The following is a 57,671-nucleotide window of genomic DNA, read 5'->3' on the forward strand; positions in this document are numbered from 1 at the left end:
CTTGACTTAGCAAAACAGCCTTAACTGAATGGGAACCGATATCGATTCCAACCATCATTGGGATTTTCTTTTTCCATAAATTGTCTAGCATAACAGCCCACAAATTTTATTTTTCTAATTATTTTAGACGCAAAATGCGCATAAATACATTTATTACATGCTTTTACACGATATACTAGTATTATCTTACATTTTCACCCAAATTTTGAGTTTTATTTTGTTTACACTTAAGAATTTATTAAAAATCAGTTTAATACTAGTAATTTTACTCTTTATTTCCACATTTGCGCTTTATATAAATATGCGCGATCAATTACCCAATGTAAACTCTTTAAAAGATGTTAAATGGCAAACACCTATGCAGATATATAGTCAAGAAGGACTATTGATATCTCAATTTGGTGAAAAAAAACGTATCCCATTAACTTTAGAAGAAATACCTCAACAATTAATTAATGCTTTACTTGCTACAGAAGATGATCGTTTCTATCTTCATTTCGGTGTTGACCCTATCGGCATGGGCAGGGCTGTTCTTGGTCAATTGATGGGTCAAAATAAAGGTGGTGCAAGTACCATTACCATGCAAGTTGCCCGTAATTTTTTCCTTACCCGCGAACAAACCTATATACGTAAAATAAGAGAAATATTTTTATCCTTCCATATTGAAAGTTTGCTGACCAAAGATGAAATCCTTATGTTATATATCAATAAGATTGCTCTTGGCCATCGAACATTTGGCTTTGCTGCTGCTGCCCAAGTTTATTATGGTAAAACACTTGATGAATTAACATTAGCACAGATTGCCGTACTTGCTGGTTTACCTAAAGCTCCATCGACCTTAAATCCAATTCGTTCACCTGAACGTGCAAAAAATCGCCGCGCTATTGTATTGCAGCGCATGCTAGTAAGTGGCTATATTTCTGAGCAAGAGTATTTATCTGCTAAAAATGCTCCTATAACCGGGAAAAAACATGGAGCAGAAATTGAGTTAAATGCACCTTATGTAGCTGAAATGGCTCACCAAAAGATGATCGAGCGCTACGGGGCTGAGCAAGCTTATACTAACGGTTACAAGGTGTTCACTACCGTTTCAGCAAATCTTCAGCAGGCAGCCCAAAATGCGGTAACGAATAATTTATTAAATTATGATCAACGTCATGGTTATCGAGGTCCATTGCTATCACTAAGGCCGGAACCTCAAGAAGGCAAGAGCAGTACAAGTAGTGAAGATAATCTAACACTTATGCAAATCCCTCTTACAGAAATTGAAATTAATGATGCCTTATCAGCCATAACATCATATCAAAATCTACAACCTGCCATAGTGACTGATATTGCCGAACAATCAATACAGATAACACTTGAGAATAATGATATCGCTTATATCAATTGGGAAGGTTTGAGTTGGGCTCGAAAATATATAAGCGATCAAAAACAAGATACACCACCCAAAGAAGCAAGTGATATTCTTCGATACGGTGATGTTATTTTAGTTGAAGATAGAGGTGAAGAAGGCTTTAAATTAAGCCAATTGCCACAAGCAAGTGCAGCCATGGTTTCCCTTTCTCCTGATAATGGTGCTATTAAGGCAGCAGTTGGTGGTTTTAGCTTCAAGCAAAGCCAATTTAATCGCGTGACTCAGGCCAAAAGACAAGTTGGCTCTAACATCAAACCATTTATTTATTCTGCTGCTTTAGAACAAGGCTATACCTTAGCATCTTTGGTAAATGATGCGCCTATTAATCAATGGGATAAAAGCGCGGGTATAGCTTGGCGACCTAAGAATTCACCTGAAAACTATGCTGGTCCAATGCGAGTGAGACTTGCCCTAGCACAATCAAAAAACGTTGTTGCTGTGAGATTACTAAAAAGTGTTGGCCTAGATAATATCATCAATCACCTTTCTTCTTTTGGTTTTAGCCCTGATGAACTACCGCGCAATGAATCATTAGCACTAGGCTCGGCTTCATTAACACCACTAGAGGTTGCAACAGGTTTTGCCGCTTTTGCTAATGGCGGCTATTTGATTGAACCTCACTTAATTGACCGGATTGAAAACTCTGACGGTAAAGTTATTTATCAATCAAACCCAGCATTAGCCTGTAATCCATGTGAACAACTTGAAAGAGTGGCTTTAGAAAACAATCTTGCAGATGATGGGCTTATTATCAATGATGGTCATACAGAATCAGAACAACAACTTACACCAACACAAGTCAAATTTGCTGAAAGAGCTATAAGTGAACAAAATGCTTTTTTAATTGCTGACTCACTCAACAGTGCCATATGGGGAGCTGATTGGTCGGTTGCTGATGGGTGGCAAGGTACTGGTTGGCGAGCTAGAACATTAAAAAGACGCGATATTGCAGGTAAAACCGGTACAACCAACGAAGCAAAAGATGCTTGGTTCTCAGGCTTCAGTAAACATATAGTCACAACTTCATGGATTGGTTTTGATGATCCTGGTCGTAATCTAGGTTACACAGTTTACAATAATAATTTAGGGAAAAATCAAATTACTGGCAATGAGTTTGGTGCTAAGTCTGCGCAACCTGCATGGATAGAGTTCATGAAAGTTGCGCTTGCTGAACAGCCTGTTGAAGCCATTGAGCCACCCGCTGAAATTGTCTCTGTTCGCATTGATAAAGCAACTGGGAAGTTAACCACTGCCACAAACAAAACCAGTCAATTTGAATACTTTAAAGTAGGCACTGCACCTGTAGATTATGTACGCCAAGATAATAGTGGTGATATTTTAGATGGTGAAGACAACAAGGAAGAAGATATTTTCTAAATTATATGCCATATAACAAAAGAGCTATAACCATCAGAGGAATAGCTCTTTGTATTAAGAAAAGATAGCCTGTTAAATATCTTTCATAAACACTTTTGAGTTGCGCTGAATGTTATACATCTGTTGTTTATCTTTTGGTAAAGCCGATGTCGGTTGATGGATAAAACCTTGTTCTTGAAACCAATGGGCACTTACCGTAGTTAGCACAAACAATTGTTGAAGTTGCATGTTTTTAGCTTGCGCTTCAACTTCATTTAATAACCTCAGAGCACGATTTCCCCCTCGGTATTCTGGGTGAGTAACAACACAAGCGAGCTCACCACATTTTGCTTCATGATATGGGTACAGCGCTGCACAAGCAATGATGGCATCTTCTTTTTCGATTACGATAAATTGATTAATTTCCATCTCTAAAAGCTCTCTAGAGCGCTTAACCAATATCCCTTCTTCTTCCATGGGTGCTATAAGTTCAAGAATACCACCAACATCATCTATACTTGCGGTTCTAATTTGCTCTTTATGATCCTGAGCAATTAAAGTACCCGAACCATCTCGAGTAAATAATTCTTGAAGTAATGCGCCATCTGTTTGGTAACTAACACTATGGCAACGTTCTACGCCATTTTCACCACTTTTAATAATAGCTTTAAGTAATAGCTGCCTTATATGGCAGTCATTATCTGCTAGCAAAGACTTAACTCGACGTACGCTACAACTACGTATCAACTCGCCTGATTGATCAAGTAACCCGTCCTTATCAATTAAGGAAATTAATTTATCAGCTTTTAAGGCAATGGCCGTTTGGGCAGCAACATCTTCAAGCGCTAAATTAAATACTTCACCCGTCGGTGAATAACCAATTGGCGATAACAGTACAATAGAACCATAATCTAATTGCATATTAATACCAACAGAGTCAACTCGTCTTACACTACCAGTATACTTATAATCAACACCTTCTTTCACTCCCATAGGCATAGCTACAACAAAGTTACCAGTACTCACCCTATTTTGAGCGCCGTGCATGGGAGAGTTAACTAAACCATTAGAGAGTAATGCTTCTATATGTAGTCTTAATGAACCTGTTGCATCTTTTACTGCCACTAATGTTTCAGCATCAGTAACTCGTACATCCCTAGCTATATGTTGTGAAATACCCCGTTGAGCCATGCGCTCCTCTATTTGAGGTCTAGCGCCGTGAACTACAACAAGCTTAACGCCTAAGCTACGAAGTAAGGAAATATCATGAATAATATTAGAAAAATTTGGATGAGAAACGGCTTCACCGCCAAACATCAACACCACCGTTTTACCACGATGAGCATTAATATATGGAGCAGCGCTTCTGAACCATTTAACGTTGTTTAAGTCATTATTATCCATGAGTTTTCTATTACTTACCTTTTTATGAGCTTAGTTTTCTAGTTAATTAAATAACGGTATAAACCATAGCGACTTCATCTTCAGGGTTTTTATGCGGACTTGGTTCGCTATCTTCAATAATATTATCTGCTAAGGAGTTTTTATCTATTAAATTAAACCCTAATTTGTCAAAGTATTCAGGGATATAGGTAAGAACAATAATTTGCTCAAGCTCCATCTGATGAGCAAATTCAAGTAGATATTGAACTAGCGCCTCACCCTGACCTTGCTTGCGCATTGCTTGCTCAATTACTACAGATCTAATTTCAGCTAACCCTGTTTGATAGATATAAAGAGAAGCACAGCCAACAACAATGCCATCAACTTCTGCGACAACAAAATTTTGAATATCATAAATAACATTATCGCGACTTCTCGGCAAAATCTCCCCTTTATCTGCCCAAAAAGTGACAAGTTCTTCAATTTTATCAACATCAGACATACGTGCGCGTCTAACCGACATGGCTGCTGCTCTTTGCGCATCTAAACGTTGCTTAACTTGTTTCAGAGCAGAATTAATTTGTTGTTTACCCGGTGCCCCTACCACTTTCTCATTTAATATATGATCATCTGCTGTTTGGCTATTTGCTAAAGCTTTCTCAACTTGACTTTTAGAAGTACCACCTAACGCTTCACGTTTATCCAAGGTCGACTCTATAGATAAGTGTTGATAGACATCTTGCTCAATTTTACTACTAAATGCCTGTAGTTGCGTCAGTGTCAAATCTTCCAGCGGCAAGCTTTTATCAATTGCAGCGAGCACAACCTCGCCAACAATATGATGAGCTTCCCTAAAAGGTATATCTTTACTTACTAGATAGTCAGCAAGTTCAGTAGCATTTGCATAACCTTGTTGCGCCGCCGCTAGAGTACGAGAGCGGTTTACTTTCAAGCCATCCGCCACTAGTACTGCCATCTCCATACATTCTTGCCAAGTATCCAGGGCATCAAAAAGCCCTTCTTTGTCTTCTTGCATGTCTTTGTTATAGGCCAAAGCCAATGCTTTCATAGTGGTTAACATCCCCGTTAACGAACCAAAAACGCGCCCAGCTTTACCTCTAATAAGTTCACAAGCATCAGGGTTTTTCTTTTGTGGCATCAATGATGACCCTGAACTCACTAAATCACTCATCTCAACAAAACCAGCCTCACCAGAATTATAAAAAATTAAATCTTCTGCAAAGCGTGATAAGTGCATCATTGAAATACTCGCGCTAGCTAATAACTCAATGACATGATCTCTATCAGACACCGCATCCAAGCTATTCATGGTGGCCGTCCTGAAACCTAAGGTATGCGCCAAGTTATTTCTATCAATAGGGTACGCAGTACCCGCTAAAGCACCTGAACCTAATGGGGAAACATCTAAACGATATAAAGCATCTTTTAACCTGCCAATATCACGGTTAAACATTTCAACATAAGCCAAACACCAGTGGCCAAAGGTCACAGGTTGAGCACGCTGTAAATGCGTGTAACCAGGTAGTACCGTGTCTTTTTCTCGTTCAGCAAGGTTCATCATGGCCTGTTGTAAGTTGACTAAAGCAAACAACAGCTCGCCACCCGTCTCTTTACACCATAGCTTTAAATCCGTAGCAACCTGATCATTTCTACTACGTCCGGTATGTAGCTTTTTACCTAAATCGCCAGTTTTCTCAATGAGCTGTATTTCAACCCAGCTATGAATATCTTCAGCATCCGATAACAAAATTTGTTTTGGGTTCTCTTCAACAGACAGCTTTAACTCGTTTAATGCCGCAGTTAGCCTAGATAGCTCATCATCATTTAATACACCCACTTCATGAATAGCCTGCGCCCAAGCTATTGAACCAACAATGTCTTGCACAGCCATACGATAATCTACAGGTAACGAGTCATTAAACTTCTTAAATTGCAAACTCGCTTTTTCTTTAAAGCGTCCACCCCATAATGCCATGATTAACTATCCTTCTTCTCAGCTTGAGATAATGCGGTAATTCTGCTTGATAAGCTAAATAAACGAATAAAGCCTTCCGCGTGTTTTTGGTCATAAACATCGTCAGCACCAAATGTAGCAAACTCTTCAGAATATAAACTATTTGGTGAACGACGTTGAATCACTTGCGCCATACCTTTATACAATTTAACCACAACATCTCCAGTAAGCTGTTCGGCAAAGGATGCTGCAGAAGCAAGCTGCGCTTTTGCAAGTGGTGTAAACCAACGTCCATCGTAAATAACATGAGAGAACTCTAAAGCAATTGATTCACGATACTTTAATGACTCTTTATCTAAGATTAGTGTTTCTAACCCTTTGTATGCTGCCATTAAAATTGTGCCACCAGGTGTTTCATAACAACCTCTTGACTTCATTCCTACTAAACGGTTTTCTACAATATCGATTCGACCTACACCATGAGCAGCACCTTTATCATTTAAATACATTAATGCTTCGTATGCCCCTGCACCTGCTGTTGAATAATCTTTACCATCAATAGCAACTAGTTCGCCCCTAACAAAGCTCAACTGTACTTTTTCAGGGGTGTCAGGTGCATCCATTGGATCAACCGTCATTGTCCAAACTTCTTTTGAAGGTTCGCACCATGGGTCTTCTAATTCCCCACCTTCATGAGAAATATGCCATGCATTGGCATCACGGCTATAAATTTTAGTGAGTGAAGCAGCACACGGAATATCTCGCTCTGCAAGGTAATCAAGTAAATCTTCACGAGATACCATGTCCCACTCACGCCATGGCGCAATAACGGTCAACTCAGGCGCAAGTGCAGCAAAGCATGATTCAAAACGCACCTGATCATTACCTTTACCTGTACAACCATGACAAACCGCATCAGCGCCCACTTTCAAGGCAACTTCAACATGTGCTTTTGCGATAACAGGGCGCGCCATTGATGTCCCTAATAAATATTGGCCTTCATATACTGATCCTGTTTTCAAAATAGGGTAAATATAGTCTTTAACATATTCTTCTTTTAAATCAACAACATGACATTCTGATGCACCAGAAGCAATTGCCTTTTCAACAATGCCTTCTAATTCTTCTTCTCCTTGACCAACATCGGCACAAAAAGCAACAACTTCACAACCGTCATAATTTTCTTTCAACCATGGAATGATGGCTGATGTATCAAGGCCGCCTGAATATGCTAATACTACTTTTTTAATTTCTTTCTTTGCTAAAGCCATTTTCTTTTCCTATAAATTCGGTCTAATAATCTTCAATTAATCTGTAAGTAATGAAACAAGCACTGCACATTGTGCCCACATTCTGTTTTCTGCTTCTTGAAAGACAACAGACAACTCTTCATCATCAAATAACTCGGTAGTGATTTCTTCTTCTAAATGAGCAGGTTGGCAATGCATTACAACGCTAGCTTTCGCTTTAGCCATTAATTCATGGTTTACTTGGTAAGGTTTAAAAGCAGCCAACAATTGCGCTTTATCTTCAGCGCCTTCATTACCCATAGATACCCATGTATCAGTATAGATAGCATCTTGAGTACCAATATCATTAATATCTGAGGTATAAGTAAAAGCAGAGCCATTTTTACTGGCTAAGGCCTGCACCTTTACCAGCATCTCTTCACTTGGGCCATAGGCTTGTGGGCACACTAGGGTAAAATCGACACCGATGACTGCAGCCATGAGCATGAGTGAGTTTGAGACGTTATTACCATCACCGACATAAGCCAACTTTACTTTTGCTAAATCAGTTATGTTTTGCGAGGCAAAGCATTCAGCTAAAGTCACAAAATCAGCTAAAGCTTGGCATGGGTGATATTTATCGCATAATGCATTAATTACCGGCACACTGGCATGTTCAGCTAAACCTTCTATTGCGCTATTTTCAAATACACGTGCGACAATTGCATCAGCATAGCAAGACAAATTTTTAGCATAGTCGCTAACACGTTCGCGCTCACCCAGCTTGCCATTTTGTTGGCCTAGGTATAACGCATGTCCGCCTAATTTTGCGATCCCCATATCAAAACTGACATGGGTTCTCAATGAAGGCTTCTCAAAAATCATTGCAACAGACTTTCCCGCCAGAGACTGTGCATATTGCTTTGGGGATTGTTTAATGTTTAACGCAAGCTCAATCAAAGTAAAGGCTTGAGCTTTGCTTAGCTGGTCATCAGCTAAAAAGTGTTTAAATTCTGACATATTCATTCAACTTACAAATCAATTAAAAATTAGCTTAAGGACATTATTTGATACTCAACTGCTGTATCAATTGGGCTGTATTTGCGTACCAATACCCTGTCCATCAAGCAATGAAGATATCTGCTCTGGCGATTGCCAACTGGCAACCGCGATACTTCGTCGTAATTGATTGGCCGCTTTTAACGCAGCATTAACTTTTGCTGTCATTCCGCCGGCAATAACACCTTGCGATATTAATGTTTGGGCTTGAGCCTGATTAAGTGAATTCAAATACTCACCTTCTGCACCTTTCACGCCATTTACATCGGTCAGTAACAATAATTCAGCATTTAATAGCTGACATATCGCCACCGCAGCATCATCAGCATTTACATTAACTAAATCGCCATTACTTAAGGCGCCAATGGAGGAAACAACAGGCATAAAGCCCTGCTCAAGTAAAACGTCAAGCAACTTACTATTATTTGTATGAGGCACGCCAACTTGCCCTAAATCGAGCTCTGACAATGAACAAGTGATCATGTCACCATCGTTAAGTGATAAGCCTATGGCTGCTAAATTCAAACTATTAGCACTGGCAACAATAGCTTTATTTACCGTACCTGCTAAGGCACCACTAATTAAATTAATTTGCGCTTTAGGTGTCACTCTTAAACCATGCTTCTTCTCGGTGGTAAAACCTGCTTGCGCTAACATTTCATCAACAACGCAACCACCACCATGAACTAAAACCACTGATTTGTTTTTCAAGTGTTTGATGACAGTTAATAATTTAATTAATGCACTGTGTTGTTCTAAAATAGCACCACCAATTTTTATAACTAAAGGTTTACTCATAAGAGCCTCCAATATAATTTGGTGCAAGCAGTGAATACTGACTAGGTAGGTCATTGGAAATATTAAAACACTGCAAGGCTTGAGAGGCAGCACCTTTCAATAAATTGTCTATTGCACAACTCACCACAAGTACATGCTTTTGCTCGTCATATTGCCAGTGAATATCTGCAAATGGGGTATGAGCAACATTATCAATTTTTGGCCAGGTATTTAGCAATCTTATTAACGCTTTGTCTTGATAAGCATTGATAAAAGCTTGCTCTATTTGCTCGGTCGTTATGTCTTCTTTCAATTGCAAGGTTACTGTTGAAAGTAAACCGCGCTTATATGGCGCTAAGTGAGGGTTAAAAATAACCTCTGTGCCTGCTTCTTGTGATATTTCTGGTTGGTGTCTGTGCTTTAAAATATTGTAAGCACCTAAGCTCACTTCATTAAAGTTTGTTGCTAAAGATGCACTTCTTCCTGCACCGCTAACACCACTGATACCGTTAACCACAATGAGAGAGTTTTCGAGATAGAATAGATTTTCTGTAATAGGTTTTAATGCAAGTAAACTCGCTGTTGGGTAACAGCCAGGTACAGCCACTAAAGCTGTTTCTTTGATGGATGACTCATGCCATTCAGCTAAGCCGTATTTAGCTACTTCAAGTGCATCAATATGCGAATGTTCAAAACCATAGTATTTAGGATAATCTTGTGCATCATTTAGTCTAAAGCCACCCGATAAATCGAATACTTTTACCCCTGCATTAACAAATGCCTGAGCCCAATCAGCACTGAACTCATGAGGAGTGGCAAAAAAGACACTATCAATAGTGCTTGCATATTCATCAAACCATTGAGAGGAAAAAGATTGCAAGGGTACATCACAAACCCCTTGCCAGCGACCATGTAAATCGCTGAAAAGTTTCCCCTCGGAGCAACTATTTTCTGAAACGAGAAGGTGTTTAATGGCAACTTTATTATGCTTACAGAGTAAACCTATAAGCTCAGCGCCAACGTAACCACTTGCGCCAATAACCGCAACATTATTCAATTGTGACAAACCTTTTCCCCTACTGATACTTTATGAATCTATCCAAATAACTTAATTTCAACATTAATAACTAACTAATCTAACCCGCTAAAACGTACAGCCTTAAAGCGCTAAATTAAGAAATCATCTATATCGTCGTCGCATTATTTGAAGCTTCACCATTTTCGAGTAGCCTTATGAAAGAAGGTTATTTACACTGTAGGAGCAGGTTAACATCAGACGGGTACTTATGCAACTATTTAGCATAACTATTTAAGCTTTTATTCAAATTTCGTGGAAATCTATATGTCGCAATTGCCAAACTTCTCTCAAAGTCTCTCTCAACTCATAGCTTGTTCATCAATAAGTTCTACTCAAGCAAGTTGGGATCAAGGCAATAAAGAAGTAATACAACTGCTTGCTTATTGGTTTGAGCAACTTGGCTTTGCAGTACAAATTCAGCCTGTTCCCAATACCACTAATAAATTCAACATGCTTGCAAAACTTGGTAGTGGTGAAGGCGGGCTATTATTAGCAGGTCATAGTGATACTGTTCCGTTTGATGAAAACAGATGGGAATCAGATCCCCATAAAGTGCTCAATCAAGATGATAAATTCTTTGGTCTTGGTACCTGTGATATGAAAGGTTTTTTTGCTTTTATCTTACAAGTCAGTAAAAACCTCCAAGCAAAGCAATTAAAAAAACCTCTTTATGTGCTAGCAACTGCTGACGAAGAAACCACAATGGCTGGTGCACGATTCTTTGCCAATAGCCAAGAAATTAAACCTGACGTTGCCGTCATTGGCGAACCAACAAACCTCGTGCCAGTAGTAATGCATAAAGGACATATGTCGCACAAAATTAGCGTACAAGGTAAATCAGGTCATTCAAGTAAGCCAAACTTAGGCATTAACGCCATCGAAATTATGCATCAAGTGATTGGCGCATTAATTGAGTTACAAAAGCAATTCAATACAAACTTTAATAATGATGCATTTGACGTTCCTGCTCCCACATTAAATATGGGAGCAATATCTGGTGGTGACAATGCCAATAGAATATGTGGTCATTGCCACTTAGATTTGGATTTACGATCTCTTCCAGGAATGAGTGATGATGAATTACTTGCTTGGTTAAGTGATGCACTAAAACCTATTGCTGAAAAGTACCCTGGTAGAATAAGCTTCAAAGAGCTGCATCCCAGCTCGCCTAGTTTTGAGCAAGAAAAGCCAAGTAGTTTAATTGATGTAGCCGAAGAGATTAGTGGTCATAGTTGTTGTGCAGTAAACTACGCAACCGAAGCGCCTTTCATTCAGAAATTAGGTTGCCAAACTATCGTTATGGGCCCTGGTTCCATTAACCAAGCTCACCAACCTAATGAATTTTTAGCACATAGTGAAATTGATAAAACAACAAAAGTATTAACGCAATTAATACAGCACTATTGTTTAAAATAATCATTGCTTGAAATAATTTCTTCGTAATTGATAATTTTTTGTAGCTCGTTATTTACTCAACTAAACGGTAATATTGAGCTACAAAGATTTCTCTACTTTATTCCACAATTTCTGATTCGCTTTTACCGAAAAGAATTCATTGGCATGCCAACAGCGTGGCAATAAATCTAGCTCTTTGCGTTCTTGAAAGTTTGAAGTTAGCAGTTCTAGTATCTCATGTAACCGTTCTTTACTGAGCTTAGCTAGCTTTTTAGCAGTTTGAGTAAAATATAAGTTGCTTTGCTTTGTGACGGTAATATTTTGACCATAGCCAATAAAGGAGAGCTTTCGAGTCGCCATTCGACAAATAGGGTGCTCTGGGTGTTTAGGATAAAAGCTATTTACTATACCGTATTCGTAACAATCGCCTTGCTCACCAAAGTCATCTATAGGCATGTAAACTATACCGTAACCTTGAGGGAACATACCGGTAATTTGATAAAGTGCATCAACTACAGTTTTTGAACAAGCGCCTATTTCAGCATTCTTATTTAACACCTGAAATACCTGAGGCAGTAGTTTGTAATTATAACTGTCTTTTGTCGACATGATAATCGAAGTATATATTTGTGGTACTTTTAATAAGTTGCCAACACTGTTTTTAGGGTTAACACTTGTTTTCAATAACTTCTTAATGAAATCTGACTTTTCCTGCTCATCGACTAAAAACTTATCTCGCTCTGATTTGGTGTTACCGACAAAAATTGGCGTACCAAGCCCTTGCATGAAATATTTTAACGTTTCACGGTAGTTAATTTGCAATAACTCTTTTCGCTGCTCAACATCGAGTACTCTAAACGGATTTTCTTTGCCATCTTTTCCACAAAGAATTTCTTGAGATTTTGGATGATAGTTGCCGATATCCTGAAGCAATGCTGCCATAATAATGGGCACTTTCACTTGATGCACGAATTCTTGATACTTTTCAGGATCACTTTTCGCTAAAGCACAATACTCTGCAGAACTTAACCCTTCTGTGAAGGTCAATATATTTCGTTCTTGTATTTTATTGTCTAACACTAAGCGATCAAGCAAGCGTAAACAGAGAATAGCTTTATATAGGGATTTACAGGTTTCGTTATTAAGAGCGACTTTTTTACCTTCTGTCGGGCTTATCAGTTGAATAGTCCCTAGAAATTGCGCTGAACGCCTATTGGTTTCTTCGAAGGTATCCGCTTCAGCCAACTCCAGGATATCCAAACATATTTTTAATAAATTTGAATGTCTGTCTGTTTGTTCGAGGCGCAAAAGTTCTTTTTCATTTTCAGAAAGCACCTCATTAGATGGTCTAAATTCATCATGCTCAAAAAAACAAATAGCCCTATCAAGTACAGAATCTTTTTGACTACTACGACCATAAATTCTATCAATAAGTTGATGAACCTGCCGAGTATAATGCGTTTGTGTTGGAGAGTCGTTAGCCATTACTTCTTGTAGTTAGTATACAAACTAAATATGTACTAATAATGCTAGCAAAAAATGGGAAAAGCAATAGCCAAATAAATGGCTATTGCAAAGTTTTCAAGGTTATTTTTCCGGGCGTATACCTAAAGTATGACATAAAGCATAAGTTAACTCGGCACGGTTCAACGTATAGAAGTGGAAGTTTTTCACGCCTTCTCGATTGAGTACTTTCACTTGTTCCATGGCAATATTTGCACCAACCATTCGACGCGTCATTTCATCATCGTCTAAACCTTCATACATTTTTGTCATCCAACTAGGTACATGTACATTGGTTAAACCTGCAAATCGCTCTAAGGTTTTATAATTAGTTACTGGTAAAATACCTGGCACAATTTCAACATCAATACCAACAGTGACACAACGATCTCGAAAACGCAGGTATGACTCTATATCAAAGAAAAACTGACTAATGGCACGGTTTGCACCCGCATCTATTTTTCGCTTTAAATTTAATAAATCAAATTGAGGATTTGGTGCTTCAGGGTGCCCTTCTGGGTAAGCGGCAACAGAAATATCAAAATCAGCGACATCACGCAATAATTCAACCAGATCAGAAGCATACATATTTGGCTTTTCATTGCTGTTAGGTAAATCACCACGCAAAGCAACGATATGTCTTACGCCACTATCCCAGTAATCTTTAGCTATCTGCACAAGCTCATCTCTACCAGCATCAATACAGGTTAAATGTGGCGCAGCTAATAATGCAGTATCTTTTTGAATTCGTTTAATAATATCATGAGTTCTATCACGCGTACCACTGCCTGCGCCATAAGTTACTGAGACGAAGCTAGGCTTTAACGGCGCTAAGCGTTCAACAGAATTCCACAGAGTAGTTTCCATTTCTGGTGAGTTAGGTGGGAAAAACTCAAAAGATACTTGAATATCATTACTGATCTCACTCAAGCTACGATTTAGCGACTCTACTTGTCTAGCGTGGCTATAACTCATTAATTTATCCCCTTAATTTTTACTTGATTCTGTTTATTAGCTAATTGTTGGCAAATAGTGACTAAATCTGAATGTAAGCCACCTGCAGTCACATCTCTGCCCGCCCCAGGACCTCTAATGATAAGAGGGTTTTCTTGATACCATCGACTGTTTATCAAAAAGATATTGTCGCATGGGGTTAAATTAGCAAAAGCATCGGTTGCCGGAAGCACTTCTAAGCTCACTTTGGCTGTTAACTTTGCTTCAGCTATATCATCGTATTGCAGACGTGCAACATAGCGAATACAGGCATTTTGTTCATTTGCTTCTTGCAGTTTTTGAGCGAAGAAATCATCTAACGCTGCTGCTTGCTCTAAAAACGCTTGGGTCGATAAACCTTGTAAAGGCTCAGGCACTAAGTTTTGACAAGCTATATCATCCAGAGATAACTCGAAGCCCGCCTTTCTAGCCAGAATGAGCAACTTACGCTGAACATCTCTGCCGGATAAGTCTTCACGAGGGTCAGGTTCGGTAATTCCTTGAGACAATGCATCAAGCATTAAACTTGAAAAACTCGTACTGCCATCATAAGTTTCAAATAACCATGATAGAGTTCCGGAAAAAATACCTGCTATTTGATTAATTTCATCACCACTTTGACGTAAATCATCAATGGCAAAATTTATAGGTAAACCCGCACCTACCGTTGTATTGCCTAACCAGAGACTATTATGCTCTGCCGATAATTTCTTCAAATGATTAAAGTGCGCGGTTGGACTTGAGGCTGCCCATTTATTCGCTCCAATTACATGTATACCTTGCGTAAAAAATTGCTCGTATAACAAGCTAAATTCTTCGCTTGGCGTTATATCAACAACAATCAATTCATCGTAAGGATGATGACTTAACCAAGAAAGCAGTTGTTCATGATCATAGCCTTGTGCTTCTTGTTCAAACAAAGTCATCGCTTGGCTGACATCTAAACCGTCATTATTAATCAATGCTTTTGATGATGACAATAAGCCAACTAGGTGAGTATTTTCCAGCGCATAAACACGGTTTAATTGTGCAGGTAATAACTCTAAGAAGCGCTGACCAATATTACCAAGCCCCGCGACGACTAAGCCAATATGACGAGCATCTTTAGTCATATCATGATGAACATTATTCAGTAATTCAGTAGTACACGGCTCAGTTAACACAGCAATAACACTATGAGCGTTATCACTATTAACAAGATGCAAAGGTTTTGTTGATTTCAGTGACCGTTTAAAACGTGCTTTAATATCACCGCGTTCTGCTACTTTATGGCCTACGGTGGCAATAATTCCTACAGGTTTAAAAGTGACTTCTGTATCGTGGCTTGCTAGCCATTGGCTTAACGCCTTTTGCTGTGATTGATTAATCACCATAAAACCTTGCTTGTCATTGCTACAAATTGGCGAAAAAGTTTCACAGGCCTTGGCGCAATATTCCCCTAGAAAGCATTCAGATTGAGCAATCAACAAATCATTCAAATAAGTTACTGATAATTCTTGTTTAGCTATTTGACCAAATTTACCTATTTCGGTACCGATCACTTCTGAGTCAAAACTACTAGCTACATGTAGGTGTGTATGATGGTCAGTAGTTTGATTAATTAAAGGAAGTAAAGTTTTAGCATGAAGTACTGGGTTACCTAAACGTCCTAATTCTTTAGCGACACCATTTGGCAAACGATGTAACTTTCTAGCATTAGGTACAATACGTGGATCTGCACTATAAATACCATCGACATCAGTCCATAAGGTAACATTACTTGCCCTCACTAACGAGGCCACGATAGTTGCAGAATAATCACTGCCATTTCGTCCTAGAGTGCAGGTATGTCCTTGCTCATCTCTACAAATGTACCCTGTGATTACAGCGAGTTTTCCAAATTGTTTTCTTTGTCTTAATTGCGCGGCGCTTTTTGCTGAATCAACTCGATAATGTGTTTCATTATCAATCACTAAGAAGTCGCGCGAGTCGATACTATTACTTGGGCACACTTTTTCATTCAATAATGCGGATAAAAGGCGCGCCGACCACAACTCACCATACGCTAAAATATCATTGTGATGCGCTGCTAAGTTACCTGATAGCCAAGTAGTGAGCTGTTCAATATCAGCCTTTAAAGCATGAGTTAACTGACGCGCATTATTAGCATTCAATAAATCATTGATTAATAATTCTTGCTGTTGCTTTAAAGCATTCAAAGCTTGCTCTAACGGCCTTGGATCTTGCTCTTCAAGTGCCGTATCGCGCTGTTCTTTGGCAAGCTGATATAAAGCGAATAAATTATCCGTTGTATCACCATTGGCAGAAACGACTACCACATCATTTAATTGGCAGTTTTGACGGATAATATCTAAAACACGATTTATGCATTGCGTTGTAGCTAAAGAACTACCACCAAATTTGTGTACTTGCGTAGCATGCTTGGCTAGTTGATTATGTGTAACAGCGTCAACGTGTTCATCAATTGCATTGGCTTGTAATTGCTCGGTTGTCATTTTATTCCCTTACCTACTGCTGCTGACTGACGGCTAAACCGTGATTTAAATCGGCAATAATATCATCAATATCTTCTATGCCGACAGAAATACGAACAAGTGACTGTGTAATCCCCGCCTCCAACTGTGCTTCAATTTCCATTCCTGCATGGGTCATAGTTGACGGATGACTAATTAAACTCTCAACACCGCCCAATGATTGGGCTAGGGTAAACAGTTTCAAGTTGGCAAATAATTTTTTAACTGCTTCAACACCACCATTGATTTCAAAACTTAACATTGAACCAAAACCTGCTTGTTGTTGCTTAGCAATATCATGTCCAGGATGGTCTTCAAAGCCTGGAAAATACACTGAAGAAATTGCACTATGATTTTTTAAGAACGCCGCGACTTTTTCGGCATTTTCCTGATGCTGTTTCATACGAACGGGTAAAGTTTTTAAACCACGTAAAGCCAAAAAACTATCAAATGCACTGCCGGTTATACCGATACAGTTTGCCCACCATGCAAGCTCTTCTCCTAAAGCCTTATCTTTAGTCACCAACACACCACCTACAACATCACTGTGACCATTAATGTACTTTGTTGTTGAATGAAAAACGATATCTGCACCTAAAAGCAATGGCTGCTGCAATGCGGGTGATAAAAAAGTATTGTCAACTGCAACCAAAGCACCTGCTTCATGGCAAGCCTTAGTTACTTCAGCAATATCGACAATTCGTAATAGAGGATTACTTGGTGTTTCAACTAACACCAATTTAGGGTTATTTGCTAAAGCCTTAGTTAATGCAGCGCTATCATTTTGATCAACAACAATCAGCTTAAATTGACCACGTTTTGCAAGATGTGTGAAAAGTCTATAACTGCCACCATAACAATCATGAGGAATAACAACAGTATCGTCCATTGATAATAATTGACAAATTAAGTGAACTGCAGCCATACCTGTACTTGTGACAATACCAACAGCACCTTGTTCTAATTCAGCAATAACTTCAGCAAAAGTCGCTCGCGTAGGGTTTCCTGTTCTAGAATAATCAAATTCACGCTTCTCATTAAAGCCTTTAAGCGAATAAGTACTAGATAAATGAATAGGCGCGACAACAGCACCATGATGCTCGTCTGTATTTATACCTGCTCTAACTGCCGAAGTTGCTATTTTGTTAGTCGACATGTTGCTCTCCACTTATCTAATTCTGTTCAGTGATTACGAATAAAAGTCCAAAATCACGTCTAGATGTTTGGACGTCTATAACTCTAAACGGTTTGGCTATTAGGGTCAAGATATTTTAGACTTCTAAACTTCTACTTGACTCACTTTGTTCACAAGGTAAAATCTACATTTGAGATTATAAGTTATTACAATACACACTAAAAAATAGAGGAATATCCATGGCTAAGTGGAATGGCGAATATATAAATCCCTATGCCGAGCATGGTAAGAAAAGCGAGCAAGTTAAAAAGATCACCGTTTCTATCCCTTTACGTGTATTAAAAGTATTAACAGATGAGCGCACAAGACGCCAAGTTAATAATCTTCGCCATGCAACAAACAGTGAATTGTTGTGCGAAGCTTTTTTACATGCTTTTACCGGTCAACCGTTACCTGACGATGAAGATTTAGCTAAAGATAATGATGAAAAACTGCCTGCCAGTGTTCGTCGCTTACTTGAAGCGCAAGGCATTACTGATTTTAGCGCTTATGAATCTGAAGACGATTAACGCCACACTTTAATTCATTTTTAAATGATTACCTATAAACCGTGACAATCCGCGTTTTAGCAAAGCTGATTAACACGGTTTTTTTATTTCGATTATCGGTTACTACTATATTAACTACGCTTATTGATGGTAGTATTTTAATTATACTGTTAACAGAAAAGTAACATGTCATCATTAGGGACACATCAATGAAAACTCAACATATTTTCGTTATTTTATTCGTGCTCAGCCTCAGCGCATGTCAATCAGCCTATTACTCAGCCATGGAAACAGTTGGGCAACATAAGCGCGACATTATGTTAGACCGAGTCGAGAATGCACAAGATGCGCAAAAAGATGCGCAACAGCAGTTTAAATCAGCACTTGAGCAACTTTCAGAACTCATTACCTATGATGGTGGTGATCTTGCTGAGCAATATGAAGCAACTAAAGAGCAGTACGATGCGAGTAAAGAAGCATCAGAAGAAGTAGCTCAAAGAATTACCAGTATTGAAGATGTCGCAGAAGCTCTCTTTGATGAGTGGCAAGATGAAATTGAGCAATACAGTAGTAATTCACTTCGACGTCAAAGCCAATCAAAGCTTAAAGATACACAACGAAAGTACCGATCTTTAATCAAGTCTATGCATAGAGCACAAGACAAAATGTCACCTGTGCTTGCAGCTCTAAAAGACAATACTCTGTACTTAAAGCATAACCTCAATGCTCGTGCCATTGGTGCTTTACAGGGAGAATACAAAAGCATTAAACGTGATGTTGAAGTATTAATAAAAGAGATGAATGTTGCTATTAATCAATCAGAAGAATTCATCGAATTACTTCAAGTTGAGCAATAGCATAAACTACAAAATTATCGCATAGGGTTATACGATGTCTTCTACTGATAGCGCTCAAAAAGTACTTGAGCAGCCTAGCTTATTATTAAAGGATGAAATTGATCAGGTAGCACAATGGTACCAAGTGGTCATTGATTACCTCACCAATTACAGCTTTCAGCTCATTGGTGCTTTTATTATCTTCGTTATTGGTTATTATTTTGCTGGCAAGGTTTCTAAGTGGGTATTAAATCTTTGTCAACGGCAAAACCTTGATATTACTCTAAGTCAGTTTTTATCAAATACCTCAAAGATGCTTATGGTTATCCTAATAACCATCGTAGCTTTAGGCAAACTTGGTATTAGTGTCACACCATTCATAGCAGCAATTGGTGCTATTTCATTAGGGGCTGGTTTAGCATTACAAGGGTTACTTGCCAACTACGCCGCTGGCTTTAACATTATTATTATCCGACCATTTGTTGTTGGTGATACCATCACGGTGCAAGGAGTGACCGGTGTCGTTAAAGAAGTGTTACTAGCCTATACAGTTATTGTTGATAAAGATAACGTCGATATTACCATTCCAAATAAACATATTGTTGGTGAAGTACTGCATAACTCCAAACACGATTCATTATTAGAGTTAAATGTCGGTATTGCATATAAGCACAACCCATTAGAGGTTATTGAGCTTATTAAAGCTGCAATCATCAAATTAGACATTGTAGGTGAGCAAAAAGCCTTACAAGTAGGTATTGATGAATTCTCTGATAATGCTATTACCATTGAGGTTAGGCTATGGACACCAACAATCTCTCTCTTTGATAACAAGTATAAAGCTTATGAGGCGATATATTTAGCGCTCCAACAAGCCAATATTGAGATTCCATTCCCACAACGTACTTTGCATTTAGCGACTAACTTATCCGAGGCAAAGATTGTCAATAATGGATAATAACAATGAGCTGCTTAGTCAAAATAAGCAGCTCACCTCTTCCCCTTTTCACCCTATTACATTTAATCAAAAGCAGTTCTTTATAAAACGTGACGATTTATTACACCCATATTTCTCAGGTAATAAAGCAAGAAAATTTGCCTATTATTTAAAGCATAATTTTAATGGTATCAGTAAAGTTATTGGTTATGGCTCTGTGCAAGCCAACTCATTATACTCTTTGGCTGCTCTTGCAAAGCTTAGAAATTGGCACTTAGATTTTTACTGTAAACCTATACCTAAGTGGCTCATAGAAAATCCTATAGGAAATTATGAAGGTGCCTTATCGTTGGGGGCGAATATAATTGAGGTAGATACATTAACCGCTAATTTAGAAGATTATGTAGTTAAAAAAACACAACCGTTAAGCAACTCTGAATTATTTATCCCGGAGGGAGGAAGATGCCATCTAGCAAGTTCCGGTGTCGAACTGCTTGCAATGGAGATTATTCAAGATTGCAATAAACATAAGCTTGAAAATCCCATTGTGATGTTACCTGCTGGCACAGGGACTACCGCTTTGTTTCTTCAACGTTTCCTCCCCTACCAAGTGCTCACCTGTGCTTGTGTCGGGAAAAAAGCATATCTAGAACAGCAGTTTGAAGAGCTGGAGCCAGATTCTACAAAATGGCCACACATTATTTCAACTAAAAAAAACTATCATTTTGGCAAATTATATCCAGAATTCTTTAAGCTATGGCAAGATATTAAGCAGCAGACTCAAATTGAATTTGATTTACTTTATGATCCTTTGGGCTGGCTGAGCTTACAAGAGTATTTAAACAAAAAACCGACAGAAAGACCTATCGTTTATATTCATCAAGGTGGCTTAAAGGGTAATGAAAGTATGTTGCCTAGATATCGACGTAAGTACTCAACATAAAAAAAAGCCGTGTTATCAACACGGCTTTCATAATAACTTGCTAACGTAAAGCTCTTACTTATGGTATGGCTTACTTAGTCTATGTACCGACTCAATAAAGTGACCTGCATGCTCAGGGTTCACATCAGGGTGAATACCATGTCCTAAATTAAAGACATGTCCTGTACCACCTTCACCAAAGCCAGCTAATATTTTTGACACTTCTTGTTCAATACGCGGTAATGGTGCATATAACATTGAAGGGTCCATATTACCTTGTAACGCAACTTTATCACCAACACGTGCTTTTGCTTTCTGAATATCGATAGTCCAATCTAGGCCTACTGCATCACAACCTGTTGCAGCAATATCTTCTAACCACATACCACCATTTTTGGTAAATAAGGTTACTGGCACTTGACGACCTTCATTATGGCGAGTTAAACCATCAACAATTTTTGCCATATATTGCAGTGAAAATTCTTTATAGTCACGCGGAGATAACACACCACCCCAAGTATCAAAAACCATCACTGATTGAGCACCCGCGGCAATTTGGGCATTTAAATAACTGATAACAGAGTCAGCCAACTTATCAAGTAACAGGTGTAATGTTTGCGGCTCTGCAAACATCATCTTTTTAATTTTTGTGAAACCTTTTGAACTACCACCTTCAATCATATAGGTTGCTAATGTCCATGGGCTACCCGAAAAACCAATGAGAGGCACTTCACCCTTTAGCTCTTTACGAATAGTACGCACAGCATTCATTACATAACCCAATTCATCTTCTGGATCTGGCACTGCAATCTTATCAACATCCGCTTTACACGTTATTGGGCGTTCAAATTTCGGTCCTTCACCTGTTTCAAAGTATAGACCTAAACCCATTGCATCAGGAATGGTTAAGATATCACTAAATAAAATTGCTGCGTCTAAAGGAAAACGACGTAACGGCTGAATAGTTACTTCACAGGCTAATTCAGCGTTTTTACACACTGACATAAAATCGCCAGCATCTTTTCGAACTTCACGATACTCAGGTAAATAACGACCTGCTTGGCGCATCATCCATACCGGTGTGTAATCTACAGGTTGCTTTAATAGCGCACGTAAATAGTTATCGTTTTTTAATTCTGTCACCAAGAAATCCTCTTAACTTTTATTTGCTTATTTCATGTTAGATTACTGTTGAATTGTAATTAGTAAAATAACCTAGCCTTATTGGCATCATTTAATATGCGCACAGTTTAACACTGAGAATCATTTTGATCTATGCGCCAAATCAACAGACCATAAATCTTCTATAAAATAATGTATTTAAAAAATTTTTATATTCACTTTTCTACTTGTATTTATCCAACGTTTTTCTAATCAACAACTTATCTTTCGCTCTTCTAAAAACAGCCCATATACGAAGAAAGTCGTGGAGTTTATGCTCTATTAAAGTTGTTGCAGCGGCAAAAATGGTTTGTTATAAAATGTCTGCGCTACACAAAAACAATAATAATAAAGTATTAATAACTAATAAGAAGCTAGTTTAACTAGACCATAATGCGAGCATTTCAAGCCTTTCTCTTTGAGAAAGGCTTTTTTATTGGTGAGAAGAAAGTATTAGAGAGCAGATTGACCTTTCGGAGGGAAAATAATCAGAACTTTTCCAAGCACATGCTCCTTACTTACCGGCCCTAATTTCTCTATTGGCAAATTTGATTTTTGCCAAGCTTTTAACCAAAGCAATCCATTTCGATCGACTTTTGCTAAAGACCTTATAATAATTCCATACCTAGGATGAAATACTTTCAAAATGCTTCCTTCTTTCAATGGTCTTAATCTAAACCACGGGACAACAAAGACAAAGCTATTTTCAGGAATGTGAGGCGTCATTCCTGAACCAGTAATTTTACAAAAATGAAAACCTAACATTGTTAGCCCCTACAACCTAATAAGCGGCTTTAATAGCTCAGTTGTTTGTTGATTACCTTCTATTCTAGCTACAGTAATACGAACTTCTTTACCCGTATGCACTTCTGGAATACAAAGCACTTTGCTTAAAATTGAAATAAGTTGATAAAACATAAGTTACCTTTCTATAAATCTTTGCTGCTACTAATCTCTCTGATAACAAGTGAAATTGAGATCATAATAATAGGTAATAACCACAATAAAGGGTATAAACTAACATTGTCAGTGGTGTGGTCATATTCCATGTAGCCAAACCTCAAGAAGCCAATAAGTAACATAATCAACGCCACTATTTTTATCAGCCAATGCATAGTTATACTCCTTTACTTTTTACAGCGTTAAAACACTTTACACACCTAAATGAGAATAATTCTCATTATAATACAAGTATTATCAAAGTAAAGGGAATATTATTAATCATTAAAATATAAGCCATAATTGATAACCTCTTGCATAGCCAGTAACTTAGTTATACCGTTAATATATAGCCCTATATGAAATATTGACCTATGAATAAACCACAACGTGATATCACACTACGATTCCTCGCAGAGCCTCAAGATGTAAATTTTGGTGGTAAAGTACATGGTGGTGCAGTAATGAAATGGATAGATTTAGCTGCTTATGCCTGTGCAGCCGGTTGGAGTGGGCGATACTGTGTTACTGCTTATGCTGGCGGTATTCGTTTTGTTGCACCGATTCATGTCGGTAGCTTAGTCGAAGTAGAGGCTAAGGTGATTTACACTGGCAACTCTTCCATGCATATAGCCCTTGAAGTTAATGCGTGCGATCCTAAATCATTAAACAGACGCTTAACAACACACTGTATTGTGATTATGGTTGCCGTAGATCAAAATGGACAATCTGAGCAAGTCCCACAATGGGTACCAGAATCTGCAGCAGATAAAAAACAACATGCCTCAGCTATCAAATTAATGGAGATGCGCAAACAAATTGGCGATGAAATGCAAATATTTGTCGAATAATTATTTATTTTTAGCCTCTATCCACTGAGCCATATATTTGGTGCTTTTATGATGATGATGATTAAGCATGCTACCGATAAAGTTTTGTTCTCGGTGGCTGCGAATGTTGTCAATTAAGCTGCTCAAACGTTGAGTCAGTGCTAAATAGATACTTTGTTGATTAAACTGCTGTTTAGCGTTTTTCGGGCCCAATTTACTTGCAGTGCGCCATAGTTCTTGGTCTTTATAATGAGCAACTGCCTGCTCGACGAAGTGATTAACCTCATTTTCTACAGCACCTGCCCAAGGCCAATGAGTTTGCATGCCTTCACTACCAATGTCGGTTGTTATGGAAGGGGTAGCACAAACCATTGCCTCAGCAAGCTTACCTTTAATACCAGCACCAAAACGTAAAGGAGCCAAGCACACTTTAGCTTGCTGCATAACACCAATAGCATCATCTACCCAACCTTTCACCAAAAATCCTGCTTTTTCATCATGCAATGCGGTCGCCTTAGGAGGAGGATAAGCACCATAAATATGAAGTTCAGCTTTGGGTAATTGTTTTCGAATTAACGGCCATATTTGTTGTTTCAACCACAGAACTGCATCCCAATTGGGTGCATGTCTGAAATTACCAATGGCCATAAAATGGCTTCGCTCTTCAAAACTTGGATTTTTTTGTGATAACTGCTGCTCGTTCAGCATAAAAGCACAATGATGCACTAAGGATTCATCCACCTTAAATAACCGCTTTAATAAAGCTATTTCTGCTGTTGAAATCATTAAGCTTAAATCACAGCGAAAAATGGCCGCAACCTCACGTTTAGCCATATCAGAACGTAAAAGATCGGCGTCCGTTACTTCTCTATTTTGTTTGAAGGCATCATGGCGAGCATGTCTTAGAGAAAATAAATCCTCAGTATCCAAAATCTTAATAGCATCAGGGCATTGTTCGCTCACACGCCAGCCAAACTGTTCTTCCATCATAAATCGATCGAACATCACCATATCGGGTTGCAGTTCAACAATAAAGTCATCAAAACTTTGGCAATTAAGAGCTATTAACTGTTTATCAACTCCTATTGCTGCCAAGTCAGCCATATGCTCAGTAACCTGTGCAGGGCTTGCAAAAGTGATTCGATAATCTTGCTGCTGAAAGTAGTGAATGAGCTGCATCATACGACTACCTGCCGCTGATGAATTAGGCTCTGGCCAGACATAACCAATAATAAGCAGTTTTTTCATTTCAGTTGAAATTCGTTGTTGTCGATGATTATTTAAATGATTTACTCATAAGTGGTATGAGCAAAAAAAAGCCGTTAACCTCAGTTAACGGCTTTTATTTTAACACAGTAACTTAACTGATTACTTACCAGTTGCTTGCTCGTCTACTTCTGCTGCTGGCTCAGCTTTTTGAATTTCAAGTAATTCAATTTCAAATTCTAAAACAGAGTTACCTGGAATACGTGGAGGATTACCACCTGCGCCATAAGCTAAATCTGAAGGAATAGTAAATTTGTATTTAGAACCCACTGGCATTAATTGAACACCTTCAGTCCAACCTTTAATAACACGGTTTAATGGGAAAACAGCTGGCTCGTTTCTGTCATAAGAGCTATCAAACGTTTCACCGTTTAAGAAAGTACCACGATAATGAACAGTAACAGTATCAGTTTCAGATGGTTTTTCACCATTACCTTCTTCTAGCACTACGTATTGAATGCCCGACTCTGTCACTTGAACACCTTCTTTTTTCGCATTCTCTTCAAGGTATTTAGCACCTTCAGCTAGGCTCGCTTCGGCATCAGCTGTAATTTTAGCTTGTTGTTTCTGTTTCATCGTATCATCAAGGTTTATCAATAGTTGTTGTATTTCTTCCTTTTCAATAATTGACTTCCCATCCATTCCATCAATAAAGCCTTTAATTATCAACTCTTGATCTAGGTTAAGTCCTAAATTTTGATGTTCTTTAAGGTTTCTCTCCATATACATTGCTATTGAAGCACCTAAGCCATAAGCTTGTTTTTGTACTTCAGATTCTAAAACAGGTGCAGCTTCGACCACTTCTTCCGCTGCCTTTTCTTGACAACCCGTAACAGCAATTAGTGCAACAGCAACTAATGTAGGCTTAAAAAATTTCATTTATTTCTCCATAGATAGCAAAAAATTGGAGAACTCCCCCAATCCGTCATTAAAAAAATGTTTAATTAATAAAAACTAAAATTTAACTAAACAAAATTTCAAAAGCCCTTATAATAACGGTAATTGCCGAGATAAAAAAGTCTTAATATTTTGTTTATTTGTAACCAACACATAAAAGGTATTCTTTTCCTATTATTAGGCGTAATGCTTAGTGGCTGCCAACCTAACCAATCTAAGCCTTTAGCGCGATATCAGCATGCTATTGAAGGCTCATATGCTGGCGATATTTCACGAGATGGTAAGTATAGTGTGGTGTCTTCTATTCACCATGGTATCAGTGTATGGGATTTAACTAATAACACTCGCCTGTATGACTGGGCACAAGAGCAAAACAGCAGCGACAACTTAGTTTTAGCAATTGATATTAGTGATAACGCCAGTCACGTTGTAACGGCAAACAGAGAAAACTTTGCCCTGTGGAATTTGTCTAATGGTAAATCAGAAGGTTATTGGCAAGTTAGAGAATCTAATATTCGTGATATTGCACTGAGCAATAACGGTAATTTTATTCTTATTGGTAAAAGCAATGCCACAGTAGTTCATGTTGCTGTCGACACTGGGCGCAGATTAGAGTTTTTAGGTCACACTGAAAAAATAAACAGTGTCGATATGTTGCCAAATGGCAGAGTAGCTATGTCTGGCGGCAATGATTTTATCGCCTACGTATGGGATAGTGAATCTGGGCAAATCATTTATCAGTTTAATCATACTAGCCGTGTTTCCAAGGTCGCGCTCGATCATTTAGGTCGATATGCTTTTTCAGCCGACAGTATGAAAGCAGCCCATATCTGGGATTTAAAAACGGGCAAACTCATAACCACATTACAAGGCACTAAAAGACACGAAGTTTTTAGCTCTGTCAGGTTTTCTCCCGACGGTAAAACTTTGATAACAGGAGCTGCAACAAAAAAAGTCAGTGTTTGGGATGTTAAGACAGGTAAAAGGCGCGCGCATTGGTTTGTCACACCAAAAGAAGCCAAGCGACCAACAGGCGCTGTTGTGTATAGCATCGCATTTAGCGATAATGGTACAATATTAACAGAGAGTTCTTCAGGATACGCAGAATCATGGCCAATGCCGAAATAACCTTAACTGCCCATACAATAAATGAAACTTATGTCAAAGCGCTTGAAGAACGTGTTGACTGTCTTGAATCGCGCAATGTCTTCCAAGATGATGTTATTGAACAACTAAGCCAAGAGCTTGCTGTTCATCAAAGTGAAATAGCTGAACTCAAAGAGCAAATTCAATTAGTCGCTAACCGGTTGAAAGATGCGAGGCAATTATCGTCAGATAAAGACCAGATTGAACCGCCACCACCTCATTATTAAACGGTTAACGACATATGCAAATTAAGGTTTAAACACCCCAATCACTTGCTCATGCTGGCGAACTTCTTTTTCAACTTGCTCTTCGGCTTGTACCATTTGTTCGCCACAACTTACACAAGTTACTTTCTCAACTCCGTCTTCTTTAGTCAACGCCATAGTATCTAGAGCATTGCATTTAGGGCAAATAGCGCCAGCAATAAAGCGTTTTTTTATACGTGTATTCATTAATCAGCCATTTTTATATGCTATGCCACACAGCGTAGCGATAGATTTGTTTATTATTTTACCTTGAATACTGCCTACACCCAAGCGACAATGCACACGCATTTTCGTTATCTAGCTAACTCTCTAGGATATAAGTTAGCAAACTTGAGGATTTTCCATTGATTACAGCATCAGAATTAAGCTTAGATAGGGGCGCTAAATACCTTATAAAAGCATCTAGTTTTACTATACATCCAAATCATAAGGTTGGCTTGGTAGGAAGTAATGGCTGTGGTAAATCTTCTCTTTTTGCTGCTTTTTTAGGTGAGCTAGCACCTGATGCTGGCGAGTTATCTATACCGAGCAGCTGGGATATTGCCACCGTAAAACAAGAAACACCTGCTCTTGAGAAGACGGCCCTTGATTACGTGATGGACGGCGATACGGAATTTAGAGCATTAGAACACCAGTTAGAGCAAGCCCGAAAAGCTGATAATGGCAATTTAGAAGCCACTATCATCAACAAAATTGATACCATTAATGGCTACAGTTTGCCAGCACGCGCTAGCGAACTTCTTCATGGATTGGGTTTTCTGCAAGCACAACTTGATACCCCTGTGAAAGATTTTTCAGGTGGCTGGCGCATGCGTTTAAATTTGGCGCAAGCATTAATAAGCAGAGCCGATTTACTGTTACTCGATGAACCTACCAACCATTTAGATTTAGATGCCGTAATTTGGCTACAACGTTGGTTAAAGCGATATACTGGCACTTTGGTGTTGATCTCTCATGATAGAGACTTTCTTGATACTGTCATTAATCAAATTATTCATATAGAGCATCAAAAAGCGAAACTATATAATGGCAATTACACAGCTTTTGAACGACAACGTGCTGAACATTTAGCTCAGCAAGAAATTCAGTATCAAAAGCAACAAAAAGAAGCGGCACATTTAACGGCTTTCGTTGATCGATTTAGAGCCAAAGCAAGTAAAGCTAAACAAGCACAAAGCCGCTTAAAGCGTTTAGAAAAACTACCAGATCTTGCACCCGCTCATGTCGACACACAGTTCACCTTCAGCTTTGAAGAGCCTGAAAGCCTGCCTTACCCTTTACTTTCATTAACAGAAAGCCTTTGTGGTTACTCTGAACAAGCAATTATCTTAAAAGAGGTTGGTTTAACATTAGTGCCTGGTAGTCGTATCGGATTATTGGGCAGAAATGGCGCAGGTAAATCAACACTAATCAAATCACTTGCAGGTGAAATAGCCCTACTCGCAGGAGATCGTTATTGCGCCCAAGAACTTAAAATTGGCTACTTTTCGCAGCATCAACTTGAACAACTTCACTTAAGCTCAACGCCGGTAGAACATATATTAAGAGCTAAGCCAAGCTTTGGCGAACCTCAAGCAAGAACGTTTTTAGGTCGTTTTGGTTTTAGTGGTGATCAAGCCTTGTCTGTTGTTAGAACCATGTCAGGTGGGGAAAAAGCGAGGCTAGTACTCGCTCTGATAGTACTTGAAAAACCACAGCTATTGCTACTGGATGAACCGACTAACCATTTAGACTTAGAAATGCGACAAGCATTAGTACTTGCTTTACAAGAGTTTAGTGGGGCCATTATTCTCATCTCCCATGATCGCTTTTTATTAGAGTCTTGTGTCGATGAGTTTTATCTCGTCGCTAATGGAAGAGTCAGTGACTTTTCTGGCGATATAGATGATTACCAACAATGGCTTAATGATGACAAAAAGCAAACCCTTACAAATAACAAATCGTTAACTCATCATAGTGAAGAAAAAGCACCAGATAAAAAACAGTTACGTCAACAACAAGCACAATTACGTAAAAAAGCTGCGCCTTTAAAAAAGCAATCTGATAAATTAGAAAAGGATATCCATCAATGGCAGGAGCAACTTCAAAAAGTTGAAGCCATGTTAAGTGAAAGTGATATATATCAAGCTGAACGAAAAGCAGAATTAACAGATAAATTAAAAGAACAAGCAAGCTTAAAAGAAAAAATTGAAGAAAATGAAATGATTTGGTTAGAACTTGCAGAACAAATTGAAGAAATTATGTCTGCTGATAGCTAGTTTATCAGCTACACTAATTACTAACTATAATAACAACAACGGTATATATGGTGACAACAATGAATATAATGTTCAGTACAATAATATTTATATTAGCTGTGGGCTTCTCATCATTAAGCCAAGCCAGCAATTTAAATAAAGGAATTTATGAATTGAACCGTGGCGAGTTTCAAGCCGCAATTGCATTATTTACTCCATTGTTGGAACAAGAATATGCGCCTGCACAATACTTCATGGCGACAATGCATAAAAATGGTCACGGTGTACCTAGAGATGCAATGAAAGCCCTGGCTTTATTTCAAAAATCAGCTGAGAAAAATTACCCTGATGCGCAGTTCGAATTAGCTTTAATTTATACTGAAGGTAAGCTAGTTAAAAAGGATCTTAAAAAAGCTTACCAATTAACGTCAAAAGCCGCTAAAAAAGGCTTAGCTGGTGCTCAATTTAACTTAGCGGTAATGTATGCAAACGGCAAAGGAGTTAAACAAGATATATTTAAAGCCTCTCGCTGGTATAAAAGTGCTGCCGACCTTAATTTTCCACTGGCACAATACAATTTAGCGCTTTTGTATAGTGAAGGAAAAGGCGTCGAGAAAAGCACTGAATTGTCTTACGTGTGGAATACCATTGCCTCATGGAATGGCTATCCTGATGCAGAAACCAGCCGACTTATTGATGAGCGCGCTTTATCGAAAAAGAAAATTCTATTAGGTCGTGAAAAAGCCAACCAGATCTACCAAACAATATTAGAGCAACAAGAAATAAAAGCAAAAATGAACGAAAAGAAACGATTCCTTTGATCTAAGTCATTTCGTGCTAATTGGTGGTTAATTACACTTGTTTTATTAAGAGATTGCTTTCCTTAATTCAGACAAAAATAATTTAAATACCAAGGAGCTCACCATGAACTTTTTTTCAATGCTAGCTAATGATCCTGTTGTTATGTTTTCTTTTGGTGGTTTAGCAATTGTTCTAGCCATTTGTGCATACTATGTTTACTACTTTTTAAAGCATATTCAAGACGATAGCTAGCTTTACAATTTTTGCACAGCAACCCCTATTTAAAAAACCACCACTTTTGCTATAATTACCACTAAGTAGTAGTCAGGTACGCCTATATAAATAGGCGTATTTGTTTAATAGTGAGTGGCCCATGATTTCTGTTAACCAAACATCAGCCAACCTGAGTTTTATAGAGCGTTTAAATAAGCAACGTGAAGAACAAGATGACAAACTTGCCTCAGGTAAGCGCATAAACTCTACTGCAGATGATCCTGCTGGCCTACAAATAGCCAACCGCTTAACTAGCCAAGTTAATCAAAACCAACAATTAAGCTTTAACGCTCAAGATCAAGTTAACCTTAATAATGTGCAAGCCGGAGCGCTTTCTTCTATTACCAATAATCTAGAAAGAGCCAACATACTATCAGTACAATCAGGGAATCCATTGTATGATTCAGATGCTATTCAAGATGAACTAGCCCAAATAACAGAAGAAATTAATGTTATTGCAAGTGATGTTCTAGGACAGGATAACTTTATCTCAGGCTTAGATGCCGCAGACCCTGTGGCAACACAGACTATCCTTCAAGATACCGCGGCCATAGTAAACGAATCAGCCAGTAATTTAGGCGCTGAAAGTAATGCATTAATCAGTCAAGTTGCTACTTATGAAACCTCTGTTGTTAACATTAGTGCATCTCGATCTCGAATTGAAGATACAGACTTTGCCAGCGCATCAAGCGAACAATCTAATAATGACATTTTACTGCAAGCAGCTATAGTCAGTAAGAAAAATGAAGAAGATCGCAAAGGGCTACTGTTCAATCGCTTTGTATAATTTTTAAATAATTATTCCTTAAATAACTCTTAATGGATTAAAGTAATCTTATCAATACTATTGAAGCAAAATATTGAGTCAAAATATTAAGCCAAAATAAAACTTAAATAGCGATTATCTATTAGCCAATACAACTGTTAAAATAAGACAATATTGATCATCAAACTCATCTAGATAACTGCTGTTATGCATAAAATCAGTCAATTCAAGCCTGCGTGGTGGCTAGCCAATCCTCATATGCAAACACTTGGAGCAAAATTATTTAAGCGCAAAGCCATTGCTACCGTAGCGGAAACTATTGAATTACCAGATGGCGACTTTATTGAACTTGCTTGGACTGAGATACCGTCAAAGCGTGATAATAGACCTGTCACTGTAATTTTACATGGCTTAGAAGGCTCTAAAGATAGCCATTATGCTAATAGAATGCTTGCCGCAGTAAAGGTAAAGGGATGGATTGGCGTACTCATGCATTTTCGTGGTTGTGGCGAGATGGTTAATAGAAAAGCAAACTCCTATCATTCTGGTGATACTCGTGACTTATCCTATTTAACCAAGCTACTTATCTCACGCTATCCTAATACTGAATTCTCAATTTTAGGTTTTTCTCTTGGTGGTAATGTACTCACAAAATACCTTGCTCAAGAACCAAGCAACCCATACAAAGCCGCTACCGTAATTTGTGCCCCTCTAGATTTAGCTAGCTGCAGCGCTCGTATTAACAAGGGCTTTTCAAAGCTTTATCAGAAGTATTTATTAGACATGTTAAAAGCAAGTACTTTGTTAAAAGTTAAAGCAAAGTTAATCAAAGACATTACGATAGAACAGCTTCATGCCATTACCAATATCAAAGAGTTTGATAACAGCATAACTGCGCCACTTAATGGATTTAAAAATGCTGATGATTACTATGAAAAGTCCAGTGGAAAGCAAGTCATCAGCCAAATAAAGCAACCCTGTTTATTTATTCACGCCGCTGATGATCCTTTTTTATGTCACCAAAGTACGTTACCCTGCATAAAATTACCAACGAATATCACCTTTGAAGTATCAACTGGTGGTGGCCATGTTGGATTCATTTATGGCAAAAATCCTTTTAAACCTAAATTTTGGCTAGAGCACCGTACTCTAAATTATCTCGCCCAATTCATCAGCACAAAGAGATCAGCTACCGTATGATTATTCCTTTTGAACAACTTGATAGTGATACACTTAACGCGATCATAGAAGACTTTGTATTGAGAGAAGGTAATGAACTTGATGATGTTGAGCACAGTAAAGAAGTAAAGATTCAACAGGTAAAAAAGCTACTTACTCAAGGTACTGTCGTACTTGTCTATTCTGAGCTATATGAGAGCGTGAATATATTACCTAAAGAACAATTTATCAATGCTCAACATGAGGATGAAGATAAAGGTTTTTAGTCATAATAAAACCTTTCTTTATCACTTGAAGAAAGTTCACTCTTGAAAGAATTCTAATTCTCGTTTCAATCTTTGCTGCTCCTTTATCGCTTCTATTTCACGCCATTTCCTTTTACGTTGCTTAGCTTTCTTTTTAGCCTTATGTTCGATCAATTCTATTTGATCTGCATAGTCATGTTCTAACCAGTCATCTGATTCCATCATATTATTCCCCTAAAATTGTATAAATATCGGTCATACTACTGCAAAAGAGTACAGAAAAGATCAACACGCTCTAATCATCTATACTTAGTAAAAACGAGGAGGCATAAGTAATGTTAAAAAGATCCGTTTCTTTATTTATACTTTTATTATCTCTGTGTTTTCAGGTGCATGCCAGTACAGAAAACACGCTTGTTGTTGCTTATGGAGATCATGATAGCATGCCATATGCCATTGAAGAGCATGACAAACTAAGCGCAGGGATCATTAAAGATATTTCAACTGAGCTAGCTGCCTACCTCGACATAAATATTGAATACCGCAAGATCCCTCGACAACGTCTTGAACGTTATCTTGAAAGCGACCAAATTCACGTTGTACTTATTAGTAATCCAAAATGGTTAAAAAACCATGATAAATTACAATGGAGTGATGTCCTTTTTAATGAGCAAGATCTCATTGTTGTCAGAGCTGATAACGATAAAACATACAACTCAATAGAGGACTTGAAAGGCATTACCATAGGCACAATTCGAGGGTACCACTACTCAACATTACAGCCTTATTTTAAAGAAAAATATTTTGTTCGCTATGACGTGAGTAATCTTGAAGTTAACTTTATCAGACTATCTCTTGATAGAATTGACGCTTTAGTAGATGCAGATATATTAATAAATTACTACTTAAAAGACTCAGACAAGTTTCAAAAATTTCGCATACTGCCTTTTTCTGTGAGTAAACACGAGATTAAAGCAGCCATATCCCCTAATGCGCCGATAAGTTTAGCCAGATTTAACCAAGCATTGTCTCAACTTAAATCACAAGGCGTCATTGAAGCAATATTAGAAAAATACCAAGTTAATAAAATAAAAAGCCCGATAACTAACGAGTAGTTATCGGGCTACAACTTACCTACTTGAAAGACTAGTACAAAAACTATTTTGCATCAGTACTTTCAAATATTTTATCGGCAGATGCTGCAACAAAACCAGTATAGAGTTCACCATTTGCTAACGGGTAACGTTTAGCAAATTCATAAAAACAGCTAGGGATTTCTATGGTTTTGTCAGTAAATGTTACTTCAAACTTATCTGCTAACGTTGAAGATTGTTCAAGCTTCACAGCTTCATTACCTTTCACTTCTCCACCTGACGTATTCAGCAAATAACCAGCAGCTTTAAGTGCATTATTAACATCTTCTATCGTTTCATAACCTTCAAGATGATTAATACTTACCGTGAAATGATTTGCACGGTATCCCCAAGCAGCTAGCCATGCTGCATACTCACTTTCTGCCAATAATGTTTGATAATCGGCAAAGCTGACTTGCCATTGTTTACCTGAGTACAAAAAATTGTCTTGGTTACTGGCATCTTCAGGTAACTGATCTACTAATTTATTGATTATCTGTTGTACTTGCGGCGAAAACTCTTCAACACGTAATTCACTGATGAATACTTTAGGCATTGTATCATCACTGTGTTCATAGTGTTTTGCTGTTAATTTTTTGGCAGCAAAGTCGTATTGGCCACACTCGGTATAACCCAGCGCAATTAAATGCTTCGCTAAATGATCTAACCCTACTTTTTCATTATTGAAAGTACGGTAAGCAACATGATCGTTTATTACATCATTACCATTACCTAGTAAGTCTTGAATATTTTTTGCTGAAGGGGTTACTTCAATATACTGTTGCCAAATATTATCAAATAATGCCGTTACATTTGCTGTCATGGGGTTTCTCTCGTTGTATAAATAATAAAATAATAGTGCTAATAGCAATAACCATCGAGAAAATAACAAGATATTTTTGATGACAGCAATCGCTATCCATCAAAATTAGATTTGATCAATATTTTTAAAGAAGCAAGGACGAAGGCCTGCCTGCTTTGTAGGGTTATTTAATAAAAGTAAATTTTCGTACATAACCAAATATTAATAGGTGTAACATTGAAGGTGTATTAACACCTCAATAACATGAAAGTGCATATTTTAAGCTGAATTTGAATTGCTGGCAATAAAATAAAAGCTAATAATGCTGTCGATGGGGTTTTATTATTTTTTGCCAAGCAAAGTCTCGAGAGCCTAAACTATAAAAATCAGGATTAGAAAGGCTTTCTCTTTTGTTATAACTTAAAGGTTGAAATTCACTGTCAATAATATCACCTCCAGCTTGTTCAAGAATACACTGACTAGCACCCGTATCCCACTCACCAGTCACTCCAATTCTTAAATAACAATCAGCGCCTCCTTCGGCAATAAGGCAATTCTTTAATGAGCAACTTCCTAAAGCAACATAATCAAATTGATAATCTTTGTTAAGATATTGCCCCATTAATTCCAATTGCTGCCTTCGGCTAATAGCCACTTTTATTGCTCGATCCTGACTATACTTTGCCACTTCAATAGCATGGCTTGCTTGAAAGTTATCCTTAAAAGCACCAAGATTCTTTTGTCCATAATAAGTTAAGCAATGATCAGGGGCATGAATAACCCCTATTGTCGGCCACCCCTGTTCAACTAATGCTATATTTACCGCAAAATCACCACTACCGATAATAAACTCACCTGTGCCATCAATTGGGTCTAACAACCAATATCGCTCCCACGACTGGCGTTGCTTAAGCGGTAAGGCACCGACTTCTTCTGAAATAATAGGAATATCTGGCGTTAATGTTCGTAACTGGTCCATTAATACCTCATTCGACGCTATATCTGCACTAGTTACAGGACTTTCATCATCTTTAACTTCAGCAGTATAATTACCTTGGCGATAATACTTCATAACTTCAACGCCAGCTTTCTTAGCACTTTCTAAGGCAATATTTAATAACTTCTCATTACTCATTTTTGCTAGCCTCTCAGTTTGTCAACCACTAACATCAGTGCAGCAATACTACGCGCCTCTTTAAAATCAGCTTGTTGTAGTAGGCCTTGGTAGTCTTTAATAGACCATGTAACCAGTTCTAATGGCTCTGGCTCATCTCCAGGTAACGATGATTTATACAAATCACCTGCAAGGAAGATATCCATCTTGGCATTAAAAAAGGCTGGCGCCATCATTAATTGCGATACCTTAGTTAATTTGTTACTGCCGTAAGCAATTTCTTCCTGTAACTCTCTATTTGCGGCTACTTCTGCCGACTCACCTTCATCAATTAACCCCTTAGGAAAGCCAAGCATATAACTATGAGTACCAGCACAATATTCCCTGACCAATAACAGTGTTTCATCATCAAGCATTGGTACAATCATCACCGCACCTCGACCTGAACCAACCATTCGTTCGTACAAGCGCTTTTCACCATTACTGAAAGTTAAATCAAGTTGCTCAATTGAAAACAGCTGGCTTTTTGCTATTAGCTTTTGCGCATTAATTTTAGGTAATTGGTTTTTACTAGTCATTTGCTTAAAACAATTTAATTCATTCCATTTATATCGCTATAATGACACGATAATCATCACTATTGGAACCGCTAAATGCTTAATTGGGCAGAAATTTCTACCGTGCTTATTGATATGGATGGCACAATCCTAGATCTACACTTTGATAACCACTTTTGGCAAGAGCATTTACCTCTACGTTATAGTGAAAAAATGTCCATTAGCCTTGAACAGGCAAAGGATGAATTAATTTCAGATTATCAGTCAGTTGCTGGCACTATAGAATGGTACTGTTTAGATTACTGGCAAGAAAAAACCCAACTTCCGATCAAAACACTTAAGCGTGAAATTCAACACCTCATTCAGCTCAGAGAAGATGCCCATGATTTTTTAATTGCTTTAAAAGAAAGTGGTAGAGACGTTATCTTAGTAACAAACGCACACCCTGAATCTTTATCGCTTAAAATAGAGCGAACCAAACTCGATAAATATTTTGACGTACTCTATTCCACTCATGAGTTTGGAGTAACTAAAGAGTCACAAACGTTATGGCAAAGACTGCAAGTTAAGCAAGGCTTTAAAAATGAAGAGACATTATTTATTGATGATAGTATCAATATTTTAGAGTCTGCAAAGCAATTTGGTATAAAGCATCTACTGGCTGTTGCAAACCCAGATAGTAAGAAAGCCGATAATATTATTAGCGACTTTCCTGCCATTACTAATTTCAACTGTCTTATTAAAGATATCCAACAAACGGCTTTTAGTTAGACGTGTGTTAGTTAATTAGTTGCTAACACTGTAACCTTTCGCTTCTAAACAAATGCCTCTCGCCTTGTTGTATTCTCCTTGCAGCTGCACTGAAACTTGTTGTTCTTGCAGCGCCTGTTGTTGAGCTTCAACCTGAGCTGCTTGTTGTTGAGCAGCCGCTCTTCTACTTTGTCTTCTTCCTGCTAACGCGCCGATTGCAGCCCCTTTAGCAGCGCCATTGCTGACATCATTATCTCCAATTTCCGCTATAACAGCACCTGCAGCAGCTCCACCAATGGCTCCACGAATACCTGAACCTGGTTGAGCACTTGCTTGTGCTGGTGAAGTTGTCGATGTCGTTGACTGTGTTTGATTACTCGGAGCTAGTGGATCGAAGCCAGTTTCGCTAACAGCCCAGCTATGACATGTATACTCATCTTTTTGTTGCTGTTCTTTTGTCTGTCCATTTTTAGGGAAAACATAAGTTTGTGCATTGACGCTAGCATTTATAACAAAAAGCATTATAGAAAGAAGTAACGTTTTCATGACTAAATTATTCATTTTTGTCTCACTGTTATTTTATTAATGTCTAAGAATGATATAAGTGTAATCTCACAGGGATAGTACTTCCAATGACTCTTAGTCATCACAATTATGTGCTATATGCATATCTATGCTGTGAGATTCCCCTTCGACATTGATTTTCCGTGGTTTCTTTTAACCGCCACTGCTCTAAGTATGCGTAAAATATCTTGATTTACTTGAATTATCAGGCAATAAGATTAGTATTGTTCTATACATAGTCATCAATATTAATCACTCTAAGGACAATAAATGAAATATTTGATATTACCCCTTGCATTAATAAGCACTAGCGTTTTTGCATCAGATACCTTATCAAAAAGCGAAAAAGGAGAAGTAGAATTAATGCTTGCTGAAGCGGCAAGTAAACTGATCTACTTAGAGCGTGATTGTGGTAAACCAATGGATAAACAAAAATTTAAGGAGTTAGCTAAAATTAAAGCCTTTTCTGAAGGTTTCACCACGATTGAAGGTATCAGCTGGGAAAGAGTTAAGCGTAAAGCACATAAAGGTTATGGAGCATTAAAAATTGAAGCGCCTGTTGGTGAATTATGTGAACAATATAAAGCCGATATTAAAGGGAACTACCGCTTCTTAAAAGAGCACTAATTTGCGAGTACATTTATATAAAATCTTCTATTAAACACAGAAGCTTTTCAATTCCAACGAGGCAGACAATTAAAATTTAAACTGCAATCCCAACGTTGGACCGTGTGTAATAGTGTCATAGCGAAATGAGCCAATTTGCTTTTCATCTATACCATTATCATAATCAACCCAAGAAGCTTTATAGCGCACATTCACCGTCATTAGTTTACTAATATTATAAGAAAAACCAGTCTCAACAGTCGATGTGAAGTCTGCACTAGCGCCAAATCCCCCTAAATCCCCCCTTGCCATTAGGGACCAACGTTTATTCAATGCATGCTGCCATCGAACACCAGCAACAATATCAACCCAGTCTTCTTTCACTGCTGTCATTCTATTATTATCCGGCGTTATATTTACATCAAACAGCAAGCTTAAATCATTATCCCACCATCGAATACCCACAAAATAATCCACAATGTTTCGACCATAATTAACTCTATATAACCCAGCAGCCTCAAGTACGCCTTGCCGTATTGTTGCTTTTGCAATGCCATCTCGGCTATTAGTATGTGTTTGACTAAGATCCATAAAACCATAGTCGATAAACATACCCCAACCTGATTTATGATGTGCTTCTGCATGTATCATAGCAGCCATATCAAGGTTATCTAAAATTGTTTGGAAATCAACATCAACGGGAACACCTGACAACCTACCAATACTTGCATCCCCTTCAATTTTAGTCGCCATTAAATAGGGCTCTACCAGAAATGACCAATTTTTCGCACTGACTGGTAGACTGGCTAATATCGTAAAAGCAATTATCGTTTTTTTCATGGACATATCCTTTTGATGTATGAAAATTATTGCCACCACTTGTGGCCGACAAACATAAGCATAAATGCTTATACCACTATCAGCAAGAAAGCGGCTATTTCAATTCGACAATAACCGCTTTCTCTTTTTTAAAGTAGTTCGCTTTGCCAATATTATTAAGTTGTTGGCAAATTGCTCATCATTGCTGTAATAACATGATTCACCTCTTGCTCATGTTCCTGCGCATTATCGTATGCATGTAATGGCTTACTTAATGTACTACGATAAACGGTTTGCTTAGTTTTATTATCAATGATATCAATCACTAATGTACCTTCAACATACTCACGAGTGCTTATATGATTAATACCTTGGTTGTAACCACAACGATAACAACTTGAACCATAATATCCTGAATTATAAGTGGCATTCACTTTCAACTTATCTTTTGTCAAGATAAAGTAACTTACTAATACGTCAGCCTCTTGCTGCGTCACTTGGGTTTTCCCTAGTTTATTCAAAGACAATTCAAGTGCATTATTAACGCGTAACCTGTCTATATCACTTAACAGAGGATTCTTTAAATGGCTATCTCCAATAACGTTATAGCTATTCACTAAGTTAAAGTCATAATTAGCATTATAATCAGTTATCGGGGTATAGTTTGCCGAACACGCCCCTAAAATCATAACAATAGATAAAGGGACTATTCGAAGTATCTTATTAAATTTGATCATTGATATTTTCATGATTTCCTCAACTTATTCATCGCATGTAGTTTTCATAAGTAAGTCTATGACAGCAACGTTATGCTATCCAACGACTTACCTACATAACTAATATGCACTAGACACATAATTATTAACTAAGTGCATTGAAATCAATAAATAGTGGGCATATGATGATGAGTAATCATCTTTAACAAGAGCTGTAGTATATGGAATTATCTGAGCAAAAGTTATCAAGAATTGATTTAAACTTGCTTATATCTTTAAGTGTATTATTGAAAGAGCGCAACGTTAGTCGTGCAGCTGAACGCTTATATTTATCTCAATCGGCCATGAGTCGTACTTTACAAAGGTTAAGAGCTCTTTTTGATGACCCTTTATTCAATCGCACTGCCCAAGGTATTATTCCTACTAGTAAAGCCCTAGAAATAGAACAGCTGCTGCCTGATTTATTACAAAGCTTGTCGATGATTCTAGATAACGCCCCCTTTAACGCCGCCAGCTGTGACAAGCATATTGCGATATCGATGCCCGTTTTGATCAGCCAAGCATTTTTCGAGAGTTTTTTTATCGAGTTAACTAGGCAAGCGCCAAATATTACATTAGCTGAATACTCTGCCAAAGCTAATCCATTCCCTCTATTAGCGTCTGGAGCATTAGATTTTGCCATACATAGTGAAACATTGAATGATAATCACTTTAACTCGATACGGTTAGGAACAATTACACCAGCAATTTTCGCCAGAATAGACCACCCGTTAGCTAAAAAGAAGTCGCTTAGATTAAACGACTGCTTGTACTATAAATTTATCGAATTAAACATTGAAGATGAACACAGTCACAACTTTATCAACCCTGTCAATCATATACTATCAAAACAGGGTATGAAGCGGGATATTCAAGTAAAATCGAGCCAGTTCAGTATAGTTATGGAACTGCTTAACCGTACTGATTCATTGTTAATAGGCCCCAATTTCTTACTACAAAATAAACTGATAGCGCAAGACTGTTGTAATATTTTTACTTTTGATGAAAGTCACGATAATTCACTCGAATTATTTCTAATTTCACATCAAAGAATCGAAAACAGTGATGCACATCAATGGGTTCAGCAACAAATACTTGACAGCTTCTCCATCAATTAACCTGAAAAACTAAAAGTTAACTCGGTAGCGCCCTTCGCTGTCAGGTCGGCCAAGAAAAGGTAAAGCTTGTTTAAGCTCATTTGGAAACTTAGCACCTGGCTTTAAATGGCCTTGCCCTGAAATAGCGCCTTGTCCTTGTATATATGCACTGAATGTTAATCCTAAATCATTTTTAGGATTAACAGTTACTGATATTGCTTGATTTTCACAGCCAATTACCGCAGAAAGCTTATTCAGTTTAATATTTTGCTCTAAAGCAATAACGCCTGCTCTTTGCCAGTCAATATTACCTTGCGCTTCTATGCAAGCATTATTATTACCTAAGTCAATAAGCATTTCCGTTAACATTACTTCAACATCGCCTTTCGCTGTTAAAGGCAATGGCAAACTAATTTGCTGTGCAATAGCATTTGCTTTAACGAACACTTCAACATTTGAGAGTGACAAGCTTTCATGTGATACAGCTGCTGTAAGTTTTCCCTCTGGCCCTGCAATTAACGGATCTCCAAAAGTGATATCCACACTAGGTGTCAGGGTAAATAAAGACCAAAAACTTAAGCGCGCATTGATCTTATTTAAGGTAGTTTCAGCAATAAAGGCCTGCTCAATATCCATATTCCAAACAGTACCAGAAACACTAGATACTCCAATATTTTTAGGTAGTTTAACTTGCCCTAAAACAAACGTTGCAGGCATAGACGCCACTAAAAAAATAAGAAATAAGCCCAAAAACAATGTGCCATAGCTGAAGTACTTCTTCATGAAAATTCTCTAATAAAATGTTTTACTTATGGATTGAATCAGTATCAGTACTAACGTTTTGCCAATTGCAATCGTCGTACTTTAACTTCGCCTGCACGCACACCTTTTGATAAATCAATGGATTTAACTTGTAAACCTTCATTATTGGCTAGATGTTCTAACCAAAACAACAATTGAGTAAACGGCGCACTATCAATCCACACTTGTAAATCTTCACCTTGCGGCTGCATGCGGGTAATAGTTATTTGATGCCCATTCGCACTACGGTTAATAATACTTGATAAGCTACCTGTGGTTTTGCCTGGATTATTCTTTTTCGCACTTTGATAATGTTGAGTATTTTCTTGTACCCAAGTTAATAAGCTTTGCTGCCTTTTTAGTTTATTTTGCGATTGCGTTAAACTGTCATTTAAAGGTTGCCAAACCAAGCTATAAATAATAAACACCAACACAGCAAAGCCCATAGTAGCGACTAAACGTTGTTCTCTTTGATTTAATTGCTGCCACCAAGCCTTCATGACTTTCCACCTCGAGCTTTTGAATTAGGCTTGTTTACAATACTGAATGAACCGCTCACTTTATCGCCTTGGTTATTTTGTGCGCCTTGTTTTATGGTAAGGCCGGTATTTTCTAAAGCCGCTTTAAATTGCTCAAAATGTTGATAGCTATCAGCGAGGGCTTGAATACGAAGCTCTTGTCTTTTGCCATCAAACTTTAAAGAATTAGGCTTCAATTGAGGTACTTGAGTAAAAGCAGGCTGTACTTTAGCTAACATCGCTAAAAAACCTTCGCTATCATTTGCACCGCCTAATTGAGCTAGCTTTTGATTTAACTGAGATTTTATCGTCGAAACCCTGACACGTTTTGTATTCGGAAACGCTTCCTTATAACTATCAACAATAGCTTGTTCTGTCTTAGCAACTTGCTCATTTAATTGCCACAGTTGCGCGCCTTTATTTGCAAAAGTTAACAATAATGCAAATACTGCCATCGCAGCTACTGACATCCAATGTTTCAATGCCATGCTATGTTCACTTCTAACTTTATAGTCACCCTGAAGCAAGTTAAATTTAGTCTGTGAAAAGTGCTTTGCTAATAAGGCTAACGGTAACTCTTCAGGCATAGCATTGACTGACAATTGTTCGCTGTGAGCTAAAGGCGAATAAGCGGCTAAATTAATTGGTTCACTTTCATTATCTTCTGAATCTAAGCTATGACACTGCAATTGCCATGTCATTGCATCTAATGTAAAGCCTTGCCACGTCCCCTGCCTAACGATAACTTGTGCATCATCAGTTTGATCTAGGGCGATAGCACTCCATTGCTCCGCCAATAAAGGCATAGCTAACACTTCGGGTAGCATCGTTTTAGCGGAAATATCTGCGTCATTCAACCAAGACTGCCAAGCTTGTATTTGTTCATGTGCTACGATAGCCGTAAAACAGTTATTACCTTGTTCATCTTCTGGCAAATCGGCATACGCAAAAAACATTTCTTCAACATCTTGCGCTAAATCTTCTTCAAGCATATAAGGAACGGCTAACTTAACTGCGCGTTGAGATTTGCCAGGTACGGTTAAACGCTTCAGTAGCACATCACAACTTGGCACAAGCACATTGACTTGGCGTTGATTGGCTTTCTCTGTTAAATCAGATAACTGCTCAGCACTTTTGAGTTCTCCGCTGGCAATAATTTCTTCGCCATGAGCAGACAATATAAGCCAATGCACGACGGCTTGTTTTTTACTGCCAAGGCGGATGTATAATGTTTCTGCCACTAGTTTTGTCCTATGGTACGACTTATTATATTTATTTGCTGATCATCCATAACTTTCATTACAGAGTTCAAAGTAAAATAGCTATTGTTAAAGCTGGTTTTAGCTCTTAGTTTAAAGTAATCACTATCAACAACAAACTGCTTTTTCTGTTCTTCTGAGAGCTTTATCTTACTTAGCTCTGGTAAATTATAAAATTCTTCTAGGCTTTCAAAGCCTTCTTCTGAACGAGCAGACAATACTTGCTGTGCGTCATCGAGGTTAGATGATAATAATGCTTGCAGCAGCTCAGGATGCTCAGCCGATATAGTATTAATATTTATCTTATGTAAATTAGTATTTTCCAATACACATACATATGGCTTTAACGCGACAATCACTTGTGGAGTGAAATGCTCAACCACGCGCAATTCACTTACACTCGCCAAATAATTATTCGCAGCTAAATAAGGGAACTCCCTCGAAGCATAATCATCATCTTCCGCGCCACTGGTGCCGGTTATAAATCCATCAGCATCTAACCAGTCTGTCAACGAATCAGTCATTGATTCGGCTTCAAACTCACCTATGCCATCAACATTCAGTGCAACGATCAAATCTTTTAAAATAGTTTTTGGATCTACGGTTTTATTATTTCCATTATTACTATTGTTGTTGCCTTCATTCTCTTTATCACCTGAGTTATCATCTTTATTATTGTTATCCCCTGAGCCTGAATTATCATCATTTTCGTCATTCGGCTTTGATTTCTCAGTCGCTAAGGCATTTAAATTAAAACAGCTTTGTAAATCGGTTATTTGCCCTGTTATTTCACCAAACTCAACAGGATAGGTTGTTTCTTCTTGTGCCCAAATTTGCCCTAAATGGGTTACATCTTTATCATCTTTAAATGCAGTCATGAGTACGCGCTTACTAAACTCTTCAGCGCCCATAGCATACCAATAAGCTTGTTGGTTTGAGCCTATATTTACACTACGCTGCATTTGCATCTGCAAACGTGTCGTCATTTGCGCTGCGATAATAGCTGCTAGCGCAACAATAAGCATGACGGTAATCAATGCTACACCTTGGTGGCTTTTTTTACCGACCATCTGCATTATCCCTCGCAGGTACTGTTTCTCCTGCCACTAAAAATTGTCGGCGAATTAAGCCAAAATCTTGAGTATCAACTTCTATGGCTATCGCCAGTGGTAATTCTTGCTTTGGCCACTTATCTTGCCATTCTTTGCCATCATAAAACTCAAATGAAATGCCATTAACTTCACTAATTAATGGTCTTACTTTTGGCTCTTCACCCACCACCGCATCAACAAAGTTATAATGCAAGCGTTCTAACATTTCATCTCTTAGCCGATAAGCAACAGCTTGTAATTCACTTCTCGGTAATAACATGCCAGGGTTTGTCCATCCGTGGCGCACAAAAGCCAAGGCTTGCTCATTTTCTAAAAAGCTTTCTTCCGCGGTTTGCAGATATTGCTTACTTGGTGCCTCACCGTTGATTCTTATGCTGCGACGAGCTAACTGGCTCAAGTCTCTTTCAATAAGAATAAAAGCGCGTTGCAACTCATTTTGTCGAGCACTACGTAGCTTTGATGTTTCATCGCCACGCTGTACGGTGTCAAAAATAGTAAAGCTTGCCAAACCAACCACGGAAAAAATAGCAATGGCAATCAATACTTCTAATAAAGTAAAACCGCTACTGCTCTTAACCTGTCGCCTGTGACTCACAGCTATGCTATTCATCAAGGCGTATCCTGAGCAACATAGGTCATAATACTCGTTACAGGAAACTCATCATCTTCCTTCACTCGAACTTCCATCACCAATGCGCGCATTTCATTATTGGCTGTTTTGATCACTTTTTGCTGCCAAAACCAAGTACGGTTAGCTAATTCTACTTCACCTTTTCTATTGTTTTTGGGCGGCCATGTTGTATCTAACTTTGCCGCTACCATCTGGTTTGATGCTACCCAATTAGCAAACATTTTCTCATCTAAATGGCTAATATGGCGGTAGTTATTATCTGCCGCACCTAACAAGGCAACACCCGCAATGGCAAAAATGGCCATGGCTAACATCACTTCGATTAAGGTAAAGCCATGAGCTCGGCGACTTAAACTACTCATCATCCAACGTCGGCCCTTCTATAGTAAGTGGTATACTGTAAAGTCCACTAACGCGGTAAGCCAGGTCCTCAACATCATTAATGAGTGATGCTTCTTCGTTATAGGAGAAAGTTAAACTGAAAGGCGTAATATCACCGCCTGAGAGTATATAGACTTGCGGTATTATCTTTTTTTCTTTTTCATCCTTATTTCGAGTAGAAAAATCATTTTCATCTTGTTCTTGAATGACACTTGAATCAAAGAGCAATGGCTCTTCTATGGGTAAATCATCAAGTTGCAAGCTCATTTCGACTTGCGGAGGCAATTGACCTGCTGTTAACCAATCTTGATCAGCTATTTCGCTCCACTTTACTCCGTCATATCCCAAAAATTGATAGTTATCTTCATTAACAACCAAGCCCAGCTCAATGTTATTGAGTAACCCGTAATCAGCAGCGGTTTCGAAGATGGCGGCAAATTGATGACTACTTTTTTTCAGCACATCCTCAGGTCTTTCACCAAAAAAATTGAATTGTATTGAACTGGCAATAATACCGATAAGTACCACAACCACCATCACTTCAATTAAGGTAAAACCTTTTAACTTCTTAGACGTACAATTAACATTCAACATATAGTGAAAAGCCAGCGGTCAATTTAATTAACCCACTCAATATAGCTTACTGGTAGTCGCCTAAATTCCAGTTACCAATATCATCTTCTGTACCGGCTTCACCATCAGGGCCCACTGAAAAAACATCCATTTTACCGTGCTCACCTGGGTTTAATAATACATATTCATTACCCCAAGGATCTTTAGGTAAACGTTTAATGTAGCCATCTTCTGGAAAGCGACGTGGCAAAGGTTCAACATCTGTTTGGCTAACTAACGCTTCTAAGCCTTGCTCTGTTGTTGGATAGTCATAATTATCCATTTTATATAAGCTTAATGAGGTTTCTAACGCTGTGACATCAGAAATCGCTTTTTGCTCGTTAGCTCGCTCTTGGCTACCCATTAAGTTAGGGACTACCATACTGGCTAAAATACCTAAAATAACGATAACTACCATTACCTCAAGCAAGGTAAAACCTCGGTTAGTTGACTTATTCATACTCTTTTCCTATTTGCGCTATAAATCTAAAAAATTGATTATTCGTTCTTGTTAATGACTTAACCGCCCACTAAAGTGTTCAGCTGTAAAATTGGTTGCAATATGGCCATAACAATAAACAAAACCACACCTGCCATACCTACCATCAGGGCTGGTTCAAAGGCCTTTAATGAAATACTCACTAAAGCTTCAAACTCTCTGTCTTGGTTATCTGCAGCTCTACCTAGCATATGCTCTAATTGACCACTTTTTTCACCACTAGCTATCATATGAAGCATCATAGGTGGAAACAGTTTAGTCTGCTCTAAAGAAACTCGTAAGCTTGCCCCTTCTCTGACCTTATCGGCTGCTGATTTAACCTCTTGCTTCATAAATAAGTTATCAAGCACTTCGCCAGAAATCCTCATACTTTCAAGTAAAGGTACCGCACTAGCCGTTAATATACTTAAAGTACGGGCAAACCTTGCTGTGTTCACACCTCGAGCAACTTTACCTATGGCAGGTATAGCCAGTACTTTTTGATGAAAGGCTAACCTGAAAGCTGGCTTTTTCAATAGCTGTGAAAAAACAAGCATAATGACAGCAATCAACATGACGATAAACAAACCATAATCGCGCAAGAAATCACTGCTGGCGATCAAAAACTGCGTCGTCCCAGGTAAATTCTCGCCCATATGCTCAAATTGCCCGACAATCTTCGGCACAACTGCAGTAAGTAAAACGGCAATAACACCGACAGCAACAACGGTCATGATAATAGGATAAACCAACGCCTGTATAAGCTGAGAGCGCATCTGTTGGCGCTGCTCGGTATAATCGGCTAAACGGTTTAAAACTTTATCTAAATGACCTGACTTTTCACCTGCGGCAACCATAGCACGATACAAACGGTTAAAGATTTTAGGGTATTCCGCCATACTTTCAGCTAAACCATAACCTTCAGTAACTTTACTACGCACCCCCATAATCATACTTTTAATACGATTATTATCACACTGTTCCGCTACAGCCATTAGGGATTCTTCAAGGGGTAAACCTGACTCAACTAATGTCGCTAGTTGACGGGTAATTAACGCTAAATCTGCCGCTGAAACTTTACCGCCAGAGCCACGTAATACTGAACTACTTTTACCCGAAGTACCTTTACTTTTTGCTAAAGTCGCATTGACCTCTAAAGGAATTAGCCCTTGCTCTCTGAGCATTGAGCGAACTTGTCTAGGAGTATCGCCTTCAATAACGCCTTTTTTGGTTTTGCCTTTTTGATCTACGGCTTGATAATCAAACGCTGCCATAACTTACCTAGTCTTCTCGTGTAACTCGAAGAACTTCTTCAAGGGTTGTTTGGCCTAACATGACTTTATCAAAACCATCTCGACGTATACTTTTATGACTTTTACGAACAAACTTTTCAATAGCTTGTTCACCCTGACCGTTATGAATCAGTTCTCGGACATTATCATCAACAGGGAGTAATTCATGAATACCTGTTCGACCTCTATAGCCTTTGAAATTACATTCTGGGCAACCTACTGCGCGATAAATCACTTCAGTAGTATCATCCTTAAGACCGAGTAAACCTCTTTCCTCTTCGTCTGGTAAATGGCTTTCTCGACAATGAGGGCATAACGTTCTCACTAACCGTTGCGCTAAAACACCTAACAAGCTCGACGATAATAAGAAAGGCTCAACTCCCATATCTTCCATACGGGTAATAGCGCCTGCGGCAGTATTGGTATGCAGTGTTGATAATACCAAGTGACCCGTTAAACTGGCTTGTACGGCAATTTGTGCAGTTTCCAAGTCACGAATCTCACCAACCATTACTACATCAGGATCTTGACGTAAAATAGCACGTAAACCACGAGCAAAGGTCATATCAACCTTAGTATTAACTTGGGTTTGACCTATGCCTTCAATGGCATACTCAATAGGATCTTCTACCGTTAAAATATTGCGCTCTTTCGCATCAATTTGTGACAAGCCAGCATATAGGGTGGTACTTTTACCAGAGCCTGTTGGCCCGGTGACTAATATAATACCGTGTGGCTTTTCAATGATTTGTGAGAAATTAACACGGATATTATCCGTCATCCCTAAGTCTTGTAAGTCTAATCTTGCTGCATTTTTATCAAGTAAACGTAACACAACTCGCTCACCATGACCTGTTGGCATGGTTGAAACACGTACATCTACTGCTCGGCCACCAATACGTAATGAAATTCGGCCATCTTGTGGAATACGCTTTTCAGCAATATCAAGTTTTGCCATGACTTTAATACGAGAAACTAATAGTGAAGCCAATTTACGGTTCGGCTTAAGCACTTCACGTAAAACGCCATCTACACGAAAACGTATTTGCAGGGCATTTTCAAAGGTTTCAATATGGATATCAGAAGCATTTTCTTTAATGGCTTCACTAAGCATGGCATTGATGAGTTTAATGATAGGGGCATCATCTTCATTCTCGAGTAAATCTTCACTTTCAACCATTTCATCGGCTAATGAATACAAATCAACTTCATTACCAATATCTTCCATCATTTGCTGGGCTTCTGATGAATCACGTTGATACGTTTCAGTGAGCAATAACTCAAACGCATCTTCATTGAGAAAATCAAAGTCAAAGTCATTTTTCAGTAAACGACGCACTTCTAACACAATATCGAAATTAACATTAGCAAGACAATGTAAAGTGTATGCAAACTTATATTGCTCATCTTCACTATCATTACGAGTGACTAGCACACTATGGCGCTTAGCAAAGGCAAAAGGGAGCAACCATGAACTCAAGTTTTCTTCGTGATCAGACTCAAGCTCTTCGACTAGGCTGTCTGCTGTTATTTCCTCTTCAGCAAGCGTATCAATATCAACCGTCATTAGTTTTTATCTTCCGCTGCTTCGAGTTTTTCTTGTAGTTCTAGCGCTTTTTTATACTCTTCGTACGAGGGTTCCTTGTACTTACTTTGATCGTTATTTAAGTTTTCTTGTTCTTTTTTCTTCTGTTGAATTGTCTTTTGATACTCTTCAAACGATGGTGGTAATGTTAATTTGTCGTTCCACTTAGGCAAAATAGGCATATTTTCGTTACTCATTAACGATAAGCCTTCTTCTTGCTTACGAATTTGGTCAGCACGAATATAGTTATACTTATTCTTACTCATTTGCTCCATTAATGCGCCTTCACGCACAATGGTAGGCCGTAAAAACACCATTAAATTACGTTTACGAGTACTGTTGGTGGTTGATTTAAATAAATGGCCGATGAAAGGAATATCACCGAGTAATGGTACTTTTTGCACACTTTCTTGCACGTTTTCATCTATTAAGCCGCCCAGAATCACAGTATCGCCATTATCAGCCATTACTGTGGTTTTTATCTCTCTTTTATCAATAGAGATATCAACACCTGTTGCTCCACTAACCGAAGAAACTTCTTGCTCAATAATTAATTGTACCGCATCGCCTTCATTCACTTGCGGTGTAACACGCAGCTTCACCCCCACTTCTTGGCGATCTACTGTTTGGAATGGGTTATTGTTATTACTGCCTGTGGCAGAGCCAGTGATGATAGGCACTTCTTGACCGACAATGAAGTAAGCTTCTTCATTATCCAACGTGGTGATACTTGGTGTTGCTAAAATATTTGAGTTGGTATCATTACTTACCGCTTGAATAATAGCGCCCCAATCATTTTTCATAATACCAAACATCATACCGCTTACTGAGCCTAATACCTCAGCCAGCATAGTGTAATCACCTTCGGTATCATTTTTGTAATAACCTTCTTGAATAACTTGGTTATTGTCACCTAGCAAAGCAGGAACAAACTCCCCCTTAGTGGTTTCGGCTGCCTTAGCCGCAGCAGCAACTTGACTAATAGGTGCAGGGCCATTGTTAAATTGGGTAAAACCACCCTGCTCGTTATACCATTGCACACCTAAACTAACGCCATCGCCTTCAAATACTTCAACGATAATTGCTTCAACTAATACTTGCGCACGGCGTACATCTAATTGACGAATTACCGCTTCTAACGAGGCTAACATATCAGGTTGAGCAGTAATCACTATAGCGTTAGTTGATTCATGGGCATCAATGCTGATATCACGTTTTTGTGATGTACGAGCTGTCGTTTTAGTGCCACTGCTTTCAGCAACAATGGATTCACTCACGCCTTTTAATACTTTGACTAAATCTTCTGCTTTAGAGTACTTAAGGTAATAAACACGAGTATTACCATTGGTTTCTAACTCACTATCTAAACGTTTAACCAAACGTACAACACGCTCACGGGCTTTAACTTCACCACTAATAATAACGCTGTTTGAACGGTCATCAGCAACAATCTTTGGAATTAGGAAAGTAGGTTGTCCAGCTTTACCACTGGTCGGCTTATTCATGGCTTCAATAATGCGAACCATTTCACCTGCTGAGGCATATTCTAATTTAATAATTTCAACGTCTTGGTCACCTGCTCTATCAACTCGCTCAATAATTTTAACTAAACGATTAACGGTCGCAGCCGTACCTGTAAGCATAATAACGTTCGCAGGATCGTAATTTACAACGTTACCACCACCGGCTTGATCTGATAATTGACGTAGTAAAGGTACTAATTCTCGTACTGTAACATTTTTCACTTCAACTACACGGGTAACCATTTCATCACCCAAAATAGTACTGCCGCTACCTATAACAGGAATAGCCGCTGTTTTGGCATCTTTATTACGGATAATTTTAATAATATTATTATCCATTTCGACCGCTGCAAAACCATACACTTCTAGTACATTCAAAAAGAATTGATAATATTGCTCTTCACTCAATAAATCATAGCTACGAACATTGATTTTGCCTCGAACATTCGGGTCAACAATCATAGTTTTCTTAAGGTTTTTACCGACAATATTGACAAACTCAGTAATTTCAGTGCCTTTAAAGTTTGGAGAATATTGGGCTGCATGACTTTGTCCGACTAAGAACAAAGTGTTCATGGCCATAGCTGTCGTTAGCGCGATAATGAAATGTTTTAATTTATTATTCATGGTTGCTTGCTTGTTAGAAAATGGGGCGTCAATGTCGTTACGCTTGAAAAAATTTATCATAATTATTGTTATCTCTGCGCTTTACTACTCAATACTAAAGAGAATTTCGGTCAGTGTACCTTTGCGGTCTACTAATAAAGAAACATCTTTTGCTTGTTTCATTTCAGTCAACGCTTTAGCTGCATCGCTACTAGCCGTTAAATCATAGCCATTCATTTGCACGGCAACATCACCTGATTTTAAGCCAGACAACTTAAAAAACTCTGGTTTCTTGCCTGGTCTTAACGCGTAACCGACAATCTTACCATTTTTTCGTTTAGGGTGGATTCTTAGATGATCGGAGATGCTTCCCGGATTATCGCTTAAATCATTCCGTAGTGTTTTTGCTTGTTGCTGTAATGCTTTATTAGTACGCTGATCAATAACTTTTGCTTTGTTTTTAGCTTGCTGTGGGCTAGGCAACGGCTTTCTTTCTGGTCTTTTCTTTGACTCTACAGAATACGCAGGCTGCTTATAATCAAAGCCGTCAAGCATTAAGGTTTCTAGGCGGCCAGCGCGTTTAATTAGCACCCTGTCCATCAAAACTTTTTCAAGGCTTGCTCTTGTTCCTACAATTAAATCACCAATTCCATAGGTTTCTTGCTTACCTTTATGTTCTATAATCGCTGCTGCTGTCGCTTTACTGTCACTGGCGACTAAACCAGATAATACTAACTTCAAACTTGTTTGTGGCGCATCTTCTGCCAGCACCTCAATTTCTTGAACCTCTTCTTCAGTAAAAATACCAAATAAGTTCAGTGCTTGCAGCTCATTTAAATTAAATGATTCCTTACTGCTTTGTGCTACTTTACTTTTTCCAACAAACTTAGCCGATGGCGGCAAATTAGGTTGCGGCATCAATAGCCATGTCATATTCGCCATGACATAAGCTATGTAAGCTAGCAAGATTACCCCCGCTACTCGCGCTGCTTTCTTCTGTGCAAGTTTAGTGAGTAATGCAGTGTATGATGTAAAATCAATCGGTAGAGTCATACTTCTTCTTATTTTAATTAAATGACCATTATTTCTGCTTGTCTGGACAATAAAATCATCAATGATAATCACTATCAACCAAAATTATTCTTGGGATAATACTTCAGCTACAGCAAAGCAACAAGCAATGTAGGCAGTTTTTAACTAATATTTACAAAAGAGTTCGTGATGATATGGCGAAAACAGACGACTTATGTTAATTTGCGCACAAATTTTCAGGGCCAAATAACAAGCATTTTCGGTTTATTATCTAAATAGGTATAAAATATGGGCGCAACACAAAGTGATTTAACTTCTACCCGTCTAGATAAATGGCTTTGGGCAGCAAGATTCTATAAAACCCGAGCCATCGCTAAACAGATGATTGATGGCGGTAAAGTGTTTTATAATGGTCAACGAACTAAGTCAGGCAAGGCTGTCGCCCTTGGCGATATAATCAAAGTTCGACAAGGCTTTGAAGAAAAGGAAGTGCAAATCATTGCATTGGCTGACAGAAGACGCGATGCCACTTTTGCCCAAACCTTATATAAAGAAACTGCTCAAAGTATTGCAACTCGTGAAAAAAATGCTTTAGCAAGAAAACAAGGCATATTATTAAGCCCTGCAAGTGATACTAAACCTGATAAAAAACAACGAAGACAAATTAGAGAATTTAAAGAAAGGATGTAGCCATGAGCCAATTTGATGTATTGAATCGTTATTTATTCGCTGATTCACACGCCCGTGGAGAATTGGTTCAATTAGATGAATGCTATAAAAGCATTATTAAAAACCATAACTACCCACAAGGCGTACAAGCGCTGTTGGGTGAGTTACTCGCCGCAACCAGTTTATTAACAGCCACGTTAAAATTTGAGGGTGACATTACCGTTCAATTACAAGGCGATGGACCGATAGGCTACTTATCGGTTAGTGGTAACCATGAACAACAAATGCGTGGCATTGCTAAACTTAAGCAAGACACTCAAGAAACAGGATTACATACCTTAATTGGTAAGGGTACTATGGTTATTACCATTAGACCCAGCAAAGGTGAAGCGTACCAAGGCGTAGTCGCCTTAGAGCATGATACCTTAGCTGAATGCTTAGCCCATTATTTTGAGGTTTCTGAGCAAATACCCACCAAACTATGGTTGTTTGCCGATAGTGAAAAGCAACTTGCAGGCGGCGCGTTAGTACAATTACTGCCAGATGGTGACGATAAAGACAAGCAACAAAATGATTTTGAGCACTTAAGTCAATTAACTAACACGATTAAATCAGAAGAAATTTTTACCCTTGAAGCTGAAGCTTTATTATACCGTTTATACCATCAAGAACAGGTAAATATCTTTGAGCCTCAGGAAATTAGCTATGTTTGTGGCTGTTCAGAAGAGAAGTGCTTAGCGGCAATATCACAAATAGAGCCGAGTGAAATTCGTGCCATTTTGGCTGAACAAGGAAAAATTTCTATGCATTGTGATTTTTGCTTAACAACTTACGATTTTGACGAAGCCAAACTACAAGGTTTCATTTCGAAACTTAAACATTAATTTTTTCTTACCTTTTATTAACATCACTCCCTTGTTTATGCTTTATTTATTTACCAAACAAATTAAAGCATAAACAAGAGTACCTTCTAGAGGCCTTTAAACATAGACACCAACCCAGTTTTATTAAACAAATCAATATAATTTAGCCATCATTCATGTCGCTTATAATGAAAACTTTCACATTAAACGATTTTTTTCTTTCGTTTTGTTAGTTAATCGCCTAAAATACCGCCTGAATATAAGCATGAAAACTTTCAAACCCCAAAAAAATTTTGTCATACCTAGGAGATGATGTGCTATGACCGCCATAGAAAACTCGATTGATTTGTCACAATACGGCATAACTAATGTTAATGAAGTTGTTTACAATCCATCTTATGAGTTACTTTTTGCCGAAGAAACCAGAGCAGATTTAGAAGGCTTTGATAAAGGTGTCGTAACTGAGCTTGGCGCGGTTAATGTGAATACAGGTATTTTTACCGGTCGTTCTCCAAAAGATAAATACATAGTTCGTGACGACGTAACCCGTGATACGGTTTGGTGGTCAGATCAAGGTAAAAATGACAACAAACCTATGTCTGAAGAAACATGGGGCGAGTTAAAAGCATTAGTTACAACACAATTATCAGGTAAGCGCTTATTTGTTGTTGATACCTACTGTGGTGCATGTGAAAACACTCGTTTGAAAGTTCGCTTTATTACTGAAGTAGCATGGCAAGCTCACTTTGTTAAGAACATGTTTATTCGCCCTTCTGATGAAGAACTTAAAACTTACGAACCAGATTTCGTCGTAATGAATGGCGCCAAAACAACTAACCCTAACTGGGAAGCTCAAGGGCTAAACTCTGAAAACTTTGTCGCCTTCAACTTAACTGAGAAAATCCAGTTAATTGGTGGTACTTGGTACGGTGGTGAAATGAAAAAAGGTATGTTCTCTATGATGAACTACTTATTGCCACTTCAAGGTATTGCTTCAATGCACTGTAGCGCAAACGTTGGCAAAGAAGGCGATGTAGCAGTATTCTTCGGTTTATCAGGAACAGGGAAAACAACTCTTTCAACGGATCCTAAACGTGAACTAATCGGTGATGATGAACACGGTTGGGATGACACAGGTGTTTTCAACTTTGAAGGTGGTTGCTACGCAAAAACTATCAAGTTAAGCAAAGAAAACGAACCAGATATCTATAATGCTATTCGTCGTGATGCGCTACTTGAAAACGTTACCGTAGCAGAAGATGGCACAATTGATTTTGATGATAACTCACGTACAGAAAACACACGTGTATCATACCCAATCCACCACATTGACAATATTGTTAAGCCAGTTTCTCGTGCAGGCCACGCGAAAAAAGTTATTTTCTTAACAGCTGATGCTTTTGGTGTATTACCTCCAGTTGCTAAACTTACGCCAGAGCAAACCGAGTACTACTTCCTTTCAGGTTTCACTGCAAAACTTGCAGGTACTGAACGTGGTATTACTGAACCGACACCTACATTCTCAAGTTGTTTTGGTGCGGCGTTCTTAAGCTTACACCCTACACAGTATGCTGAAGTATTACATAAGCGTATGGAAGCAGCTGGTGCAGAAGCTTACTTAGTTAATACTGGCTGGAACGGTACTGGCAAGCGTATTTCAATCAAAGCAACGCGTGCTATCATTGATTCAATTTTAGATGGTTCAATTGATGATGCTGAAACAACAGTTATTCCAATGTTTAACCTTGAAGTGCCTAACACTGTTGCAGGCGTTGAAGGTGATATTCTTGACCCAAGAAATACATACGAAGATCAAAACGAGTGGCACACTAAAGCAGTAGACTTAGCAAATCGCTTTGTTAATAACTTTGATAAGTTCACTGATACTGAAAATGGTAAATCGTTAGTTGCTGCGGGACCGCAAGTATAACCACATACTAACAATTAACGACTCATTATAAAGCCTGTTATTTATTAACAGGCTTTTTTGTTTGGACGATTTGTAAGCGACTCTCTAAAAAGCCCTAAACTAAAAAGATATCGGTAAGGATACTTTCGCTTCTAATCCACCCGTTGTTTTATTTGATAAAGTAACTTTGCCACCATGGGTATCAACAATACGCTTAATAATAGCTAAACCTAAACCACTACCTTCTGTACCACGCGCTGTATCACCTTGAGTAAAAGGCTGAAAAAGCCTGTCGATATCTTCATCTGGGATTCCATCACCATGATCACTCACTGTAAAAAAGACTGTTTTTGATGCTTTATCAACACCAGTAAACACTTCAATTTTATCTGATGTATAGCGAATTGCATTCTGCACCAAGTTAGCAAGTACTCGCTTCATCGCAACATGTCTGATAGGGATTTTAGGGCATTCTTCAGGATGAAAAGTAATTTCTCTATCTGGAGGTGTTTCAATTTGCAACGCTTCTTGAACCAGCACATTTAAATCACCTACCTCGGCTTTATCTTTACTGTCGTGTCGAATATAGTCGATGAATTGATCGATAATATTATTCATATCATCAATATCGGTTTCTATGCCTTCTTTTAAAAAGGCATCTTGTTCATTCATCATTTCACTTGCTAGGCGAATACGTGTTAACGGTGTTCGTAAATCATGAGAAATACCTGCCATCAATAAATTACGATCATCTTCAAGCTGCTTTATGCCTTTAGACATATGATTAAACGCTTGCGTTACTGCCATAATTTCAGATGTTCCGCCTTCCCTCAATGGCTCAGGAAAATCTCCTCGCCCAACATCTTCTGCAGCTCGCTGTAATGATTTTAGCGGGCGGTTTAACTGCCTTACAAAAACCCAACCACCAATAATACTCAATAAACCAATCACTAACAGAAAGAACACTAACGGTGAAAAGTTACCTTTATCCATACCATCAACAGGAATTTGCACCCATAAATGCGGCGCTTGGGGTGGGCGAATCCAAAATAAGTATTCATCGCCATGTGAGATCCTCACTTCAGCTGGACCTCCAAGTAACTCACTCATCTCTTCAGAAATCATGGGATAAAATGAAGCA

The 57,671-nt window shown here is 38.3% G+C and carries 60 protein-coding genes (2 of these 60 only partly in view); 22 read left to right on the forward strand and 38 right to left on the reverse strand.

All coding sequences use genetic code 11. The features are described from left to right. On the reverse strand, positions 1-91 hold the start of the coding sequence (locus tag EPA86_RS10345) for a pilus assembly protein PilM (RefSeq protein WP_140603360.1). It extends 989 nt beyond the left edge of the window; only the first 91 of its 1,080 coding nucleotides appear in the window; the start codon lies at positions 89-91; its stop codon lies beyond the left edge, outside the window. A 126-nt stretch (positions 92-217) separates the two neighbouring features. Between EPA86_RS10345 and EPA86_RS10350 the strand changes: the two genes are divergently transcribed. Next, positions 218-2,794, forward strand: coding sequence for a penicillin-binding protein 1A (locus EPA86_RS10350; protein ID WP_140603361.1), 2,577 nt, complete (start codon positions 218-220; stop codon positions 2,792-2,794). 72 nt (positions 2,795-2,866) lie between these two features. Here the strand turns inward: EPA86_RS10350 and argA are convergent, their stop codons facing one another. The 6 genes from argA to argC all read right to left on the reverse strand — a co-directional run bounded on the left by argA (position 2,867) and on the right by argC (position 10,262). Next, positions 2,867-4,177, reverse strand: coding sequence for an amino-acid N-acetyltransferase (gene argA / locus EPA86_RS10355; RefSeq protein ID WP_140603362.1), 1,311 nt, complete (start codon positions 4,175-4,177; stop codon positions 2,867-2,869). A gap of 46 nt (positions 4,178-4,223) precedes the next feature. Further along, entirely contained in the window at positions 4,224-6,152 is a 1,929-nt protein-coding gene (gene argH / locus EPA86_RS10360; RefSeq protein WP_140603363.1) for an argininosuccinate lyase, read from the reverse strand. Between the two features lie 2 nt (positions 6,153-6,154). Next, a complete protein-coding gene (locus EPA86_RS10365; protein ID WP_140603364.1) occupies positions 6,155-7,402 on the reverse strand; it encodes an argininosuccinate synthase in 1,248 nt (415 codons plus the stop codon). Positions 7,403-7,438: 36 nt separating this feature from the next. Further along, positions 7,439-8,380 carry an ornithine carbamoyltransferase gene (locus tag EPA86_RS10370; RefSeq protein ID WP_170309624.1) on the reverse strand — a complete coding sequence of 314 codons (942 nt, stop codon included), beginning with the start codon at positions 8,378-8,380 and terminating at the stop codon, positions 7,439-7,441. A gap of 66 nt (positions 8,381-8,446) precedes the next feature. Beyond that, complete coding sequence (gene argB, locus EPA86_RS10375) at positions 8,447-9,217, reverse strand: acetylglutamate kinase (protein ID WP_246058344.1); 771 nt, start codon at positions 9,215-9,217, stop codon at positions 8,447-8,449. Further along, a complete protein-coding gene (gene argC / locus EPA86_RS10380) occupies positions 9,210-10,262 on the reverse strand; it encodes an N-acetyl-gamma-glutamyl-phosphate reductase (RefSeq protein ID WP_425462568.1) in 1,053 nt (350 codons plus the stop codon). The genes argB and argC overlap by 8 nt, the downstream gene beginning before the upstream one ends. A gap of 276 nt (positions 10,263-10,538) precedes the next feature. On the opposite strand from argC, the gene argE reads away from it, so the two are divergent. Then, the gene (gene argE, locus EPA86_RS10385; protein ID WP_140603366.1) at positions 10,539-11,690 is read left to right on the forward strand and encodes an acetylornithine deacetylase; all 1,152 of its coding nucleotides are present in this window, start codon (positions 10,539-10,541) and stop codon (positions 11,688-11,690) included. Between the two features lie 78 nt (positions 11,691-11,768). Here argE and EPA86_RS10390 read toward each other — a convergent pair whose 3' ends face one another. From EPA86_RS10390 to metB, 4 genes are all read right to left on the reverse strand, one after another. Continuing rightward, complete coding sequence (locus EPA86_RS10390) at positions 11,769-13,154, reverse strand: hypothetical protein (RefSeq protein ID WP_140603367.1); 1,386 nt, start codon at positions 13,152-13,154, stop codon at positions 11,769-11,771. A 102-nt stretch (positions 13,155-13,256) separates the two neighbouring features. Continuing rightward, positions 13,257-14,147, reverse strand: a complete 891-nt coding sequence (gene metF / locus EPA86_RS10395) for a methylenetetrahydrofolate reductase (protein WP_140603368.1) — start codon at positions 14,145-14,147, stop codon at positions 13,257-13,259. Further along, entirely contained in the window at positions 14,147-16,660 is a 2,514-nt protein-coding gene (metL, locus tag EPA86_RS10400; RefSeq protein WP_140603369.1) for a bifunctional aspartate kinase/homoserine dehydrogenase II, read from the reverse strand. Before metL ends, metF begins: the two co-directional genes overlap by 1 nt. A 13-nt stretch (positions 16,661-16,673) precedes the next feature. Next, on the reverse strand, positions 16,674-17,834 hold the full coding sequence (gene metB / locus EPA86_RS10405; protein WP_140603370.1) for a cystathionine gamma-synthase: 1,161 nt from the start codon (positions 17,832-17,834) through the stop codon (positions 16,674-16,676). A 218-nt stretch (positions 17,835-18,052) separates the two neighbouring features. On the opposite strand from metB, the gene metJ reads away from it, so the two are divergent. The 4 genes from metJ (at position 18,053) to EPA86_RS10425 (ending at position 21,077) form a co-directional block, all read left to right on the forward strand. Further along, complete coding sequence (metJ, locus tag EPA86_RS10410; protein ID WP_140603371.1) at positions 18,053-18,382, forward strand: met regulon transcriptional regulator MetJ; 330 nt, start codon at positions 18,053-18,055, stop codon at positions 18,380-18,382. Between the two features lie 188 nt (positions 18,383-18,570). Beyond that, positions 18,571-19,218: a DUF2959 domain-containing protein gene (locus EPA86_RS10415; protein WP_140603372.1), complete on the forward strand. Its 648-nt coding sequence runs from the start codon at positions 18,571-18,573 to the stop codon at positions 19,216-19,218. Positions 19,219-19,252: 34 nt separating this feature from the next. Continuing rightward, complete coding sequence (locus EPA86_RS10420) at positions 19,253-20,155, forward strand: mechanosensitive ion channel family protein (RefSeq protein WP_140603373.1); 903 nt, start codon at positions 19,253-19,255, stop codon at positions 20,153-20,155. Further along, positions 20,148-21,077, forward strand: coding sequence for a 1-aminocyclopropane-1-carboxylate deaminase/D-cysteine desulfhydrase (locus EPA86_RS10425; RefSeq protein ID WP_246058345.1), 930 nt, complete (start codon positions 20,148-20,150; stop codon positions 21,075-21,077). The genes EPA86_RS10420 and EPA86_RS10425 overlap by 8 nt, the downstream gene beginning before the upstream one ends. Before the next feature lie 54 nt (positions 21,078-21,131). Here EPA86_RS10425 and hemE read toward each other — a convergent pair whose 3' ends face one another. The 4 genes from hemE to EPA86_RS10440 form a co-directional block, all read right to left on the reverse strand. Beyond that, positions 21,132-22,199: a uroporphyrinogen decarboxylase gene (gene hemE, locus EPA86_RS10430; RefSeq protein ID WP_140603374.1), complete on the reverse strand. Its 1,068-nt coding sequence runs from the start codon at positions 22,197-22,199 to the stop codon at positions 21,132-21,134. Between the two features lie 471 nt (positions 22,200-22,670). Next, a complete protein-coding gene (sodX, locus tag EPA86_RS10435; RefSeq protein ID WP_140603375.1) occupies positions 22,671-22,982 on the reverse strand; it encodes a nickel-type superoxide dismutase maturation protease in 312 nt (103 codons plus the stop codon). Between the two features lie 9 nt (positions 22,983-22,991). After that, complete coding sequence (locus EPA86_RS18215) at positions 22,992-23,135, reverse strand: hypothetical protein (protein WP_170309625.1); 144 nt, start codon at positions 23,133-23,135, stop codon at positions 22,992-22,994. A gap of 11 nt (positions 23,136-23,146) precedes the next feature. Next, positions 23,147-23,332 carry a hypothetical protein gene (locus EPA86_RS10440; RefSeq protein ID WP_140603376.1) on the reverse strand — a complete coding sequence of 62 codons (186 nt, stop codon included), beginning with the start codon at positions 23,330-23,332 and terminating at the stop codon, positions 23,147-23,149. A gap of 198 nt (positions 23,333-23,530) precedes the next feature. Here EPA86_RS10440 and EPA86_RS10445 point away from each other — a divergent pair, with 198 nt between their 5' ends. Next, entirely contained in the window at positions 23,531-24,007 is a 477-nt protein-coding gene (locus tag EPA86_RS10445) for an acyl-CoA thioesterase (protein ID WP_140603377.1), read from the forward strand. On the opposite strand, the gene EPA86_RS10450 is transcribed toward EPA86_RS10445, so the two are convergent. Beyond that, entirely contained in the window at positions 24,008-25,234 is a 1,227-nt protein-coding gene (locus tag EPA86_RS10450) for a glycosyltransferase (protein WP_140603378.1), read from the reverse strand. Positions 25,235-25,354: 120 nt separating this feature from the next. Further along, positions 25,355-26,131, reverse strand: coding sequence for an FKBP-type peptidyl-prolyl cis-trans isomerase (gene fkpA, locus EPA86_RS10455; RefSeq protein WP_140603379.1), 777 nt, complete (start codon positions 26,129-26,131; stop codon positions 25,355-25,357). A 204-nt stretch (positions 26,132-26,335) separates the two neighbouring features. Here fkpA and EPA86_RS10460 point away from each other — a divergent pair, with 204 nt between their 5' ends. Together EPA86_RS10460 and EPA86_RS10465 are read left to right on the forward strand one after the other, a co-directional pair. Beyond that, entirely contained in the window at positions 26,336-27,277 is a 942-nt protein-coding gene (locus EPA86_RS10460; RefSeq protein ID WP_140603380.1) for a WD40 repeat domain-containing protein, read from the forward strand. Continuing rightward, complete coding sequence (locus tag EPA86_RS10465; RefSeq protein ID WP_140603381.1) at positions 27,259-27,522, forward strand: SlyX family protein; 264 nt, start codon at positions 27,259-27,261, stop codon at positions 27,520-27,522. Before EPA86_RS10460 ends, EPA86_RS10465 begins: the two co-directional genes overlap by 19 nt. Positions 27,523-27,543: 21 nt before the next feature. Here EPA86_RS10465 and EPA86_RS10470 read toward each other — a convergent pair whose 3' ends face one another. Continuing rightward, complete coding sequence (locus EPA86_RS10470) at positions 27,544-27,747, reverse strand: YheV family putative zinc ribbon protein (RefSeq protein WP_140603382.1); 204 nt, start codon at positions 27,745-27,747, stop codon at positions 27,544-27,546. Between the two features lie 158 nt (positions 27,748-27,905). On the opposite strand from EPA86_RS10470, the gene EPA86_RS10475 reads away from it, so the two are divergent. The 6 genes from EPA86_RS10475 to EPA86_RS10495 all read left to right on the forward strand — a co-directional run bounded on the left by EPA86_RS10475 (position 27,906) and on the right by EPA86_RS10495 (position 33,083). Then, a complete protein-coding gene (locus tag EPA86_RS10475; protein ID WP_140603383.1) occupies positions 27,906-29,819 on the forward strand; it encodes an ATP-binding cassette domain-containing protein in 1,914 nt (637 codons plus the stop codon). 59 nt (positions 29,820-29,878) lie between these two features. Next, positions 29,879-30,619: a tetratricopeptide repeat protein gene (locus tag EPA86_RS10480; protein ID WP_140603384.1), complete on the forward strand. Its 741-nt coding sequence runs from the start codon at positions 29,879-29,881 to the stop codon at positions 30,617-30,619. A gap of 103 nt (positions 30,620-30,722) precedes the next feature. Further along, positions 30,723-30,851, forward strand: a complete 129-nt coding sequence (locus EPA86_RS18455; protein WP_281284873.1) for a hypothetical protein — start codon at positions 30,723-30,725, stop codon at positions 30,849-30,851. Between the two features lie 121 nt (positions 30,852-30,972). Further along, positions 30,973-31,659: a flagellin gene (locus tag EPA86_RS10485; protein ID WP_140603385.1), complete on the forward strand. Its 687-nt coding sequence runs from the start codon at positions 30,973-30,975 to the stop codon at positions 31,657-31,659. 186 nt (positions 31,660-31,845) lie between these two features. After that, positions 31,846-32,838, forward strand: coding sequence for a hydrolase (locus EPA86_RS10490; RefSeq protein ID WP_140603386.1), 993 nt, complete (start codon positions 31,846-31,848; stop codon positions 32,836-32,838). Continuing rightward, on the forward strand, positions 32,835-33,083 hold the full coding sequence (locus EPA86_RS10495) for a YheU family protein (protein ID WP_140603387.1): 249 nt from the start codon (positions 32,835-32,837) through the stop codon (positions 33,081-33,083). The genes EPA86_RS10490 and EPA86_RS10495 overlap by 4 nt, the downstream gene beginning before the upstream one ends. A 36-nt stretch (positions 33,084-33,119) precedes the next feature. On the opposite strand, the gene EPA86_RS10500 is transcribed toward EPA86_RS10495, so the two are convergent. Beyond that, positions 33,120-33,287: a DUF3545 family protein gene (locus EPA86_RS10500; RefSeq protein ID WP_246058348.1), complete on the reverse strand. Its 168-nt coding sequence runs from the start codon at positions 33,285-33,287 to the stop codon at positions 33,120-33,122. A gap of 110 nt (positions 33,288-33,397) precedes the next feature. Here EPA86_RS10500 and EPA86_RS10505 point away from each other — a divergent pair, with 110 nt between their 5' ends. Further along, positions 33,398-34,177 (forward strand): substrate-binding periplasmic protein, encoded by a 780-nt coding sequence (locus tag EPA86_RS10505; RefSeq protein ID WP_140603388.1) that lies wholly within the window; start codon positions 33,398-33,400, stop codon positions 34,175-34,177. A 43-nt stretch (positions 34,178-34,220) separates the two neighbouring features. Here EPA86_RS10505 and EPA86_RS10510 read toward each other — a convergent pair whose 3' ends face one another. The 3 genes from EPA86_RS10510 to nudE form a co-directional block, all read right to left on the reverse strand. Continuing rightward, positions 34,221-35,066, reverse strand: a complete 846-nt coding sequence (locus EPA86_RS10510; protein ID WP_281284876.1) for a DUF1338 domain-containing protein — start codon at positions 35,064-35,066, stop codon at positions 34,221-34,223. A 247-nt stretch (positions 35,067-35,313) separates the two neighbouring features. After that, on the reverse strand, positions 35,314-36,132 hold the full coding sequence (cysQ, locus tag EPA86_RS10515; RefSeq protein WP_140603390.1) for a 3'(2'),5'-bisphosphate nucleotidase CysQ: 819 nt from the start codon (positions 36,130-36,132) through the stop codon (positions 35,314-35,316). Between the two features lie 5 nt (positions 36,133-36,137). Then, positions 36,138-36,689 carry an ADP compounds hydrolase NudE gene (nudE, locus tag EPA86_RS10520; protein WP_140603391.1) on the reverse strand — a complete coding sequence of 184 codons (552 nt, stop codon included), beginning with the start codon at positions 36,687-36,689 and terminating at the stop codon, positions 36,138-36,140. Between the two features lie 75 nt (positions 36,690-36,764). On the opposite strand from nudE, the gene yrfG reads away from it, so the two are divergent. Continuing rightward, complete coding sequence (gene yrfG / locus EPA86_RS10525) at positions 36,765-37,439, forward strand: GMP/IMP nucleotidase (protein ID WP_140603392.1); 675 nt, start codon at positions 36,765-36,767, stop codon at positions 37,437-37,439. A 15-nt stretch (positions 37,440-37,454) separates the two neighbouring features. On the opposite strand, the gene EPA86_RS10530 is transcribed toward yrfG, so the two are convergent. After that, entirely contained in the window at positions 37,455-37,979 is a 525-nt protein-coding gene (locus tag EPA86_RS10530) for a hypothetical protein (RefSeq protein WP_140603393.1), read from the reverse strand. A gap of 273 nt (positions 37,980-38,252) precedes the next feature. Between EPA86_RS10530 and EPA86_RS10535 the strand changes: the two genes are divergently transcribed. Further along, positions 38,253-38,609: a hypothetical protein gene (locus EPA86_RS10535; RefSeq protein ID WP_140603394.1), complete on the forward strand. Its 357-nt coding sequence runs from the start codon at positions 38,253-38,255 to the stop codon at positions 38,607-38,609. Positions 38,610-38,678: 69 nt separating this feature from the next. Here EPA86_RS10535 and EPA86_RS10540 read toward each other — a convergent pair whose 3' ends face one another. Together EPA86_RS10540 and EPA86_RS10545 are read right to left on the reverse strand one after the other, a co-directional pair. Continuing rightward, a complete protein-coding gene (locus EPA86_RS10540; protein WP_246058349.1) occupies positions 38,679-39,428 on the reverse strand; it encodes a hypothetical protein in 750 nt (249 codons plus the stop codon). Positions 39,429-39,583: 155 nt separating this feature from the next. Continuing rightward, entirely contained in the window at positions 39,584-40,156 is a 573-nt protein-coding gene (locus EPA86_RS10545) for a DUF4136 domain-containing protein (RefSeq protein ID WP_140603396.1), read from the reverse strand. Positions 40,157-40,344: 188 nt separating this feature from the next. Between EPA86_RS10545 and EPA86_RS10550 the strand changes: the two genes are divergently transcribed. Next, entirely contained in the window at positions 40,345-41,280 is a 936-nt protein-coding gene (locus EPA86_RS10550; protein WP_140603397.1) for a LysR family transcriptional regulator, read from the forward strand. Between the two features lie 9 nt (positions 41,281-41,289). Here the strand turns inward: EPA86_RS10550 and EPA86_RS10555 are convergent, their stop codons facing one another. The 12 genes from EPA86_RS10555 to gspC form a co-directional block, all read right to left on the reverse strand. Then, positions 41,290-42,042: a type II secretion system protein N gene (locus EPA86_RS10555; protein WP_140603398.1), complete on the reverse strand. Its 753-nt coding sequence runs from the start codon at positions 42,040-42,042 to the stop codon at positions 41,290-41,292. 50 nt (positions 42,043-42,092) lie between these two features. Beyond that, on the reverse strand, positions 42,093-42,560 hold the full coding sequence (gene gspM, locus EPA86_RS10560) for a type II secretion system protein GspM (RefSeq protein ID WP_140603399.1): 468 nt from the start codon (positions 42,558-42,560) through the stop codon (positions 42,093-42,095). After that, positions 42,557-43,819: a type II secretion system protein GspL gene (gene gspL, locus EPA86_RS10565; protein WP_140603400.1), complete on the reverse strand. Its 1,263-nt coding sequence runs from the start codon at positions 43,817-43,819 to the stop codon at positions 42,557-42,559. Before gspL ends, gspM begins: the two co-directional genes overlap by 4 nt. After that, on the reverse strand, positions 43,819-44,907 hold the full coding sequence (gene gspK, locus EPA86_RS10570) for a type II secretion system minor pseudopilin GspK (protein WP_246058351.1): 1,089 nt from the start codon (positions 44,905-44,907) through the stop codon (positions 43,819-43,821). Before gspK ends, gspL begins: the two co-directional genes overlap by 1 nt. Then, entirely contained in the window at positions 44,897-45,559 is a 663-nt protein-coding gene (gene gspJ, locus EPA86_RS10575) for a type II secretion system minor pseudopilin GspJ (protein ID WP_140603402.1), read from the reverse strand. The genes gspK and gspJ overlap by 11 nt, the downstream gene beginning before the upstream one ends. Next, positions 45,559-45,945, reverse strand: a complete 387-nt coding sequence (gene gspI / locus EPA86_RS10580) for a type II secretion system minor pseudopilin GspI (protein ID WP_246058353.1) — start codon at positions 45,943-45,945, stop codon at positions 45,559-45,561. The genes gspJ and gspI overlap by 1 nt, the downstream gene beginning before the upstream one ends. After that, positions 45,935-46,555: a type II secretion system minor pseudopilin GspH gene (gene gspH / locus EPA86_RS10585; RefSeq protein WP_140603403.1), complete on the reverse strand. Its 621-nt coding sequence runs from the start codon at positions 46,553-46,555 to the stop codon at positions 45,935-45,937. Before gspH ends, gspI begins: the two co-directional genes overlap by 11 nt. A 46-nt stretch (positions 46,556-46,601) precedes the next feature. Further along, positions 46,602-47,033 (reverse strand): type II secretion system major pseudopilin GspG, encoded by a 432-nt coding sequence (gene gspG / locus EPA86_RS10590; RefSeq protein WP_140603404.1) that lies wholly within the window; start codon positions 47,031-47,033, stop codon positions 46,602-46,604. A gap of 59 nt (positions 47,034-47,092) precedes the next feature. Continuing rightward, on the reverse strand, positions 47,093-48,325 hold the full coding sequence (gene gspF, locus EPA86_RS10595; RefSeq protein WP_140603405.1) for a type II secretion system inner membrane protein GspF: 1,233 nt from the start codon (positions 48,323-48,325) through the stop codon (positions 47,093-47,095). Between the two features lie 7 nt (positions 48,326-48,332). Further along, complete coding sequence (gspE, locus tag EPA86_RS10600; RefSeq protein ID WP_140603406.1) at positions 48,333-49,910, reverse strand: type II secretion system ATPase GspE; 1,578 nt, start codon at positions 49,908-49,910, stop codon at positions 48,333-48,335. Further along, a complete protein-coding gene (gspD, locus tag EPA86_RS10605; protein WP_140603407.1) occupies positions 49,910-52,078 on the reverse strand; it encodes a type II secretion system secretin GspD in 2,169 nt (722 codons plus the stop codon). The genes gspE and gspD overlap by 1 nt, the downstream gene beginning before the upstream one ends. Before the next feature lie 84 nt (positions 52,079-52,162). After that, a complete protein-coding gene (gspC, locus tag EPA86_RS10610; protein ID WP_140603408.1) occupies positions 52,163-53,110 on the reverse strand; it encodes a type II secretion system protein GspC in 948 nt (315 codons plus the stop codon). 267 nt (positions 53,111-53,377) lie between these two features. Here gspC and hslR point away from each other — a divergent pair, with 267 nt between their 5' ends. The 3 genes from hslR to pckA all read left to right on the forward strand — a co-directional run bounded on the left by hslR (position 53,378) and on the right by pckA (position 56,551). Further along, positions 53,378-53,779 (forward strand): ribosome-associated heat shock protein Hsp15, encoded by a 402-nt coding sequence (gene hslR / locus EPA86_RS10615; RefSeq protein WP_140603409.1) that lies wholly within the window; start codon positions 53,378-53,380, stop codon positions 53,777-53,779. A gap of 2 nt (positions 53,780-53,781) precedes the next feature. Beyond that, a complete protein-coding gene (gene hslO / locus EPA86_RS10620) occupies positions 53,782-54,642 on the forward strand; it encodes an Hsp33 family molecular chaperone HslO (protein ID WP_140603410.1) in 861 nt (286 codons plus the stop codon). A 298-nt stretch (positions 54,643-54,940) separates the two neighbouring features. Beyond that, positions 54,941-56,551 carry a phosphoenolpyruvate carboxykinase (ATP) gene (gene pckA, locus EPA86_RS10625; RefSeq protein WP_140603411.1) on the forward strand — a complete coding sequence of 537 codons (1,611 nt, stop codon included), beginning with the start codon at positions 54,941-54,943 and terminating at the stop codon, positions 56,549-56,551. Positions 56,552-56,650: 99 nt separating this feature from the next. On the opposite strand, the gene envZ is transcribed toward pckA, so the two are convergent. After that, positions 56,651-57,671: the 3' portion of a two-component system sensor histidine kinase EnvZ gene (gene envZ / locus EPA86_RS10630; RefSeq protein ID WP_140603412.1), read on the reverse strand. It continues 275 nt past the right edge of the window; only the last 1,021 of its 1,296 coding nucleotides appear in the window; its start codon lies off the right edge, out of view; it ends in the stop codon at positions 56,651-56,653.

It is taken from the genome of Litorilituus lipolyticus, assembly GCF_006439335.1.
In the GTDB taxonomy this organism is placed as follows: Bacteria; Pseudomonadota; Gammaproteobacteria; order Enterobacterales; family Alteromonadaceae; genus Colwellia; species Colwellia lipolytica.

What these genes read in the sequence shown, in the direction of transcription:
- gspI (WP_246058353.1), bottom strand. Translation starts at nt 45,945, where the DNA reads ATGATGAGTAGTTTAAGTCGCCGAGCTCATGGCTTTACCTTAATCGAA.
- EPA86_RS10465 (WP_140603381.1), top strand. Translation starts at nt 27,259, where the DNA reads ATGGCCAATGCCGAAATAACCTTAACTGCCCATACAATAAATGAAACT.
- EPA86_RS10550 (WP_140603397.1), top strand. Translation starts at nt 40,345, where the DNA reads ATGGAATTATCTGAGCAAAAGTTATCAAGAATTGATTTAAACTTGCTT.
- EPA86_RS10480 (WP_140603384.1), top strand. Translation starts at nt 29,879, where the DNA reads ATGAATATAATGTTCAGTACAATAATATTTATATTAGCTGTGGGCTTC.
- EPA86_RS18215 (WP_170309625.1), bottom strand. Translation starts at nt 23,135, where the DNA reads ATGTTTTATCAACTTATTTCAATTTTAAGCAAAGTGCTTTGTATTCCA.
- EPA86_RS10420 (WP_140603373.1), top strand. Translation starts at nt 19,253, where the DNA reads ATGTCTTCTACTGATAGCGCTCAAAAAGTACTTGAGCAGCCTAGCTTA.
- gspF (WP_140603405.1), bottom strand. Translation starts at nt 48,325, where the DNA reads ATGGCAGCGTTTGATTATCAAGCCGTAGATCAAAAAGGCAAAACCAAA.
- EPA86_RS10365 (WP_140603364.1), bottom strand. Translation starts at nt 7,402, where the DNA reads ATGGCTTTAGCAAAGAAAGAAATTAAAAAAGTAGTATTAGCATATTCA.
- sodX (WP_140603375.1), bottom strand. Translation starts at nt 22,982, where the DNA reads ATGTTAGGTTTTCATTTTTGTAAAATTACTGGTTCAGGAATGACGCCT.
- hslO (WP_140603410.1), top strand. Translation starts at nt 53,782, where the DNA reads ATGAGCCAATTTGATGTATTGAATCGTTATTTATTCGCTGATTCACAC.
- fkpA (WP_140603379.1), bottom strand. Translation starts at nt 26,131, where the DNA reads ATGAAATTTTTTAAGCCTACATTAGTTGCTGTTGCACTAATTGCTGTT.
- EPA86_RS10440 (WP_140603376.1), bottom strand. Translation starts at nt 23,332, where the DNA reads ATGCATTGGCTGATAAAAATAGTGGCGTTGATTATGTTACTTATTGGC.
- gspD (WP_140603407.1), bottom strand. Translation starts at nt 52,078, where the DNA reads ATGAATAATAAATTAAAACATTTCATTATCGCGCTAACGACAGCTATG.
- gspJ (WP_140603402.1), bottom strand. Translation starts at nt 45,559, where the DNA reads ATGAATAGCATAGCTGTGAGTCACAGGCGACAGGTTAAGAGCAGTAGC.
- EPA86_RS10505 (WP_140603388.1), top strand. Translation starts at nt 33,398, where the DNA reads ATGTTAAAAAGATCCGTTTCTTTATTTATACTTTTATTATCTCTGTGT.
- EPA86_RS10390 (WP_140603367.1), bottom strand. Translation starts at nt 13,154, where the DNA reads ATGGCTAACGACTCTCCAACACAAACGCATTATACTCGGCAGGTTCAT.
- metF (WP_140603368.1), bottom strand. Translation starts at nt 14,147, where the DNA reads ATGAGTTATAGCCACGCTAGACAAGTAGAGTCGCTAAATCGTAGCTTG.
- gspE (WP_140603406.1), bottom strand. Translation starts at nt 49,910, where the DNA reads ATGACGGTTGATATTGATACGCTTGCTGAAGAGGAAATAACAGCAGAC.
- argE (WP_140603366.1), top strand. Translation starts at nt 10,539, where the DNA reads ATGTCGCAATTGCCAAACTTCTCTCAAAGTCTCTCTCAACTCATAGCT.
- EPA86_RS10485 (WP_140603385.1), top strand. Translation starts at nt 30,973, where the DNA reads ATGATTTCTGTTAACCAAACATCAGCCAACCTGAGTTTTATAGAGCGT.
- EPA86_RS10460 (WP_140603380.1), top strand. Translation starts at nt 26,336, where the DNA reads ATGCTTAGTGGCTGCCAACCTAACCAATCTAAGCCTTTAGCGCGATAT.
- EPA86_RS10530 (WP_140603393.1), bottom strand. Translation starts at nt 37,979, where the DNA reads ATGAATAATTTAGTCATGAAAACGTTACTTCTTTCTATAATGCTTTTT.
- hslR (WP_140603409.1), top strand. Translation starts at nt 53,378, where the DNA reads ATGGGCGCAACACAAAGTGATTTAACTTCTACCCGTCTAGATAAATGG.
- EPA86_RS10445 (WP_140603377.1), top strand. Translation starts at nt 23,531, where the DNA reads ATGAATAAACCACAACGTGATATCACACTACGATTCCTCGCAGAGCCT.
- gspH (WP_140603403.1), bottom strand. Translation starts at nt 46,555, where the DNA reads ATGTTGAATGTTAATTGTACGTCTAAGAAGTTAAAAGGTTTTACCTTA.
- EPA86_RS10500 (WP_246058348.1), bottom strand. Translation starts at nt 33,287, where the DNA reads ATGATGGAATCAGATGACTGGTTAGAACATGACTATGCAGATCAAATA.
- yrfG (WP_140603392.1), top strand. Translation starts at nt 36,765, where the DNA reads ATGCTTAATTGGGCAGAAATTTCTACCGTGCTTATTGATATGGATGGC.
- gspC (WP_140603408.1), bottom strand. Translation starts at nt 53,110, where the DNA reads ATGACTCTACCGATTGATTTTACATCATACACTGCATTACTCACTAAA.
- metL (WP_140603369.1), bottom strand. Translation starts at nt 16,660, where the DNA reads ATGACAACCGAGCAATTACAAGCCAATGCAATTGATGAACACGTTGAC.
- cysQ (WP_140603390.1), bottom strand. Translation starts at nt 36,132, where the DNA reads ATGAGTAATGAGAAGTTATTAAATATTGCCTTAGAAAGTGCTAAGAAA.
- gspG (WP_140603404.1), bottom strand. Translation starts at nt 47,033, where the DNA reads ATGAATAAGTCAACTAACCGAGGTTTTACCTTGCTTGAGGTAATGGTA.
- EPA86_RS10535 (WP_140603394.1), top strand. Translation starts at nt 38,253, where the DNA reads ATGAAATATTTGATATTACCCCTTGCATTAATAAGCACTAGCGTTTTT.
- gspK (WP_246058351.1), bottom strand. Translation starts at nt 44,907, where the DNA reads ATGGTCGGTAAAAAAAGCCACCAAGGTGTAGCATTGATTACCGTCATG.
- EPA86_RS18455 (WP_281284873.1), top strand. Translation starts at nt 30,723, where the DNA reads ATGAACTTTTTTTCAATGCTAGCTAATGATCCTGTTGTTATGTTTTCT.
- EPA86_RS10470 (WP_140603382.1), bottom strand. Translation starts at nt 27,747, where the DNA reads ATGAATACACGTATAAAAAAACGCTTTATTGCTGGCGCTATTTGCCCT.
- EPA86_RS10415 (WP_140603372.1), top strand. Translation starts at nt 18,571, where the DNA reads ATGAAAACTCAACATATTTTCGTTATTTTATTCGTGCTCAGCCTCAGC.
- EPA86_RS10370 (WP_170309624.1), bottom strand. Translation starts at nt 8,380, where the DNA reads ATGTCAGAATTTAAACACTTTTTAGCTGATGACCAGCTAAGCAAAGCT.
- EPA86_RS10540 (WP_246058349.1), bottom strand. Translation starts at nt 39,428, where the DNA reads ATGAAAAAAACGATAATTGCTTTTACGATATTAGCCAGTCTACCAGTC.
- metB (WP_140603370.1), bottom strand. Translation starts at nt 17,834, where the DNA reads ATGTCGACTAACAAAATAGCAACTTCGGCAGTTAGAGCAGGTATAAAT.
- argA (WP_140603362.1), bottom strand. Translation starts at nt 4,177, where the DNA reads ATGGATAATAATGACTTAAACAACGTTAAATGGTTCAGAAGCGCTGCT.
- EPA86_RS10450 (WP_140603378.1), bottom strand. Translation starts at nt 25,234, where the DNA reads ATGAAAAAACTGCTTATTATTGGTTATGTCTGGCCAGAGCCTAATTCA.
- EPA86_RS10545 (WP_140603396.1), bottom strand. Translation starts at nt 40,156, where the DNA reads ATGAAAATATCAATGATCAAATTTAATAAGATACTTCGAATAGTCCCT.
- argH (WP_140603363.1), bottom strand. Translation starts at nt 6,152, where the DNA reads ATGGCATTATGGGGTGGACGCTTTAAAGAAAAAGCGAGTTTGCAATTT.
- metJ (WP_140603371.1), top strand. Translation starts at nt 18,053, where the DNA reads ATGGCTAAGTGGAATGGCGAATATATAAATCCCTATGCCGAGCATGGT.
- EPA86_RS10555 (WP_140603398.1), bottom strand. Translation starts at nt 42,042, where the DNA reads ATGAAGAAGTACTTCAGCTATGGCACATTGTTTTTGGGCTTATTTCTT.
- nudE (WP_140603391.1), bottom strand. Translation starts at nt 36,689, where the DNA reads ATGACTAGTAAAAACCAATTACCTAAAATTAATGCGCAAAAGCTAATA.
- argB (WP_246058344.1), bottom strand. Translation starts at nt 9,217, where the DNA reads ATGAGTAAACCTTTAGTTATAAAAATTGGTGGTGCTATTTTAGAACAA.
- EPA86_RS10495 (WP_140603387.1), top strand. Translation starts at nt 32,835, where the DNA reads ATGATTATTCCTTTTGAACAACTTGATAGTGATACACTTAACGCGATC.
- pckA (WP_140603411.1), top strand. Translation starts at nt 54,941, where the DNA reads ATGACCGCCATAGAAAACTCGATTGATTTGTCACAATACGGCATAACT.
- gspM (WP_140603399.1), bottom strand. Translation starts at nt 42,560, where the DNA reads ATGAAGGCTTGGTGGCAGCAATTAAATCAAAGAGAACAACGTTTAGTC.
- EPA86_RS10425 (WP_246058345.1), top strand. Translation starts at nt 20,148, where the DNA reads ATGGATAATAACAATGAGCTGCTTAGTCAAAATAAGCAGCTCACCTCT.
- EPA86_RS10490 (WP_140603386.1), top strand. Translation starts at nt 31,846, where the DNA reads ATGCATAAAATCAGTCAATTCAAGCCTGCGTGGTGGCTAGCCAATCCT.